We start from the raw sequence: 54,604 nt of genomic DNA on the forward strand, positions 1-54,604 counted from the left end.
ACGCCGTAGTAGGTCAGAGCGGCGGCGCGGTCGCCGAGGTCATCGCCGGCGACCTCCTTCATGGTGCGCCTCAGCACGGCCCACCAGGACTTCCCGGCCATGTCCGTGGGGTTCTCCGGGGCTGCCGCGCCTGCCGGAGCATGTGCCGCCCGCCTTCCGCGCGGATCCTGCTTGCGGTTAGTGGATTCCATGGGATGCGCGTATCCGCATTCTCTGCCGTGAACCCGACTTCAGGCTGCGTGATTCGCCCGATGCCCAACAAAAGAAAGGGCCCCGCGTGAAGCGGGGCCCTCTCTGCAGTCTGCATTAGCGCTTGAAGGCATCCTTGGTCTTCTCCTTGGCCTCCCGGGCGTCCCCCGTCTTCTTTTCCGCCCGCCCTTCGGCAGCCATGCGGTCGTTTCCGGTGGCGCTTCCCAGCGTTTCCTTGATCTTTCCCTTGGCTTGCTCAGTCTTCGCCTTGGCCTTCTCGCTGGCAGTCATGAACGCCTCCTCATGGCTTCGAAGTCTTTTTCGCTGTGAGTGGCGACTGCCCGGGCTCTCACTTCATAAACAGATCATCGCTGCCAGCTCTGCCGCGTCGATGGGCGGTCCGGCCGGGATTTGCATGGGCCTCTGACCTGATGCACGACCGACGCGACGTTGTGCTGGCGCGGCATCGTCGCGGTGCATGGCCTGGAAGGTCAGTTCCGGCGGATCCGGAACCGCAGGGAGCAGCGAAGGGCGGGCGGGCTGAGTCGGCAGGAGACGCCCCGCGGAGATCCTGCGCTGCTGGGACGCCGACCGAGTGCGTATTGCGGTGATGCTGCCTCTGCTGCGAGCCCCGTGGCGCCCGACGGGCTCGCACGGAGGCCCTGGGACTGCCGCGCGAGAAGCGGCGACCCGGCGGGAGAATGGTGGAATGATGTGTCGCGCTGGACAGGAGGCCAGGTGTGGGTGAGGAAAGAGACCTGCTGGCGGGGCTGAGCGTGGACAGCAGGCGACCTGAGCAGCCGGTCCTGCTGGACGGCCAGGGAAGGCCTATCCGTACATGGCAGGAGAACTATCCCTACGCCCGTAAGGTGCCCAGAGGAGAGTACGAGCGGGCTAAGCGGATCTTGCAGATCGAATTGTTGAAACTGCAGCGATGGGTCAGGGACACGGGTGCGCGCCTGATCGTCATCTGCGAAGGTCGTGATGCCGCCGGAAAGGGCGGGACGATCCAGCGCTTCACCGAACGCCTCAACCCGCGCGGGGCCCGTGTCGTGGCACTCGACAAGCCCACCGAGCGTGAGGCCGGACAGTGGTACTTCCAGCGCTACGTGGCCCATCTGCCCGGCCCTGGCGAGATCGTCTTCTTCGACCGGTCCTGGTACAACCGGGCGGGCGTGGAGAAGGTCATGGGGTTCTGCACGGCCGAGCAGTACGACCTCTTCCTCAGCCAATGCCCCGCGTTCGAGCGAATGCTGGTAGAGGAGGGCATCTGCCTGGTGAAGTTCTGGTTCTCCGTCTCCCAGGCCGAGCAGCGCACTCGGTTCGCGATCCGCCAGGTCGACCCGGTCCGTCAATGGAAGCTTTCCCCCACTGACATCGCCTCACTGGACCTGTGGGATGCCTACACGCAGGCCAAGGTCGCCATGTTCCGTGCCACGGACACCGTCGAGGCGCCCTGGACCGTGGTCAAGAGCAACGACAAACGGCGCGCCCGGCTCGAGGCCATCCGCCACCTCCTCACCCGCGTCGACTACGCCAGTAAGGACCCCGAAGCTGTCGGTAAACCCGACCCGTTGATCATCGGCGCGGCCGACACCCTCCTCGAACCCGGAGAAGAGGACGCCGCGCTGTCCCCCACGCCGCTGGCCCACAAGCCCGCTGGCCCCGGTCAGCACCCACCCGTCTGAACCTGGGCCTGCCGAGGACAATCCCGAGCAGGCGAACGGTCGCGGCGATGGTGCAAGGACAAGATTGAGCCGTGCATGACTGCGGCTGCAGATCACCCTGCCCAGGGACAAGGTGATCTGCAGCCGCAGGCGCCCGCCGTGCCTATGCGTGCTGATCCGCTGACCTGCGCCCTGGAGCTGTCACTCGTGGTTCCAGTCGAGCCGTAGGACGGCGAGGTCGTCGGTGTGGCGTCCGGTGTTCAGTGCCTGGGTCTCTTTGATGAGGCGGTCGACGTGAGCGGCGGGGTCGGTCGGCGGCAGGTCGCGGATGAGCGCGAGGAGTCCTTCGACGCCGAGCCGCTCGGTGCTCGAGCCGTTGTGGCCTTCGGTGAGGCCGTCGGTGTAGAGGGTCAGGGCTCCGGTGGCCGGCAGCGGGACCGCTGTGGCGGGCCAGCTGCCGAGCTCCGGGGCGATGCCCAGGGCCATTCCGTGTGCGGCGGCCAGTTCCCGGGTGCCTGCGGGGGTGGTGAGGAGGGGTTCGTGGTGGCCGGCGAGGTAGAGCGTGGCCCTGTTTGTCTTCTGGTCGAGGCTGAGGAGGGTGCAGGTCGCGAACAGGGGCTGCGCGCCGCGTTCGGCAATCAGGATGCGTTCCATCAGGTGGAGGAGGTCGGGGCCGCGGTGTCCGCCGAGGACGAGGGAGCGCCAGGCGATCCGCATACAGACGCCGGCCGCCGCGGCGTCGGGGCCGTGTCCGCTGACATCGCCGACCACCGCGTGCAGCAGCCCGTCGTCGTCTTCGACGACGTCGAGGAAGTCCCCTCCCAGCAGAGCCAGCTCGGTGCTGGGCAGGTATCGGCTGGTCACTGTGATGGTGGAGGTGTCGAGGAGGGGTTGGGGCAGCAGGCCGCGTTCCAGGCGGGCGTTCTCCTCGGCACGCAGACGGGCTTTCTGGGCGTCGGCCGTCGTGCGTTCGGTCTGGCTGCGGTAGACGGCGTAGCGGATCGTTCGGTGCAGCAGGTCTGCGTCGACCCTGCCTTTGACGAGGTAGTCCTGAGCGCCGGCAGCCATCGCCTCAGCCCCGGCCTGTGACTCGGACAGGCCGGTCAGGACGATCACCGCGGTATGGGGGGCGAGGTCCCGGACGGCGGCGATCGCCTCGGTACCCGAGACATCGGGAAGGTGCAGGTCCAGCAGGATGCAGTCGACCGGGTGGGAGGCGAGTCGGGCGCGGGCCTCGGCGAGGGTCGTCCTCGTGGCCAGCTCGAACCGCAGCCCCGTGTCGTCCAGGAGCTCCTCGACCAGCAAGGCGTCCCCTTGGTCGTCCTCGATGAGCAGAACGCGGTAAAGGGGTTCCGCTGCAAGGGTGTCCGTCGCCGTGGAGCTCATGTCGCCTGCCCCGTGTCGGCGCGGGTCACTTCCGGCAGCGTGGACGGGCCAGCGGCCGGTGGGGGTTCGCAGGCGAGGGTGAACGTGATGCGGGCGCCCCCTTGGTACTCCGGGTCGACGGCAATGGTCCCGCCGTGGAACTCGACGATCTTCTTGCACATGGCGAGACCGATCCCGCTGCCGTTGTAGGCGTCCTTGGTGTGCAGCCGCTGGAAGATCACGAACACCTTGTCGGCGTACTCGGGCGCGATGCCGATCCCGTTGTCGGTGACGGCGAACCGCCACAGCGCGTCTTCCTGCGTCGCGGAGACGTGAATCCTCGGGGTCTGGTCGGGGCGGCGGAACTTGACGGCGTTGCCGATCAGGTTCTGCCACAGCATGCCCATCTGCGTGGGGTCGGCGACGAGGCTCGGCAACGGATCGTGAGTGATCACCGCCTGCGACTCCTCGATGCTCACGCTCAGGGCGGACAGGGTCTGCTTCAGCACCGAGCCGAGTTCGACGCTCTTCAGCTCAGAGTGGACGCGGCCCACCCGGGAGAAGTCGAGGAGGTCGTTGATGAGGATCTGCATGCGGTTGGCGCCGTCGACCGCGTAGTCGATGTACTGATCCGCCCGGGCATCGAGCTGTCCGCCGTAGCGACGCTGAAGGAGCTGGGTGAAGCTGGAGACCTTGCGCAGCGGCTCCTGGAGATCATGGGAGGCCACGTATGCGAACTGTTCCAGCTCGGCATTCGAACGCTGAAGGTCGGCGGCTTGGGCGTCGAGCCGCAGCCGCGACTCCTCGGTGAACGCCAACTCCCGTACCAGCCGACGGCGCATGACGTCGATCTCACCGCTGAGGCGCCGCAGGTCCGCGGGCCCGGTCGGGTTGATGGGGTGGTCGAAGTCTCCGCCGGCGATGGTACGGGCGGCTGCCCCGAGCTGCTCCAGGGGCGTGGTGATGCCGCGGCGCAGTGCCTCGACGACCAGCGCCGCGAGGACGGCGATGACGAGCGCGATAGCGGCGAACACCCAGTTCCGCAGCCTCATCGTGGCCGACAGGTCTTCCACCGCCTGTGCCCGGTCCTCGCGTAGTCGCTCCTGCTGAGTGCTCAGGGCGCCGCGGACCGCGTCGAAGGCTTCCTTCGCCTCGGCGGCGCGTTCGGCGGTCAGGCGAGAGGGAGTCCCGGCGGGGGAGGCGGCGATCGGTCGGGCGATCCTCTCCTGCCAGGCCTCCGCGGCGTCCTGCACGATCTTCAGGTCCTTCAGTCCGGCCGCGTCGCCGTGGAGAAGGTCCGCCAGGCTTGCGGTGGACGTTGCCTGGTCGGCGAGCCCGCTCCGGTAGGGGGCGAGGAATTCGGGCGTACCGGTGAGCCCGTAGCCGCGGATGCCGGTCTCCTGGTTCAGCAGCGCCGATTCCAGGCGCAACGACGTGCTCAGGGCGGGGGATTGCACATTCACGAGGTCGTCGCTGAGCGATGTCGTACGCTCCAGCACCCATGCCCCCGTCGACCCGAGCAGCGCCAGGACCGTCAGCGACACGGCCACCCCAACGCGCAGCCACCGCCGGGTCGTCCACGAGGAAAACGCCCGCGCACGGGGCAGTCTCTCGTTCCTGCTCACCCTCTGCATCCCTCCGCTGCGACGGCCGCCTTCAAAGGGCGCAGTGCACACTGTAGAGGGCGTTCGACAACGCTGGTTGTCGCGAGACTGGATCAGGTCCTAAAGTGCCAGGTATGCCTGGCAAGAACTTCGTTCTGCGGACCACCCCCGATGAGACGGCCGCAGCTGCCGAAGCGGCGGTCGGACAGCTCGCGAGGCGTCTTGCCCTGCAGCTACTGGAGGATCCCTCGCCCTCGTCGAGAAGCGGACCGGCGCAGGCCCTGACTCTCCTGCACCTGCTGGACCACCTCCAGCAGGCCGCCGAACGCCTCCAGCGGGAAGCGGCGGCGGCCGCCGCCCGCACGGGAGCCCGGTATCCGCAGATCGGCGCTGCCTGCGGCATGACCCGCCAGGGCGCCCGGCGCCGCTGGCCAGGACTCGTCAATCACTCCACCGAAGCACCCACGGAGCATCCGATGATGACCACCCCCGCCCGCCCCTTCGACGTCCTCCTCGTCGAGGACGACATGGCCGACGCCATGCTCATCGAGGAAGCCCTTTCCGAGCGCGGGGGCCGCAACCTGGTTCAGGTCACCGACGGAGTCGCCGCTCTTGAACACCTGCGCACCCCTGGCAGTGTGCGCCCCGACCTCATCGTCCTGGACCTCAACATGCCCCGGATGAACGGCCGGGACCTGCTCAAGGTCCTGAAGACCGATGACGACCTGCAGACCATCCCGGTCGTGGTCCTCACGACCTCCTCGGCGCCCGACGACGTCGTCGGCGCTTACAGCAGCCACGCCAACGCGTACGTGACCAAGCCGGTCAACCTGGAGGAGTTCGAACAGGCCGTCCAGAGCATCGACGCCTTCTACTTCGACACCGCAGCCCGCCCCCGCCACGCCTGAGACCACGGTCGGGGCCTTGTCCGACAGGGCCGTCGCTCGAGGAGGCCGGGTGGGCGAACCGGCGGACGAAGGCGAGGGCGGTGTCGGCGACCTTGCGCCAGCCGTGGTCGATGGTCAGGGAGTGGCCGCGTTGACCAAGATCTGGAGAGTCGGCAGGACCGACAGGCGATTGTGCTCCCGGCTTGCCCTGCCCTGCTGGACCGAGACGACGAACGAAGCAGAAGCGATGGCCGTGGCGCAGATAGCAGTGACTGTATTGGCATCCATTCTGAAGTCCCTCCTCCTGGGGAGGACTTATTCTCACCCGGTACGGTTGCTTTACCTGGCGTGTCTGCCGCCCCGGCCTTGGCTGCACGGCTCACAAGCAGGCACTTGACCGGAGTTACGTGATGCCGTGATCAGGGCGGGCCACGGCGGGCCTTCAGGTGCAGTGGCGGGGCGGCCGGCCAGCACGTAGCCACGATACTCATCACCCGCCATGGACTGGTTTACCCACCGTTCGCGTACTGCTCCGATTCAAGTCTCGGCAGCGTCCAACGCGGCAAGGGGGTGGTTCGTGGTTGCCAAGGGGAGGCCGAACTCATCTTCCCCGACGTCGAACAGCGGCGGCAGCGATCACCGGGAGTCGGCAGATGACGGGTCGCGTGAAGTGATCGCTGAACTTGTCGCTGACTCCACATTGCATGAAGGACTGCGCGGTCTTCGACACCATGCCCGGACTAATCGGCCCGTTCGATGACTACCAGCCCGATGCAGGAGACGGACGAGCCTCCGCGGGACGAATCCTCCGCAGGGGGAAGGGCTGAGCCGCTCTCTCTTGATGCTCAGGATCGCAGGACAGCGTCTGCGAGTGCCACAACGACCCCGTCGCCATTGCAGTACCCCGAATCGCTGATGTCGGGGGCGATGAGGAGTTTGACGACGTTGGAGACGTCCACCGTCACACTCTGGGGGTGGTTGATCTCCAGCATGACGTTCTTGCGTTCCGTCTCATCGCCGAAAATCGACAACTTTCCGGGCGTTGCTACCCCATTGTCGTCGAGCCCCACCGTCAAGGTGAGCGTCTTGTAGCGTTCGTTGATGCTGTACTCGACGCTGGTATTGCAAGCGAGGGAAAAGGTCATGGCGTTTGAGTAGGTTTTGCCTTTCAGTGTGGCGGAGCGCAGCTTGATTCTCTCGTCGTAGGGGTCGTTGATTGGGGTGAGGTCTCGCAGCGCGACCTCACCCGTCGGCAACGGAGCGGGACTGGAAGGCGTCGCGGTGTCGCCCGTGTCGAGGGGTGGCGGCGCCGTAACGGTGGCGGTCTCCGTGACCGTCACGGTCCTGGCAGTAGGCGAGTTGACCACGGCTGGCAATCCGAAGAAGCCGAGCAGCAGACCGATAACGGCGGTTACGGCAGAGACGAGGGCTGCGACCTCGCCCAGGCGCCGGGGCGTGGGCGCAGGCCCGGGGCCCGGCGGCTGCGGCGGTAACGGCGGAATCCCGTCGCCCGGCGGTGGTGATGAACTCACGGAACGGCCCTCCTGCACGCTTAGGTGGAGTGGAAGGGCATTAAACCCGATCAATTGGACGCGGCACCAGAGGTCAAGATTTCCTCGGCCAGCGCGGAGAGCAGGTGGACCCCGCTCTGGTCCCCGTCGGAGACGACGAAAACCCTCACCGCGCGGTGTCCGTCAGCAGCCGCACGCAGCGCTGCTCCCCGTTTCGCCGGCAGCCCGTTGAATCCGCTGCCCGAATACACAGGCACGCCGGACGGGTCGGCGACAGCGACAAGCTGAGGAACCATCCCGGCTGTCTCGCAGACGATCTCCAGCCGCACTGGCTGGCCGGCCTGCGGCTGGACAGCGGACGAGATCCAGACCGGCGTGGCTCGGCTGCCACAGGATCTCGAGATCCGCAGTGGGGTGGCGGCCTGGAATCGGGCCGCCTCGAACGCCGCGTGCATGGATCCGGCCGCGCAGCAACTCCCCATCCTTGTCCATGTGTCCCAGCCTCCCAGCCGCCACCGACAGCCGAGGCCGTCGCCAGGCACCGGCCAGCGCCTACGGCGGCGCTCCCCCGCCCGTCGCGTCCCAGCCCTCCAGGGAGGCGGCGAGGGCGCGGCGTTGCGCTTCTTCGCGAGCAACCTGCCGGGCGAGGACGTCGCGGTCGACGTACGGGGCGACGGCGGCAAGGATCCGGCGCTGGAGTTCGGCCGGCTCCAGGGCCTCCACCTCCCACTGCACCGGATGGCGGAGGTCGAAGTCGTAGCGCTCGGCGAAGGCCGGCCACCTCGGGGCGCCCTGCTTGCCCTCGGCCGCGGGCAGTTCGTAGGCGCGGACCTGGTCGTAGGTCAGCAGCACACGCTCAGTCCGGCTCCAGCAGCCGGTGCGCGCCACCCAGTCCCGCTTGACGTCCTTGCCGATGCCTCTCCGGGGCGCCATGAGCGTGCGACTGGAGTTCACGCAGCTCAGAAGCGGTCGAGACGACCACAGCGGGCGCAACAGGTGGGGTGCACGAGGCTCGCCTCAGACACACGCGCCAGCAACAACCTGTTTCGCGTGGCCCCGGGCCGTCACCGGAGGTCGGCCCTGTCCGGCCTGTCCGAGCTGAAGGCGCCCGGCGCAGCGAGACCGCCGCCGGCACCGTCCGATCGGCCATGCCCACACCCGCGAGCACTGGCTCAGACCACCTTGAGACACACCTGGAGCGGTCAAGAAGATCACCGGTGCCAGGACCAGCTGCTGGCGTTCTACGACTTCCCTGCTGAGCACTGGATCCACCTGCGCACCACGAACCCCGTCGAGTCGACCTTCTCCACCGTCCGGCTGCGGACCAAGGACACCCGCGGTGCCGGCTCCCGCACCGCCGCCCTGGCCATGGTCTTCAAGCTCGTCGAGTCCGCCCAGCAACGGTAGCGGGCCGTGAACGCACCCCACCTCGTGCCCTCGTCCGGGCAGGTGCCCGCTTCGAACGCGGTCAGCTCGTCGAACGCCCCGAGGCGGTTGCGGCATGATCAAGGCCAGCCGATTTCCTGGGGGCCGACGTGGCATGGTCTGAACACGTGGTGGTGCGAGACGGCATCCGGCTTGCCTGCCGGGACTGGGGCGGGCCCGGACAGCCCATCGTGTTGCTGCACGGCCTGGCCGGTCACGCGGGTGAATGGGACGTGCTGGCACGGAAGTTGAGCCCCGGATACCGGGTCGTCGCCCTCGACCAGCGCGGGCACGGCGCCAGCGAGCGCCACCCGTGCGACGTCTCCCGCGCCTCCTACGTCGCCGACGTCATCGCCGTTGTCGATCAGCTGGCGCTGCAGCGGCCCGCTCTGGTCGGCCAGTCGCTGGGCGGGCAGACGGCCATGCTCACCGCCGCCGCGCATCCCGGACTCGTCCGCGCGCTCGTGCTCGTCGAGGCCGGCTCCGGCGGTCCGAACCCGAACGGCCCCGTGGACGTCGGCGAATGGCTCGACTCGTGGCCGACACCGTTTCCCTCACGCGAAGCGGCAGCCGCCTTCCTCGGCGGCGGACCGGTCGGCGCAGGCTGGGCGGCCGGGCTGGAAGAACGCGACGGTGGATGGTGGCCTCGCTTCGACCGGGACGTGATGGTCCGCTCGCTGACGGAGAACGCCCAGCGTTCCTTCCGGCAGGAGTGGGGGCAGGTCGCATGCCCCACCCTGGTCGTCCTGGCGCAATCCAGCTTCATCCCTGCGCAGGAAGCCGACGAGATGCTCCGGCAGCGACCGGCCACCATGGCCATGAGCATCCCCGGCACTGGCCACGACCTGCACCTGGAACAGCCTGGGATCCTGCACACCACGCTCTCGAACTTCCTCGAGGGCCTCGCCTGAAACTCCTGCACGGTCACAACGACACCTAAAGTCAGACCCCGCACATGACCATCGATCCACAGATCTTGACCATTACTCCGGGTGGCGACCAGCCCTTGTGCGCACGACGACAGGCTCGCCCTCGAGCCTGTCCCGATGCCTCAGTGGACCGGCCAACTGATCGCGTGGGCCGGGATGACCACGGAAGCCTGAACGCGCCGCTTGCCTTCGGTGGGGCTTCGCCGTTTGCTCGACTGTGCTTGCGCGCATGAAGCCCTCGCCGAGCCGTCGTTCCCGCGCCCGCGGGGTAACTCGATCGACGCCGCCATGTCGGCCGTGCTCGCCTAGGACTTGTCCGTTCGATCATGTGACTGCGCTGTGTCCAGGTCGTTGTTCCGGGAACAGGGCGGGGTGATCTGAACGATGCCGAGTGGGAACAGCTGAGATCGTTCCTACCGGTGAGCAACGGGCGTTGTGGCCGGTGGCGTCACCACCGGCAGGTGATCGACGGGATTCTGCACCGGGTGCGGACCGGGGTGCAGTGGCGTGACCTGACCGAACGGTTCGGCCCGTGGAAGACCGTCTATGAACGGCACCGGCTGTGGTCCGCCGACGGCACCTGGGAACGACTTCTCCAGCGGGTCCAGGCCGAGGCCGACGCAGCAGGCGAGATCGACTGGGACGTCTCAGCCGACTCCACGATCGTGCGCGCATCAGCACGCGGCCAGCGCCCGCACCGATCCGCCTTCGGCCCTGTTTCAAAGTGGGCCGAAGCGGCAGAACACCAGGACGAGACGCCGTGGCAGAGCCTTCACGGCCGGCTGGTGGAGGTGGTGCAGGAGGTGAGGGCCTGGGCCGCTCGCGGGGCGGGTTCACCGCCAAGCTCCACCTGAGCGCGGACGGCCGCTGCCGCCCGCTGTCCCTGGTGGTGACACCTGGACAGCGGGCGGAATGCGCGCAGTTCAAGCCCGTGCTGGAGAACATCCGTGTGCCCCGGCCGGGGCTGGGCAGGCCACGCAAGAAGCCGGACAGCGTCGCGGCCGACAAGGCGTACAGCAACGGCCCGTGCCGCGACTACCTGCGGCGAAGGGGCATCCGGCACACGATCCCGGAGAAGCCCGACAGCCAGGCCGCCCGCCTGCGGAGGGGATCGCGCGGCGGACGTCCACCCGGCTTCGACCAAGAGCGGTACAAGACTCTCCCGGGAGCTGGCAAGTCGCACATGCCTAACGTGCCTTCGCTCCAGGCGGCTTCAAGTTCCGGGATCGTTTAGATCGCCAGGTGTGCAGCGGCGCCGTTCGGGAACTCGGCGCATCGTCAGTGCCGCGGGCCAGGGACGGGATGGCGACGTCGGGGGTGCCGGTGCCCCGGACGATGACGGTCTGCTCGTCGAGCGCGTTGAAGACGTCGTCGATCAGCCGCTAAGCCATGCGTGGAGCCTCGTACCGGATCACCCCAATGAGCCTGCGGCGTCCTGCCTTCGCATGGAACGAGCGACGGCCCCCTCTCGTTGAGAACCCCACCCCCTCGCCCGGACATCCCTCACCGCGCATCACTTGTCAGGCGCAGCTCAGGAGCGCCATTCAGTCGCGGGTGGCGAGTTCCTGGGCCAGTTCCGCGCACCGTACTCGGGCCGGGGAGAAGTCGTGGGGCAGCTTGGCGACCGCCTCGAACGCGCTCATGCCACCATCCTTGGCATCCGGCTCCGGTGTGTCTTCGGCGCCCTCGGGGTGAGCGGTGTCCAGGGCGTCGAGGAGGGCTGCTTCCTCCTCTGCGATCCCCGACTCTTCGATCGCCGTCATCAGGGTCTTCTCGAAGGCGTGGCGCTGGGCGGCCGTTTTGGCGACGCGTGGGTCGTCGACGGCGACGGTCTCGTCGAGTGCTTCCTCGGCGGTGTCCACGCGGTCGGACTCGGCCCGAAGTTCGGGATGGGTGGCCAGCGCGATGAACCGGGATGCCTGCACGGCCGCGCCGAGAGGACCGAAGATCCGCTCGGTGACGAGCAGGGTGTCCAGGTCCGCCTGGCGCAGCGAGCCCTCGGGAAGACTCTTCAGACGGCCGGTGACTGCCTTGGAGAGCAGGCCCATCCGGCTGCCCTCGGCACGCATCCGCTGCACACGGGCCCGCTGGCGGGCAAGCTCCGCCTCCTGGGCGGTGAGAGCCTCCTCCAGCCGGGCCAGGGTGGCCCCCATGCCGTCCCCTTCGCTCTCGCCGGTCCCGGCCGCGGTCTCGGTCCCGGCCGCGGTGGTGGTGAAGGCGTCACGGATGTCGTCCAGGGCGATTCCCGCGTCGGCCATCTTCCGGATCCACAGCAGCCGGACCACGTCCTGGAAGCCGTAGCGGCGGCGGCCGTCGCCGCCCCGTCCGGGCTCGGGGATCAGGCCCATGTCGTGGTAGTGCCGGATCGCCCGCGGTGTCGTGCCCACCAGGGCCGCCACGTCACCGATCTTGGCCTGACGCGACACGAAGAAGGACATGGGCATCAGTGAAGGACCTTTCACAAAGAACGAGGACACTCCACCTGACCACATGACGCTACGGCAGGTGCAAACCTGCACCTGCCCCCGCACGTCGACCCCGGTTTCCTGGTCCGTTCCCACTCGGACCCCGTCCCTCACCGAGGAGTACGTGCGTGGACCGGCCCTCCTCGCCGACGGGTGGTGGGCTTCAGGAGAAGACGGCGGGCCTGAGGGTCCGGGCGCACCACTGCTCGAAGCCGGTGGGGGAGGCGGTGTCCGGGGTGCGGGCGACGCCGGCGTCCAGGCCCTGGTCCTTGGCTCGCTTCATGTCGACGATGCCCCGGACGAACGACTCGGTGAGGCCGTGGCCGACGAGGGCGGTGTGCAGTTCGTCGAGCGGCTGGCGTTCGTAGCGGACGGGTCGGCCGAGCTGTTCGGTCATGATGCGGGCCAGGTCGTTGGGGGACAGGTCCTGCGGCCCGAGGACCGGGACGCTGTCGGTGCCGGTCCACGAGCGGTCCAGCAGCAGGCCGGCGGCCACGGCCGCGATGTCGGCGGCGGCGACGAGCGGAGCCTTGCGGTCGGCGTCGGCGGTGTCGGAGAAGACGCCCTTCTCGCGGATCGAGTCGGACTCCTCCAGGAGGTTCTCGAAGAAGGACGGGTTGGCCAGGGCCCGGTAGGCGGCGCCGCTGTCGGCGATGAGGTCGTCCAGGGCGTGGGTGGCGGTGACGAGGCCGGCCCGGTCGGCGAGCGGGGTGCCGCGGCCGAGGGCGGAGACGCCGACGACATGGCCGACGCCGTGGGCGGTGAGCGCCCTCACGGCGGGTCCGCTGAAGCCGCTGTAGGCGTCCCGCGGGGTCGGGGCGGGGATCGGGGGTACGAGCCAGAAGACGGCGTCCGCACCCTCGAAGGCCCGGTCGACGACCTCGGCGTCCGCGTGCGAGCCGGCGATCACCTCGACGCGTCCGCGCGCTGCGTCCGGAAGCCGGGCGGGGTCGCGCACGACTACGCGCAGTTCCTCGCCTGCGGCAGGGGCGGACTCCAGGAGCCGGGAGAGCAGGTGACGGCCGATGTTCCCGGTGGGAGCGGTAATGACGATCATGAAAACCTCGCAGGTCGCGCTGGTCGGTACGCCCCTCATCCTGCTGAGGACCCCAGTGCTGCCACAATGGGAACATTGGCATGGAATCATTGACGGAAATGGAATGATGCTGGTGAACAGCCTGGATTCGGCCCTCGACGCCAACCTGGCCATCGCGCTGGACGCCCTGCTGGCCGAGCACAGCGTCACCCGGGCCGCCGCCCGCCTGCACACCTCGCCCGCCGCCATGAGCCGCACCCTCGCCCGCCTGCGCCGCACCCTGCAGGACCCGCTGCTGGTCCGGGCCGGGCAGACCATGGTCCCCACCCCGCGCGCCCTGGCCCTGCGCGAGGAAGCCGCAGCCGTGGTGCAGCGCCTCGGAGCCCTGCTCAGCCCCGATGCCGGCGTCGACCCCGCTGCTTTGCGCAGCACCTTCACCCTTCAGACCGCCGACCTGGTCGGCGCGGCACTGGCCCCCGGACTGCTGCGCCTGGCCGAGCAGGAGGCGCCGGGGGTCTCGTTCCGGCTCCGGGCCGAGGAGTTGGAGGCCGGCCCGGCCCTGCGCGACGGCCGGATCGACCTGGAGGTCGGGTCCATCGACCACGTGGACCCCGAAACGAGGGTCGAGGAACTGGTCAGCCTGCGCATGATGGCGGCCGTCCGGCCCGGCCATCCGCTGTCCGAAGGACCCCTGACCCCGGCCCGGTTCGCCGCCGCCCAGCACGTCGCGGTCAGCCGCCGTGGCCGGTTCACCGGCCCCCTCGACACCGCCCTGGCCGAGCAGAACCTTCATCGGCGGGTCGGCATCGTCCTCCCCGGCCACCTGGCCGCCATGACCCTCGCCGCGCGCAGCGACATCGTCTGCCTCGTCCCCGCCGCACTCCCCGGGGCCGCCCCCTCACCCCTCACCGGTGACGCCATCGCCCTCGGACTGCACCTCCTGGAGATCCCCCTGGCGCTGCCGCCCGTGACCGTCGGCATGGCCTGGCACCCCCGCCACGCAGCCGACAGGGCCCACCACTGGCTCCGCAACGCCGTCCGCCGAACCCTGTGCACACCCGAGAGTCCAGCCGCATGAGTCGACCTGGCGCGGCGCATGACCGGGCCTGAACCGGCCCGGTCGGTGCTGGTGAAGATCGCGGCCCGTGAGCAGGACCGGCCACCGAGGCCGAGCAGGTCGGCGCAGCCCGATGAACTCGCCGCCCTGCTAAGCGAGTTGGGGTGGGGGTGGAGTACCAGCAGGATCGTCCGTGCGCTCGCCGCCGACCGCTGTGCCGCCCTCGGCTGGTGCGCCGGGACGCGGGCGGCGGCGGGGCCTCGAGGTATGAGTGGTGTGATCGTGCGGGTCGAGCGAGTCGTCGACGGAGGTGCTGGAGGAGTTCTAGGAGAGCCAGAAATCCAGAGTGCCCACCAATTCTCCCTTGGTTACTCTGGATATGTTTGCGTGGCCGATGGCGGTACCGACAGCAGTGTTGGCGCGGTGCGAAAGCCCCAGAGTCTCATTCCAATACCTTACGCTGTCCAGATCCTCGCTGTAATCTGCGATCTCCTGGCAGACTCTCTGGCCGCTCAACTTTTTCCTGAGCGCACTCTCTAATTCAGACTCGTGATCGAGAAGGTCGTGATCGATCAATAGTTGGTGCAGATCATCTCGGTCTGTCGCTGAGACCTGGAATTTTCCTGGATCTCTAGGACTGGCCATCACGGCCGAGGTGTTTTTGAGCTTTTTGAGTATGTGGTGGGGCCCCGCGAGCGGTTTCCCTTCCAGGTCGACGGGGAAGTCGTTGACATCGATAGGCTCGGCAAACAGACCCGGATACGTTTCCCACAGGAACTCCAGCAACCGGTTCCCTCCACCCAGTGTGACGCAACCGAGAGCTTCCAGGTAGTGCACATCGGCATCCTTGAGAGCGTTCATCTGTCGCGTGAACGGAACCAGGCAGCGGACCAGGTTCTCATAAACCTGCTCGTGATGGGTCATTCGGGGGAATTTGAGCTGCTGGAACGCGAAGACTGAACTCAGGGCGGCGAAATGCACATCGGTTAGTCTCTGGGCGGTCTGTATTGCGGCACTCAGAGTCAGGCTGACGATCGTCCGCTCCGGCCTTGCCGTTCGGTCGACCAAAAGATCCGTCAGTACCTCACGAAGGTCCCTGTCTCCGCTCCTCGCGAACCCCGCTTGCGCCTCTAAGATGTCCGACTGAATCCCCGGATCCTCGATGTTGCGAATCGATCCCGGTTCCCGGTCGTGAAGTTCTTTCAGGTAATTCTCGGCGAACTCTTCGGCGCGCCCCGTTGCCACCCTGTAGGCATTTTGTGACAGCTTGGAAAAATTTTCCCTGAAGACATCCATGGCGATGGCTTTGGCGTCGCTATAGCTGACTCCGTATTGCACTACCTGGGCTTGAATATTCGTGGAGCCGTCCCCGCCCTGTTGATTCTGCCGCCGAATCAACTGTCGCTCCCCGGGCTGCTGCCGAACGTGATGTTCCCACCGCTTTGAAGATTGGTGGAATTGTCTCCGCTTCTTTGGGTCTGGCGCGGCGGCCCGTCACCTGTCACAGCCCGACGGGCCGGCATGAGCTGGTACACGGCTACGGCCAACGATCCGATGCCCGTCAGGGCGCTCACGATGCTGGAGAGCTTGTCCGCTCGATCCAGCCCCAGGTAGACGCTGAGAGCAAGGCAGGTGAGTCCGAGCACTGCAGTCGTGCACGTCAGTATGGTCCGTCGCGCTCCGGTCATTCCAACAGTGTGAGTCATTCAGGCGCGGACTGCACGGGTTCGGCATGCAATATCGCCCTTTCTCGCGGTGAGTTGGAGTCGGGCGCTACCGAGTGAACCTGACACAAGGGCATGTCAATAGGCGGTTGAGACTGAGGGGTGCAGGAGTGACGTAGCACCACTCCATCGATCTGCTGAGCTCGCCGCGGGGCAATGGAGACGTGCCCCGCAGGCGAGTCATGCCAACGTCAGTCGCTGCTTGAAGAAGTGCGGCGCCTGTTGAACCACACACCCGCACCGAGTCCGAGCAGGGCTACGACGCGGCAATCTCCTTGGCGTCCGGGAGCTGCTTGACCTTGATCGTGTGCTCGGCTTCGACGCCGAGCTTGAGGGCGGGGCCGACACACCGAGACGGCAACTGCGGCGCGACGCGGCGATCCGACTCGTCCAGATGGCCACCGGCCGCACCCGCCGCTCCGCCGCCCTCTATCTAGGAATCCCCCTGGGATCGCTGCAGTGCGCCAACGTCAGCATCCGCTCCTGGCAGAAGGAACCAGGCAATGCCGTGACGTACCAGAATGCCCTTCGCCGCGTCGCCGAGATCGCTATCGCCGAAGGCGACCCGCGAGGTGCCTTGGCCAGGTGACGGCGTCTCCGTGATGGGGCGGGTATTGACGGTCCGCCCACTCACGAAGTTCGGCGGACAAAGTGTGCGGCGGCGTCCTGTAGCGCGTTGTGGGCGCTGATGGCGATCGAGCGAGCTGTTGGTAGGTCGTCTGGGACATCGCCGAGCGTGAATGAGGTGGTGAGAAGCACGTCGGCGAGGTCCAAGATCCGCTGGTCACTGACTGTGAGGCGAACGGCGACCATGGCCTTGGTTACCTTCGCCCGCACCTCGTATCGCATGGCTCGCGCTTCCAGTGGTTCATCGAGCCCGAGCTCGCGCATCGTTTGTTTCAAGTACTGATGCGCCCGATAGTCAGTCGCGGCCCCCAGTAAGGACGAGAGCGCCTCTACTGCATCTTGGCGTCGGCGTTCGCGCCGGAGAGTGCGATGGATCAGATACTGCATCAATCCGGCTACGACCGCGCCAAGAAGAGCAGCAGCGGCGGCGATTATCGCTGTGGCCATGAGGTCTCCCGAGAGGCTTCGGAACGCGGCGAGGTGAGGGAAAGGCCCGCGGGCGCGGGGGCTGCGGCGAGACCTGCCCGCCCGCCGACCTGTGCCAAGCCTCGTCAACACCCCTGCCATGCAAACCAGCGGACTTCTGCTGCCGGTTCCGGCTCTCGCCGGGCTCTTCCCGGCGTCGGCGGGTGCCGGGAGACGGCGATATCCGGTGAGGACGGCAGGGGCGGCGGGGTTCCTGCTGAAGGGCGAGGGACCGTACCCCAGAAGAGCCGACCGGCAGGCAGAAGCACCCCGACCGACCTTTCATCGCCGCCGCACCTGGCCGCGCCGCTCGCCGAGCCGGTGCCCTGGCTGGGTGACTTCGCCGGGCATCTCGCCGACCGGCACTGCGTCGGACGTGCCTGCACCATGATCAGCACGCTGGGCAGGCTGCTGGCCGACGAACACCCAAACCACCCCCAAGCCCTGCTGGACCGTGCCCGCCGCCCCGGCCGCTCGATGGGCTCCCTTGCCCGCGCGCTCGAAGGCTTCTTCATCCAGCGCGGCCTCGCCCTTCCCACCGATCAGGAGCATCGGCTCGCCCCGGACGCCATCGGCACCGCATCGACGCGACCCCGGTTCCGTTGCGACCGCAGGTTGAGGCGTTCGCGGAATCCATGCTGCGAGCACGCGAGCGCGCCAGGAAGGCCGGCACCCTGCCTCGCACCGACAGCCCGCTTAGTGAACAGCACGCGTTTCAGGGCCACGAGAAAAGTAACGGGGCGAGTCTCGGCGGCCTGGCTGACCGAACTGCTCCACCGGAACGGGTTCCGGTGGAAACGGACCCTGCTCATACGGGCACCGTAGGACCGGCAGCCGGCCTACGACAGGCGCACGGACGGTTAAGGCGAGCGGCCTATATCCGCTGCACGTACGCAGCCCGCCATTCCGGCGACGGGTCCGCACCCACCTCGGTCCAGTACTCCCGCCCACCCACGATCCTGCCGTCCCGAACGGTCCAGAACGACGCCACGCGGTGGACCCCCATGGCGTCGTGCGGGACCTCCACCTCAGAGACCACTGCCTCGCCGTCCGCCACGATCCGCAGCACCCGAATCGACCACCCCTCCGGATACTCCGCATTGATGCTCACGAAGTTGCCGCGACCCACGATCCGCTCTCCACTCACGGGCCACTCCACCACCAGGTCATCGGCCAGCAACTCACCTAGCCCCTCCCAGTCCCGGGCCTGCATGCGGTCCCACAAGGCTTCAACGATCTTCGAAGACTCCACGGCCGCATCCTGACAGGCCCCACTGACAACACCCGGTCCGTGATGCCGGATAGCCGCTGGCGACAGCAAGGACCATGCTGGGGTTCCGTCAACATCCGGCCATCCCCTCGACTCGTTCCGCAGTCCCCGGCTCCTCGGTGTCTCCCTGGGCCGGAGCGGGCCAGGCCGCGAGCTGGAAGCGCGCCGGGCGGTCTTCGTGCCGTCCGACTCGGCATTCGTCGCCGGCCTTGCCCAGGGCCTTGTGCATCCGGGTGAGGAACCGGTCGTACTGCTCATGCCAGATCACGGACGAACCCGCGTCCGCGTACGCGTCGGTTCTGATTCCAAGATCAGCGCGGGCGGTTCGGGGAAGGGCTCGAAGCTAGCGAGTGGATTCGTCATGCGGCAGCCGCCTCCTCACGGCTGGCCCACGCGGCTGCATGGGCTTTCGCCTGGTTCTACTTCGCGGTCGCCTCGCGCGAACGCTCCGCCTCGTTGGCCGCTCGCAGGTCGCGGACGTGACTTTGGATCTCGGCCCAGGATTCCCAGGTCCACATGCCGTCGAGCCGGGTGACGACAGGGGGGGAGGTTGTCCGCGAGCACCAAGGCGTGGCCTTCGGGCAGAGCCCTGATCTCGTCGCCACGCAGGACCGGTTCCAGAGCCATGTGCGTGAGTGGACCCGCGGGAGGCGGTTGCGGGGATCGGACGATGCCAACCGGCAGCGGGGAGCCAGCTGGTCGTGGACGGTGGTGTCCGGGGGGCTGGTCATCGTCGCGACTGGTGTCCTGATCGACGCACTCCCAGCGCGCCTGTTCCTCGTCCCCGCCCTCATCGTCGGCCTCGGTCACCGGACCACGCGGCCCACCATCCTGCCCCGGGATTCCGCCTCTGAGCTCCCTCTTCCTCCGCCCGGCCGTGAGGTCGCGGACCAGGCTGCCGTACGGGCGGTCCCGGTCCGCGAGCCCTGAACCCTCCCGGCACGGCGTGCTCACTCGTTCGGGTGACAGGGCCAATCCGCCGGGTCGGCGCCGCCGAATGCCGGGTGTGAACAGCTTCCGCAACACCGTCACCCGGGCCTGTCTCGGGGCACTGTCCGGCCTGCTGGCCGGGTTCACCGCGCTTGCGGTGGCCGAGCCGGTCGCCAGCCTGGTGCGGCCCGCGGCCGGACCGGTGACGGTGGTCGGGGGAGCGGTCATCGACCGCACCCCGGCCGCAGTGAAGGACTTCGCGATCCGCACGTTCGGAGAGAACGACAAGTTCGTCCTCCAGCTCGGCATCCTCGTCCTGCTGGGTCTGTTCGCGATCGTCCTGGGCGTCCTCGCGCTGCGGTACCGCAGGGTGGGGGCGGCAGGGGTTCTGGTGTTCGGGATCGTCGGTGGGGCCGCCGCACTGAGTCGGCCCGACAGCGCGGGTATCGCGGACGTCCTGCCCTCCGTGGTCGGCGCGGCAACGGGCGCTGCGGTGCTCTATGCCCTGGCGGGCAAGGCCAACTTCGCCGGCTCGGCCACGCGTCACGAGGCCGCCGCGGGCGGCTGGAGTCGGCGCGGATTCCTCGCCGCCGCCACCGCCACCGCGGCCGCGGCGACCACCGCCGGGGTGCTGGGCCGGGTGCTGTCCGGGCAGCGAGGCCGGGGCGCCGTCGCCTCCCGCGCCGCCCTCGCCCTGCCCGCACCCGCCTCGCCAGCACCCGCGCTGGCCGCGGGCGTCCAGCTCAAAGCCCCCGGCATCAGCGCGTTCACCACGCCGAACCGGGACTTCTACCGCGTCGACACGGCCCTCGTCGTACCCAGGGTCGACGCCGGAACCTGGCGGCTGCGGATCCACGGCAAGGGAGTGTCCCGGCCCCGCACCTACACCCTCGACCAGCTCCTGTCCCGCCCGCTGATCGAACGGGACATCACCCTGACCTGCGTCTCGAACGAGGTCGGCGGCCCCTACCTCGGCAACGCCCGCTGGCTCGGCGTACGCCTGGCCGATCTCCTCGCCGAGTGCGGGGTGAGACCGCCGTCGAAGGGCGGCACCGCCGATCAGCTGGTGGCCCGTTCCGTGGACGGCATGACGCTCGGCTCCCCGGTCGAGGACGTCATGGACGGACGCGACGCGATGCTCGCGGTCGGCATGAACGGCGAACCGCTTCCCTTCGACCACGGGTTCCCCGTCCGCATGCTCGTCCCCGGCCTCTACGGCTACGTCTCGGCGTGCAAGTGGATCGAGGACATCGAGCTCACTGCCTTCGACGCCTACGACCCCTACTGGGTCAAACGGAAGTGGGCCCGGAAGGCCCCGATCAAGTCCCAGTCCCGTATCGACACCCCCAAACCGTTCTCCCGCCCCGTCGCTGGAACCGTCGCCGTCGCCGGCGTCGCATGGGCCCAACGCCGCGGCATCACCCGCGTCGAGGTCCGCATCGACGAAGGCCCCTGGCAGGACACCGACCTCGCAGCCCAGGCCGGCGCCGACACCTGGCGCCAGTGGTCGTACCCCTGGCAGGCCACCCCGGGCGGACACACGATCACCGTCCGCGCCACCGACGGCGCCGGTGAAGTGCAGACCGAGGAACGCGCCCGGACCATCCCCGACGGAGCGAGCGGCTGGCACAGCGTCTTCGTCACCGTCGCATAGGACCACCGGACCGGCCGCCAGGCCGACCCGGCAGCACCACCGAACGTTTCACCAACCCCAGATCGACCGATTCCAGGAGCGAACAATCATGAACAGCATGCGGATCCGCCGTACCGCGCTCGCCGTCGCCGCCGCGGCGGTGCTGCCCTTCTCGCTGGCCGCCTGCTCGGACTCCGGCAGCGACGCCAAGGCATCGCCCACCGCGGCCGCCGAGGACGCGGCCAAGATCGGCGAGAGGTCCCCGGCAAGCGACGGCACGACGAGCGACAAGCCGTTCGGCCCGGCGTGCGCCGGCGTCCCCGCCGAGGGGGCGGGCTCGTTCGACGGCATGGCCAAGGACCCGGTCGCCACGGCCGCCTCCAACAACCCGGCCCTGTCCACCCTGGTGGCCGCCGTCAAGCAGGCCGGCCTGGTCGACACCCTCAACAACGCCAAGGACATCACCGTCTTCGCACCCACCAACGACGCCTTCGCCAAGATCCCGAAGGCCGACCTGGACAAGGTCCTCGCCGACAAGGAGCAGCTGACCAAGATCCTCACCTACCACGTCGTCGGCCAGAAGCTCACCCCGAAGCAGCTGGAGAGCGGCAGCTTCGAGACCCTGCAGAAGGGCATGGTCACCACGAGCGGCTCGGACGAGGCCTACAAGGTCAACGACACCGCCACGGTGGTCTGCGGCAACGTCAGGACCGCCAACGCCAACGTGTACATCATCGACACCGTCCTGATGCCCAAGTAGCCCGCAGGCGCCGTTCGGCGCGGGGACTCGTGTGGGAACGAGCACAACAACCGGTGGCCCGGCATCCTCCGAGATCGGAGGATGCCGGGCCACCGGCCATGGGCTTCGCGTCCGCACCGTGCCGCTGCGCCCCCGCCAATTCGGGTGCACCGGTGCCCGGTCAGCCCTCGCAGGGCATCCAGCGCGGTGCCTGCCATGGGGCGCGAAGCGTCGCCCTGCCCTACTCCGCGCGCACCCCAGCCACCCGCCGCGTGCTTGCAGTCGACGACCGGTTGGCTCTGCGCAGGGTCAGTGCCGCCAGGGCCTGCGGAGCGCCGGACTGGCCCCGGACGCCGGGGAACGCGTTTATGTCCACGATCAGCGGGGCGCCGTCGCCCCTGTCGATGATGTCCACGCCGTAGACGTCCAGTTCGAAGACCTCGCCGACCCGGCGTACCAAGGCAGGCCAGCCAGGCGGCAGGTCATCGGGGGCGAGCGGCAGTGTGGGGCCCCGCCCCTCGGGCGAGAGCTCGGAACGGCGCAGTGCGGCGAAGAGCTGGTCTCCGACCGCCCATAGCTTGTGGTCCCACCCGCTGTTCGGCGCGAAATCCTGGACTACGACCGGCTCCTGTGGCCACGCGCCGGCCAGCTCCCGCAGTTGTGTGCCGTTGTCGAGGCGGGCCACCAGGTCGTGTCTTCGGCTGTGGCGGCTCTTGACCACCACGGGCCCGGGGAGCGGTGGGCCGGACGCCAGTTGAGCGAGCCTGGTGAAGGTGCGGGTGCTCGCGAACGGGAGGCCGGCCCTGCGGGCCTGTTCCGCCATCGCCGTACGGTCCTGGCACAGTGCCGTCGCCGCAGCCGAGTTCATCACCGGGGCGCCGCGCTGCTCCAGGTCGCGGGCGAGGGCCAGGGCACGTGGTGTACGCGACTTCAGCAGGTAGACGTCGGCGAGCGGCTCGGCGGGTCCCTCCACCGTTCTCGGGTCCAGCGTCTCCACTTGATGCTCGGGGGTGAGCAGAGCGACGGTGGCGGCCAGCAGCGGATGGCCCGGCTCGGGCGTGATCAGGCCGATCCTCAACGGCTCTCACCCGCCGCCGCAGGAATCTGCGCCATAGCCGGGACCTGCACAGGGTGCGGGCCGGGCGTCAACGACGACGCGTCGACCACGTCGGGGTGTTCCGACCGACAGGTGGGGGGCGGCGTGGCTGCGGCGGACGCGCTGCCTGTGCGGGCCAGCCCGAGCACGGCTCTTGCCACCCTCGCCGCCGCGTCCGGGACCTGACGGAAGCTCGGGAAGTCGTTCACGTCGACGACCACAGGGCCGTCCGGACCCAGCAGTACGTCCACGCCGTACAGGTCGAGGCCGTAGACCGCCCCGACCTGGGCGACTATCGAGGCCACCTCGGCCGACAGCGGCACGCGGCGTTCGGGCACCGAGCGGTCCGGGTGCAGCGGGGAGCGGCGCTCGGTCGCGTACAGCTCGCCGCCGACGCAGTACACCTTGACGTCGATGCCCGAGTTGGTCACATACGGCTGGGCGATGAGCATGCCCTCCCTCGCCAGCTCGGGGACCATCGCGGCGAGCCGATCCGGCGATGACACCAGGTACACGGCCCGCCCCGAGCTGCCGTCGGCGGGCTTGACCACCAGCGGATACTCCGACGCCGGTATCTCCGCCAGCAGCTCCGGCCGCGCAGCCGCGTAGGTCGGCGGCAGAGGAAGACCACGGCTGCGACCGATCGCCGCGGCCAGCGCCTTGTCCCGTACACCTCGTATCGACCGGGCGTCGTTGACCGTCGTCATCCCGGTCGAGGCCGCGGCTTCGAGCAAGGTGAGCCCTGGGCCGCCGGAGACTGTCTTGAGGACCCACGCGTCATGGCTGCCCGCCCGCACCGCGTCGGTCATGCGCAGCAGGGAGCCGCCCGGCCGCAGCACGTCCACCTGGTGCCCCCAGGAGGTCAGCTGACGGATCACCTCAATCGGCATGCCGTCATGGCGGTAGTGCTCCTCCACCAGGAAGCAGAGCCTCATCGATCTTCCCCGTAACCCCCGGACGTCCGCCGATCTCATCCGGCGAGTTATGACGTCACAGGATGTCATGGACCGCCATGCGGTGATCTCCCCGGGCTGTCAGACTGGTTCGTTCCCCGCGCCGCAGACGCTCCGTGTTGGACGCTTCAGCCCGCGAGCAGGATGAGAGGCGCCGGGCGGCCGGGCCGCCAGTCGGGGGCCACGGCGGCGAGGGCGTCGGCGAGGGCCGCGCCGTGCAGGAACGCGGGTCGGTGTCCGCCGACGGGCCGGGCGGCAGCGCCGTCCCAGGCGACCGGGATCAGCCGGGTGCGGCCGGGAGCGGTGTGGATGTCACCGGTGAGCGGGATGCGGGGCAGGGCCGACAGGGGGCGTCCGGTGAGACCCGCGAGGAGCGGGGCGAGCAGGGTGTGGACGGCTACGAGGGCGGCGTACGGGTTGCCGGGCAGGCCCACGACCCAGTGACCGTCCGGGAGTTGGGCCAGGAGCTGAGGGTGTCCGGGGCGGCAGGCCACCGCGTCGACCACCCAGCGGGCGTCCGCGTCGGCCAGCAGCATCCGCAGCTGGTCGGTGGCGCCGACGGAGGTGGAGCCGGTCACCACGGTCACGTCCGCGCCGTCGTAGGGCAGGGTGTGCACGGCGGCGGCGAGAGAACCGGTGGGCCGGTCCGCGATGTGGTGGACGTCGGTGGTCTCGCCGCCCAGCGCCTGGACGAGGGGCGGCAGGAGCGGGCCGAGGGCGTCGCGTACCTGGCCGGGGGAGGGTCGGCCGGAGTGGGTCAGTTCGTCGCCGGTGACCAGAATCCGGACCCGAGGGCGGAGTCGTACCGGAAGCGTGTCGCGGCCGCAGGCGGCAGCCAAGCCGAGCAGCGCGGGACCGATACGGGCGCCGGCCGGGGCCAGGGGCGCGCCGGCCGGGGCGTCCTCGCCGGCGCGGCGGATGTGCTTGCCGTCGGCCGGGGCCGGGCCGTGCACGAGGGCGCCTGCCCGTGCGGTGTGCTCCAGCGGGAGCACGGCGTGCGCTCCTGCCGGGACATGCGCGCCGGTCGAGATCTCGGCCGCCTCGCCGACGGTCAGCGGCCCGCCCGTCCAGGCTCCGCCCGCGCGCACCACGCCCCGTACTCGCCAGGGCCCGGCGCCGGGGCCGACCGCGTAGCCGTCCATGGCGGCGGTTTCGAAGCCCGGCATCGGCTGCGGGGTGCGCAGGACGTCGGCCAGGGTCAGCCCCGCTGCCCGCGCGAGCGGAACATGCCGGGCGGGCAGCGGGGACGGCACCGCGTGGGCGCGTTCGCGTGCGCTCTCCCACGGCAGGTCGCGGCAGGGTGCGGGCGGCGCGGGTGCGGTGGCGAGGACGGTCATGGTGACCACCGTGCTGCCGCCGCTTTACCGCGGGCAGCGTGCCGGGTTGCCGACGTGACACGGGGTCTTCACGTCGGCGCCTACCGGTGTGTGAGGTTCAGGGGCTGACGATCAGGCGGGCCGCGCCGTGGAACTCCGGCTGACCGACCTCGGTCTGGCGGCCGGCTCGCCGGTCGTGGCGCTGATCACGTCGACCGAGGTGTCCCTCGCGACCACGTGACACACGGCCGCCACGGTCAGGCGTCGATCGGCCCGGACCGCTCGCGCACAGCCCGGGCCTCCCGCCCGTCCAGAGCGATGAGGCTCTCGGCGCAGACGGCGAGCGCCGTACCGGACGGGGTGCGGGCGCCCAAGTCGAGGCCGATCGGGCCGTAGTGAGACGGGCCGATGATCCAGTCGGCCCGCCCGCCGCGACTCACCGCGATAGACCCCGGCCACAGAGTCACGAGCAGTGAGTGCTTACTCTGCACGAGAAAGCAGGCCGACAGGACAAGCTGACGAGAGAGGGCGCAGACCGTGGCCGACGAGCCATTCTCCCGTGCCGGGGCGGGGACCGCCGATCGTATCCCTCCCGGTCAGCGCCATGTGCACGGTTGGCCGGTCTCGCACTACGGCCCCGTCCCTCGCTTCCGCCCCGAGCGCTGGAACCTGCGCGTCTTCGGCGCCACCGCCTCCGGCGAGGTGCACGAGTGGGTTTTCGACGACCTGGCCGACCTCCCCCGCACCACGGTCGTCGCCGACCTGCACTGCGCGACCGGTCCCACCTCCACCGATCACGAGTGGTACGGCATCCCCGCCGCCACCGTCCTCGACCTGGTCCCGCCCGGCCCCGGAGTCACGCACGTCATGGCCTGGGCGGAGTACGGCTTCTCCGCCAACCTCCGCCTGAGCGACTTCACCTCGCCGCACACTCTCCTGGCCACCCACCACAACGGCGAACCCTTGACCGTCGAGCACGGCTTTCCCCTGCGCCTGGTCGTCCCCCACCTCTACGGCTACAAGAGCCCCAAGTGGCTGCGCGGCATCGAGTACATGACCGCGGACCGCCGCGGCTTCTGGGAGGAACGCGGCTACCACAACCTCGCCGATCCCTGGAAGGAGCAGCGCTACTCCTACCAGGAGGAGGAAGGAGACGGACCGACACTGGCGAATCCCTGACGACAGCCGGCCGCCATCACGACCACGGCCACGTCGGACCATCCCTGATCGCTACGGCCACAGCGCGTGGCGCTCCCAAGGGCTGTGGCGGTCGGGGCGTTCGTAGCGCAGCCGGTCGTGGAGGCGGCCCTTGTCCGCCTGCCAGAACTCGATCTCGGACGGGACGACGGTATAGAGCGTCCACTCCGGGCTGACCAGATCGGGCTCCGACTCGATCCGAGCCAGTGCCTCGGCGTACGCCCGTTCGCGCTCCCCGGCGTCGGCCAGATGCTCGCTCTGGCGGTCCAGCAGCACCTCGGCGCGGGCGGAGGAGGACCGGGCCAGCAGGTCGGCGGCGCTCTGCTCGGGGGAAGCGGGCTCGACGGTGCCCCGCACCCGCACTTGCCGTCCCTGGAGGGGCCAGTAGAAGGTGAGGGCGGCACGCGGCCGTTCGGTCAGCTGGCGGCCTTTGCGGTCGGATCAGCCATGCGCAAAGTCTCCTGCACAGGACCAGCAGGCGCCGGACCGGCCTTTGACTACATGGGGTGTTCGAGGTGTCGGCGTAATTCCCCAGTTCACGGGCGTAGCACGGGAAAGTCGGCATCGACCCAGAGACCACGGAGAGCGGCGGTCTTGTCGTCGGCGGGGGCGTCGTCGGTACGCCACATCATGGCCTGGGCTGGGGAGTTGTCGACCGACGGCCAGCCCGGGTTCCCCGTGGCAGCGAAATCAGCCCATGCGCGCACCATGCGGCGTGCCAGCCCGTGGTCCGCGGAGGTGGGTGCGCCGCCGATGAGGAAAGCCAGGCAGTCGCTGTCGAGGTTGCCGAAGGCGAAGGGGATGTCCGCACAGTGCCAGGCCCGCACGACCCCGTTCGGGCCGGTGCGCCGACGATCGAAACGCGACAGGAACGCCCGGCCGCCGGCTTGGGCGTGAACCTCGGCGAGTCGGTTGCTGTACTCGCCGAACAGCAGATCCCCGAAGACGGCGAGGTAGACGTCGAGCACCGGGGCGTGGGGCATCGCAGCGCGGTAGCCGGCCACCAGGCCGTCGGGGAGGTCGAAGTCCTCGGCGAAGAGGGCCAGTTGTTCCTCGGTGGTGATCTCCGCGCTGCTGCCGACGGCGTCGAGCAGCCAGTACTCCTCCGTGGTGTGGCAGACCAGCAGGTCCACTCCCCGGGTCGCGCCGGCGGCCATCCCCGTGAGGGGATCGGTGGGCAGTACGGCGCCGTCGAGGACGGGGGCGTAGAGCGCGGGGTCGTAGTGGCGGGATCCGGATGCGGGGTCACGCCGGTAGTCGTCGACCACCCGGTCGGAGGCGACGACCAGGGCCTCCGGAGTCGCTGACGTCAGGCCCTCGGCCGTGGCGGCGCAGCCCGCTGCCGCAGCGATCTCGCGGGTGGTCGCCGCTGCGATGTCGAGCGTGTAGCAAGGGCTGGCGGCGCTGTGGGCGATGGCACGGCGGAACAGGCCGCGGGCGCGGTCCATCACCATCAAGCAGGCGACCGAAGCAGCCCCGGAGGACTGGCCGGCGACCGTGACGTTGCCGGGATCGCCACCGAAGGCGGCGATGTTCTCACGCACCCAGCGCAGGGCCGCGACCTGATCGAGCAGGCCCCGGTTGTCCGGGTAGGCGGTTGCCTCGGCGGCGGGGACATGCCCGAAGCCTTCGAAGCCGAGCCGATAGTTGAGGGTCACCACGACCAGACCGGCGCGGGCCAGCGCGGTGCCGTCGAAGTCGGGCTGGGCTGAGGATCCGAAGGTGTAGGCGCCGCCATGGATCCAGACCAGGACGGGCAGCCGGCCGCCTTCGGGGGCCGGGGTCCATATGTTGACGGTGAGGATGTCCTCGTCGTCGGGCGACCACACGGGTGCGCCGGGCAGTTGCGCCGACTGCGGGGCGATGGGGCCGAAGGCCGTGCAGTCCCGCACTCCGGTCCACGCCGGCGCCGGGAAGGGTTCCCGGAACCGGTTGGCGCCGAACGGCGGGGCGGCATAGGGGATGCCAAGGACGGCGACGACGTCGGCAGAGGCCCGAAAACCTTGGACCGAACCGTTCTTCGTCGTGAAGATGTCCATCGGAGGACTGCCTCTCATCGCACGCCAGATCGCCGAGGAAGACGGGGCTTGAGCTGTGCACTGCGCGCCCCAGGTCCACCACCAAGATCATGATGGTGGAGCGCGCAGGTGCGTGACTACGGGTTTTCGCCGGCTCGACAGGATGAGAACTGGAGACGCCGGTGCGAGGGCCGGTCGTTGAGCTTGATCGGCCGGCCGCTCGGGGCGCCGATGCGGCGCGCCCGGCGGCTGGGCCGGTCGCCTCGCTGCGGCGACCGTCGCGCAGCGGCGGCTGCGGTGACGCGCTGACCGCTTGAGCTCGCCGTGGAGCCTATTCCTGGCCGAGCCATAGGTCTGGGCCGAAGACTTCGTAGTGAATGGCGGCCGCCTGTACGCCGTGGTGCAGCAGGTCGCTGCGGATCGCCCGGAGGTAGGGCAGCGGGCCGCACAGATACACCGTCAGGTCCTCGGGCAGGTCGAGCACGCCGAGGTCGGTCCGTCCCGTCCGAGCGTGCGGAGCGGTGCTGCCCGGCGTTTCGTACCAGAGGTGGCATTCGGCGTTCGGCAACGCCTGGACGAGCCGGTCGAGTTCGTCGCGGTGGGCGTGGTCGGCGGGGGAGCGGTCGGCGTGCGCGACGATCACCCGGCGGGTTGACTCCGAGGCGGCCAGCGCGTGCAGCATGGACAGCATGGGTGTGGTGCCGATGCCCGCGGAGGCAAGGAGCAGCGGACCGCCGCCCTCCGGCAGGGTCAGGCCTCCGAACGGCGCGGACACCCTGAGGGTGTCTCCCGCCCGGAGGCGCCGGTGCAGCCAGGAGGAGACCTCGCCGTCGGGTCCCGTCGTGCCGGCGACCCTCTTGACGCTGATCCGCCACTCGGTGCTGTCGGGGCCCTGCGACAGGCTGTACTGCCGGATCTGCCGTGCCCCGTCCGGCAGTTCGGCCTGCACGCTGACGTACTGACCGGGGAGGAAGGGGCCGCTCGGCTCGCCGTCGGCCGGCATCAGCGTGAGGGAGACGACGTCGGGGGTCTCCTCGTGGCGTCTGATCACCCGCATGGTCCGCCAGACCTCGCCTTCGGCGGCGCCTGCCTGTTCGTAGAGCCGCGCCTCCAGGGCGATCAGCGCGTTGGCCATCAGCCAGTACACCTCGTCCCAGGCGCCGGCCACTTCGGGGGTGACCGCGTCGCCGAGCACGTCGGCGATCGCGTCGAAGAGATGCCGATGGACGATCTTGTACTGGTCGGAGGTGATGCCCAGCGAGGCGTGCTTGTGGGCGATCCGCGAGAGCAGCACGTCCGGCCGGGCGCCGGGGCGCTCCACCAGCATCGTGGCGAAGCCGGCTATCGCGCCGGCCAGGGCCTGCTTCTGGGCGCCGCTGGCCTGGTTGCCGCGGTTGAACAGATCGCGCAGCAGTTCCGGGTGGGCCGCGAACAGGTTCCCGTAGAAGCGCTCGGTGATCTCGCCGAGCGCCCCGCCGACGGCGGGCAGAGTGGCACGGACGACAGGGACGGACTGCTCGGAGAGCACGTCGACCTCCAAAGTGGTAAGTGATCTTCACATTTTTGAACAGGCGATCCCGACGGTCGGGGATCGGTGGATCTCAGGCGGTGTCCCGCCCGGTGAGCGTCAGCAGGACCGGCCCGGTGGGGGAGGACACGACGTCCGACACGGTCAAGGGGTCCAGGGAGCTGTAGAACGCCTGCTGGGCGACGCGCAGGGCGCTCCGGAGTCGGCAGGCGCCGCGCAGCGGGCATGGGGGGTCGCCCTCGCAGGCGACCACTTCCTCCTCGCCCTCCAGCTCGCGCAGCAGCCACCCGATCGAGGCGCCGCGGCCGAATCCGGTGAGCTCCAGGCCGCCGCCCCGGCCTCGCCGGGCCTCCAGCACGCCGAGGTGCTGGAGCCGGGACACGGCCTTGGCCATATGGGCGTACGGCACATCCATCGCCGCGGCCACCTCGCGTGTCGTCAGGGACTCTCCGTCCCGGGCGACCGCGAGGCGCATGACCGCGCGCAGTGCCAGATCGCTGAACTTCGTCAAACGCACGTGTGCACCGTATCAAATGCGCATCTGAAATGAGTATTCAGGGTCGCCGGTGGAGTGCTGCGCGCTTGTCGGCGGCAGGAGGAGCGGCAAGAGAAGCGGCAAGAGGAAGGGGGCCTCTCCGGGAGCCTCGGCGTCGTACGCCCGTGCGAGCCGCTGGATCCCGAGGCCCCCGGCCGGCCGATGGGCGGCCGGCCGGGGCGTCAGGCTCAGACGAGGTCGAACCGGTCGAGGTTCATCACCTTGTCCCACGCCGCCACGAAGTCACGTACGAACTTCTCTCCCGCGTCCTGGGACGCGTAGACCTCCGCGACGGCTCGCAGCTGGGAGTTCGAGCCGAAGACGAGGTCGACGGCGGTGGCGGTCCACTTGGTCTCGCCCGAGGCGCGGTCCCGGCCCTCGAACACGTTCTCAGTCGAGGTCGACGCCTGCCACTCCGTGTCCATGGCGAGCAGGTTGACGAAGAAGTCGTTCGTCAGCGTCTGCGGCCGGTGGGTGAAGACGCCGTGCGGGGAGTGCTGGAAGCCGGTGTTCAGGGCCCGCATACCGCCGATCAGCACCGTCATCTCGGGAGCGGTCAGCGTCAGCAGGCTGGCGCGGTCCAGCAGGAGCGTCTCCGGCGACAGCTTCTCGCCCGCCGGGAGGTAGTTGCGGAACCCGTCCGCCCGGGGCTCCAGCACGGCGAACGCATCGGCGTCGGTCTGCTCCTGCGAGGCGTCCGTGCGCCCCGGCGCGAACGGGACCGTGAGGTCGTGCCCGGCGTTCTTCGCGGCCTGCTCGACGGCCGCGCACCCGCCCAGGACGATCAGGTCGGCGAGCGAGACCTTCGTTCCGCCGGCCTGCGAGCCGTTGAAGTCCTGCCGGATCCGATCGAGGCTCTGCAGCGTCTCGGCCACCTCGGGCGAGTCGTTGACCTCCCAGTCCTTCTGCGGAGCGAGCCGGAGCCGCGCGCCGTTGGCCCCGCCCCGCTTGTCGGTGCCGCGGAAGCTCGCCGCCGACGCCCAGGCGGTGACGACCAGCTGGGAGAGGGACAGTCCCGAGGCGAGGATCGTGCCCTTGAGGGACGCGACGTCCGCGTCCGCGATCAGCGGGTGGTCGACCTCGGGGACGGGGTCCTGCCACAGCTGCGGCTCGGCGACCCAGGGGCCGAGGTAGCGCGAGGCAGGTCCCATGTCGCGGTGCAGCAGCTTGTACCAGGCCTTGCCGAAGGCGTCCGCGAGCTTGGCCGGGTTCTCGTGGAAGCTCTTCGCGATCGGCGCGTAGACCGGGTCCAGCTTCAACGAGAGGTCCGTCGTCAGCATCATGGGCGCGTGCCGCTTCGACGGATCGTGAGCGTCGGGCACGGTGCCCTGCGCCGAGGGATCCTTGGGCGTCCACTGCTTCGCGCCGGCGGGGCTCGTCGTCAGCTCCCAGTCGTACGCGAAGAGGTTGTCCAGGTACCCGTTGTCCCACCTCGTCGGCTCTGTGGTCCACGCGCCCTCGAGGCCGCTGGTGAGCGCGTCGACGCCCACGCCGCTGCCGTATGTGTTCCGCCAGCCGAGGCCCTGCTGCTCGATGGGGCAGCCCTCGGGCTCCGGACCGATGTACTCGGGATCGACGGCGCCATGGCACTTTCCGAAAGTGTGGCCGCCGATGATGAGAGCGGCCGTCTCCTCGTCGTTCATCGCCATCCGCGCGAACGTCTCGCGAATGTCCTTCGCGGCGGCGATCGGATCCGGATTGCCGTTGGGCCCCTCCGGATTGACGTAGATCAGTCCCATCTGCACGGCGCCGAAAGGCTTGGCGAGTTCCCTGTCGCCGCTGTAGCGCTCGTCTCCGAGCCAGGTGTCCTCGGAGCCCCAGAAGATCTCATCGGGCTCCCAGATGTCCTCTCGCCCGAAGCCGAACCCGAATGTCTTGAACCCCATCGACTCCATGGCGCAGTTGCCGGCGAAGACCAGAAGATCGGCCCAGGAGATCTTCCGGCCGTACTTCTGCTTGACCGGCCACAGAAGGCGGCGCGCTTTGTCGAGGCTCGCGTTGTCCGGCCAGCTGTTGAGAGGCGCGAAGCGCTGAGCGCCGGCGCCGCCACCGCCGCGGCCGTCGGCGATGCGGTACGTTCCCGCGGCGTGCCAGCTCATCCGGATGAAGAGCGGCCCATAGTGGCCGTAGTCGGCAGGCCACCAGTCCTGAGACGTCGTCATCACCTCGAAGACGTCCCGCTTCAGCGCGTCGACGTCGAGGGTCGCGAACTCCTGGGCGTAGTCGAAGTCCTCGCCCATGGGATTGGAGAGGGGCGAGTGCTGGTGGAGAACCTGAAGGTCCAGCTGATCCGGCCACCAGTCCCGGTTCGCCCTGGGGCGACTGGGCTCGGGGGTCGGGGAGGGGATTGCTGGGCTCTCGCTTTCGCTGCCGGACACGTCCGTCCTTCTTCCTGTCTCGGTGTTTCCTTGTGCTGGCCGCTGCACGTGACGTCGTCTGCCCTGCCGGTATCGAGCACGCCAGCCAGGCCGCGGCAGGCAACGCGGGGCCGGCGGCCGGCGAGAACCTTTCCTTGCGCAATACGCCGATGACTACGCCTGTGTCGGCGTTCGTATGGTCGCGCACCGCGGACCGCACCGCTAAGAGAACACGCAGAGCACACCCGCGTAACAAGAACTCGACGTCGAAAGTCGATTGGGGCCCACTCGAAGGTGGACGCCTCTCCTGCCCTGAGCGATAGACGAGAAAGACAGCTTCTTCTGATCATCGCATTCAATCCGCCGGAGAGAGAAGCGGAAACGGACGGCCGAATGGCGGCCGGGCGCGTAAGGAATCGGAACCCGTGTGTCCAGCGGTAGAGTTCCGATATCCCGCCGAACCCGAACAGGTGAGCCGATATATATGAGTGACCTGCTGGAGCGACTGCGCGGGCGTGGCTGGCGGATCACGTCCCAGCGGCGCGTCGTCGCGGAGGTCCTCGACGGCGACCACGTGCACCTCACCGCCGACGAGGTGCACGCCGCCGCGGCGCGGCGGCTGCCCGAGATCTCCCGGGCCACGGTCTACAACGCGCTGGGCGAGCTGGTCGCCCTCGGCGAGGTCGTCGAGGTCTCCACCGACGGCCGCGCCAAGCGCTACGACCCCAACGCGCACCGCCCGCACCAGCATCTGGTGTGCTCCGGCTGCGGCGCCATCCGCGACGTCCACCCGACCGGGGATCTGCTGTCCGGCCTCCCGACGGAGGAGCGGTACGGCTTCACGGTGTCCGAGGTCGAGGTCACCTACCGCGGGCTGTGCCCCTCCTGCCTCTCCGGCGGCGCTCAGAGCCCGACGACCGAGGCCTTCGCCGACAGCTCGTAGACCAGGGTGACCGTACGGCGGCCGCCGGGCGACAGGACGACGTCCCAGCGGGCGATGCCTTCGGCGTCGACCGCGTCGGGCGCCGGGGAGCAGGCTTCCTCGCGCACGCGCACCTGAACCGCCGAGACCTCGGATACCGGGATCCGCTCCCGGAGGACGACCACCCGGTCGCCGTGCTCCCCGGGGGCGGAGAACCGCGACAGATGCAGTGTGACCGTGCGGGTGACCAGGGTCCGCTGGGTGATCCCGGTCGAGTCGCGGGTCTCCTCGGCACGGCGGACCACCCGGTGGTCGTCGCAGCTGCCGAAGGCGAGCTCGACGGGGGCGCCGGGGGCGGTGAAGTCCAGCGTGCCGCGGCCGCTGAACCCGCTGCCGCGGACCAGGTCCACGGGCCCGGCGAGCAGCGCGTGGCCGGACAGGTTGTCGAACCGCACCACCTGGGCGACCAGCGGGGACAGCTCGGCCGAGCAGGTGTACTCGCTGGTCGCGGCCGTGGTGAAGGCGGACAGCGGCACCCGGTGGGCGCGGCCGTCTCCCGGCACGGAGACCGGCGCTGGGGCGCTCGACACCCGCGCCTCGCCGCCGTCGTCCACCCCCGGCAGGCCGAGCACCGGCGCCGGGCCGAGGTCCCCGATCTCCTCCTCGCGCAGCTCCACGTCCACCGTGCGGCGCTCCGCCGCGGTGCGGTCCTTGAGCGTCAGCCGGTCCTCGCCGAGCCGTGGTGGATCGGTGGCCAGCGAGGAGCGGGCCGTCGACAACGTCAGCCGTACGTCCGACCAGTCCTCGCCGGTGCGCTGCCAGACCACCGCGTCGGTCTCCAGGGTCAGGCTGTCCCCGTCGAGCACGGCCCGGTAGGCGGGCCGCCACAGCGCGCACGGGGCGAGGTGGCTCAGCCGCAGCCCGACCGGCCCGGCGACCGCGGCCTCCACGGTCAGCTCGATATGTCCGACCAGCTCGGCGGGCTCCTCCTCGGCGAGGTCCATGGCCCGCTGGACCTCCGCGAGTTCGGCGGCGAGCGCGGACAGCCGAGCCTCCACGGTGCGCAGCCGCTCGCCGTACGCGTCGCGCTCGGCGTCCACCCGGTCCAGTTCGCGGGCCCAGCGGGGCCCTTCCATCTCCCCGGAGCCGGCGCCTTCGCCGATCTCCCGGAGCAGATCGGCGGCGAGGCGGCCGAGCAGGTCGAGGCGGGCCTGCAGCCGATCGCGGGTGCGCCCCAGGGCGAGGCGCTCCTCTTCGAGGGCGTGCACGCGCAGGCGCAGGGCGGAGTCGTCGTCGGTCGGCGCCGGCCCGCGCGGCGTCCAGCCGCGGACGATCCGTACGTCGAGCACAGCGGCCGGGTGATCGGCGGTCAGCTCGGCGTGGAGGGTCCGGTCGACGGCCAGCGCGCTGACCGGCCCGAGACGCAGCCGCTGGACCCCTGCCTCCAGGTCGAGCACGGCGGCGCGCTCGATATGGGCGCGGTCCTCCAGGCAGGTGACGGCGGTGACGGGGAGAGCGGTAGCAGCGGCAGCGCTTGGCTTCGGATCCGTGGACATGGCGGGTGTCAGCTCCTGCGGTTGCCGCCGACCAGGCCCTTGCCGGCCGGGATGCGGATCTCGTAGCCGCCGTCGAGCGCGGCGGCGCCGCCGGCGGGCAGTTCCACCCGCCATAGGCGGGTGCCCGGGGCGTGGTGCTCGGGCCCCGCGCCCTCCTCGGGCGCAGTCCAGTCGGCCCGCTCCTCGATCCGGACGTCCGGTTCGGAGGTGACCGGCACCCGCTCGCGGACCTCGACGGTGACGGGCCTCGCGAGCCGGTTGGCCAGCTCCACGTGGACGCGGTGGTCGAGCACGGTGGTGTTGCCGCGCAGGCCGGAGGTCGACTCGTGGAGGTTCGTACGGCGGGTGACCCGGACGCCCTCGGCCGGCCCGAGCCCCACCCTGCGGACACCGCCGGGGGCGAGCGTGGGCAGTGCGGCGGTCAGCAGGAAGTCGTCGTCGACACTCACCTCCACCGGGCCGGCCAGCAGGGCCTGGTCGGTGGCGTTGGAGAGCACCAACGTCGCGTACACGGTCTGCTCCACGGACGGCACGCAGAGGTACTCGGTGCGCAGACCGACCGGGATCTCGCCGACGGTGACGGTGTGCCAGGCGCCGTCCGAGGGAATGTCGGCGCGGGCGGCGGCGTCGAAGCGATGGTCGAAGGAGCCCGCGGACTCGCGGGGCCGTACGGCGTGTCCGGGCAGCGGCAGCGCGGCCACCGCTTCGGCGCGGCGGCGGTACTCGGCCGCCACCGGGTCGAAGGGGGCGCCGGGAAACAGCCTGCCTCGGCGAGCGCCCTGCTCGTCGGGGCCGCACAGGACGAGGGCGGCGTAGTCGAGCTCGGCGCCGCTCGGCTGTGGCGGACCGGCGGCCGGTGCAGGTGCAGGGGCCGGAGGCGGAGTCGGCGGCGCGGCTCGGCCGGGCGCCGCCGGGGCCATGGGGGCGGGGGCTATGGAGGCTTGGGCCATGGGGGCTTGGGCCCCGGCGAAGCCGCCGGTGCGAGACCTGCTGCCCGGTTGCGCGGGGGCCGGCGGCGCGACGCCGGGGGCTCCGGCGCCGAAGACCTCCGGGGAGGCGCCGTACACGCCGCCCGGAGCCGGGAGCGCTGTGGGCGGCCCGCCAAAGCCCTGCGGGGCCGGCGGTGGCGGCGGTGGCGGCGGGGGCGCGAGAGGCCCGGCCACGGTCACCGGCCCGGCCCCGGCAGCCGAGGGCACGGCGGGCGCCACGGGGCGGGGGCCTGCCGCGTCGTACCCGGCGAACAAGTCGGCGAGCCCCGCCGGGGGCTCACGCCAGCCGGCGGGCGCGGGGGCGGCCTGGCGGCGTCCGACGCGGATCGAGCGGAGCCTCGGCAGATCGGTGCGGCGGTGCAGGTCGGCGGTGGCCAGGGCGATGCGCACGCCCGTCCAGTCCTCGCCGGTGCGCTGGGCGATCGAGGCGCGCAGCACCAGACGGCCGCTGCCGTCGCCCTGACGGTGGGTGAGACGGTACGCCGGCGTCCAGACGGCGCCCGGCACCCCGTACTCCAGTTCCAGCTCCACCTCCGCGTCGCCGTCGGCGCCCTCGAGGGTCAGGAGCGCCGAGACCGTGGTGTCCACATGCGCTGACGGTCTGTCGGTGGAGGCGCGGGCGAGCCGGTCCGCGGCGACGTCGAGCTCGTGCTCGACGCGGCGCAGCGCCTCCTCCAGCTCGACGAGACGGGTGTGCAGTCCCGTCAGCCGCTCCTCGACGAAGTCGGCGAGCTCCAGCCACGCGTCGACCGGGGTACGGCGGTGCGGGTCCTCGCGCCTGCGGGCGGGCGGGACCGGGTGCAGGGCGCGGACCTCCTCGATCAGGATCGACTGCCGGTCCCGGCGGCCCCGCGCCGCCGCGTGCTCGTCCCTCAGCCGCTCGACCTCGCGCCGCAACTCCTCGGGCGTGCCGGCGCCGGCGTCCGTCCCCGCGCCCAGGGGCTCGGCCTCGACCTCCACCCGGGCTTCGGCGACGCGCACCCCGGGGGCGCCGAGGACTTTGGCCCGCAGCGAGCCCGGGTCCAGCGAGCGGGGGAGTCCCGTCACCCGCACCCGGCCGTCCGGCGGCACGCTGCCCCGGGCCAGTCGGCGGCAGAGCGCGCCCTGCGCGTACACCACGACCGAATCGAGGGTCGCCCCCCGCCTCTGCGCCGTCTCAGCCGTCATGTGCTCCGCCCCCCCGCAAGCGTCCGTGCTGAGCGAAGCCTACGCCCGCACGGTGTGCGCATCCCCGTCGAGGCCGACGTCGGCGGCTCGTCGTACGGTCTGGGCATGAGCACCTCCGACGATGTCCGTGAACTCGCCCTCGCCTTGCCGGAGACGACCGAGAAGGAGGCGTGGTCCATGCCCACCTTCCGGGTCGCCGGGAAGCTCTTCCTGACCCTGCCCGAGCAGGAGACGTCGATGGCCGTCCGCTGCCCGAAGGAGGAGCGCGACGAGCTGGTCCTCGCCGAGCCCGAGAAGTTCTGGGTCGCGGACCACGAGGCGGCCTTCGCCTGGGTGCGGGTGCGCCTGGCCGCCCTCGACGACGCGGACGAGCTCCGTGCGATCGTCGTCGACTCCTGGCGTCAGGCGGCGCCGCCCGCGGTGCTCAACGCCCACCCCGAGCTCGGGCCGCCGGCCTAGCGGACGCTCCGCGCTCCCGTCCGCGCCGCCGCGGGAATGCCTCGAAAGCCGTTCCCGACCGGTCGCTCGGCAGGTGCGCTACCGGAGGTGGACGCGCTGGAGCCGGCAGGCGAGGGCGCGGCGCGCGGAGGCTGATCCGACGGCAGCATCCGCGGTGCGGGGCGTGGCCTTCGCGGGGAGGTCGAGGCCACGGCTGATCGTGTCGTACGCGTCCCGGCAGCCGCCCGGCAGCTGCGCCTGGTGCGTTCTCAGGTCGTCTTCGACGAGGCGTCGCAGCTCGTCGACGTTCTGGGGTGTGAAGCGCTTCTTCCCCCGGGCGACGGCGGCGAGATACGGGGCGCAGCGGGCGGCGCCGGAGAGGGTCTCCGCGATCTCCTCGGCGAGGCCCCACAGACGTCCTTCGAGCCAGGGGCCGTCGTGCTGGTCGAGGGAGAGCTCCACGGGAGGCGGCGAGTCGCCCTTCTTGTACTTCGCCACCTGCTTGGAGACCGCGGGCTGAGTCATCTCGGTGAGCTGGGCGATCCTGTCCTGGGTCCAGCCGAGGGCGGCGAGCGCCTTGACCATCTCGGTGCGCAGCTTCCGCATCTCGTCGCCTGCGCGGATGACCTCGTTCATATGGGCGAGCATCCGCTCCGCCTGGTCCTCGGTCAGCACCTCCGGCGTCCCCGGCGCCCACGCCGTCTTCGGGTGTCGCTGCTCGCTGTCTTCGCTTGCCACACCCCGGTTATACACCCGATCCACTCGTCGCCATAACCGGGTTGTATAATCTGGTTATAAATGCCACGATCGCCGTCATGCCTACCTTCACCGCACCCGACGGAACCCGACTCGCCTACCGCACCATCGGAGAGGGCGCCCCGGTCGTCTGCATCCCCGGAGGCCCCGTGGACTCCGCCTATCTCGGCGACCTCGGCGGCCTGTCCGCGCACCGCCGGCTGGTCGCCTTGGACCTGCGCGGCACCGGGCGGTCCGCGATTCCCGACGACCCCTCCTCCTACCGCTGCGACCGCCTCGTCGACGACGTCGAGGCGCTGCGCGCACACCTCGGGCTCGCCCGGATCGACCTGCTCGGCCACTCCGGCGGCGCGAACCTCGCCACGCAGTACGCGGCCCGGTACCCCGAGCACGTCAGCACGCTCGCCCTGATCGCCCCCGGCGCCCGGGCGGTCGGCATCGAGATCACCGGGCAGACGCGACGCGAGCTCGCGCAGCTCCGCCGGGACGAGCCGTGGTTCCCCGCCGCGATCGCCGCGCTGGAGGCGATCACCGAGGGCACGGGCAGCGACTGGGAGGCCATCGCCCCCTTCCTCTACGGCCGATGGGACGCCGAGGCGCAGCGGCACCACGCGGCCAGCCAGCCGAGCAACCAGGAAGCCGTCGCCTGCTTCGGGTCCGAAGGCGCCTTCGACCCGCAGGCCACGCGGGCGGCCCTCGCCGCCTTCGAGGCGCGCGTCCTTGTACTCGCCGGAGAGTTCGACATGAACACCCCTCCCCAGTCGGCGACGGAGTTCGCAGGGCTGTTCCCCGCCGCCGAACTCGTCGTGCAGCCGGGCGCGGGCCACTACCCCTGGCTCGACGACGCCGACCGCTTCGTGGCGACCACCGCGGCGTTCCTGAGTCGGGCAACCGGTCGCGACCCGCGCTGAGCAGCCCGCTCTCGTACGTCAGGACAGAGCCGGGTGGGCCGCGTACCACCACGGCGGGGAGGACATGCCGAAAGCCGCGCGTTGTCCCCCGATGGTGAGTTCGCGTCCTGCTCTAGATCGTCCTCGTCCACGCTCGTCTCGACAGCAGGCATATGCAGGCCGTCGATCCGAGACACAGGAGGCCGCGTGACAGACGGAGCAGGACGCAAAGGCGTGGAGAGCGATGCGGTGTTGCTGGTGGCGGGGCTCGCGGACTTAGCCCTCAGCGGCGTCTCGTCCGTGACGGGCGGCTTACGAGGGCTGCTGCGGCGAGGAGACGCGGCGGACCTGGCCGGGGAGGGCGGCCAGGAGCTCAAGGCCCGCGGCCGACTGGTCCTGGACCGGTACGCCAGTGCTCCGCCGGCTCATCTCGAGGTGCTCGCACGCCATGTCGTCGCGCGGCAGTCCGGATCCGGCGATGTCTGACCACTACGAGCCCGCGGCGTTCAAGGCCCGCGTCGACGATGTCCTGACCTGCTTCATCGCGCAGGAAGCCGAGTTGCTTCTCGCCGTCGACGCCGATCTCGCGCCGGTGGCGGACCAGCTCGAGGCCTCGGTGGCGCACGGCAAGAGACTGCGGGCCGCGTTCTGCTACTGGGGCTGGCGCGCCGCGGGCCAGCCGGACAGCGAAGCCCTCGTACGGGCTGCGGCGTCGATGGAGTTGGTCCACGCGGCGGCCGTCGTGCACGACGACATCATCGACGACAGCCCCGTCCGGCACGGCCTGCCCACCGCGCACATGGCGCTGCGCGGCAGCGTGCGGCAGGGCCACCGGGTGAAGGCCGCGGCCCGCGGGCTGGCCATGATGGTGGGGGACCTGCTGATGTCGCTGGCGGGGCAGCTGTTCACCGTCAGCGGGCTGCCCGCCGCCTATCTGTCGAGGGCTCGCCCTCTCTGGGCGACTCTGGCCCGGGAGCTGATCGCCGGGGAGTGCCTGGAGATTCTGCGTACCGGCGCCGGCCCGGACACCGCGGGCTCGCTGAAGGTGATCCGCTACAAGACCGCGAAGTACACGGTGGAGCACCCCCTCCACATCGGCGGCGCCTTGGGCGGCGCGGACCCCCGGCTGCGGGAGGCGTTCTCCTGCTACGGGCTGCCGCTGGGGGAGGCCTTCCAGCTGCGGGACGACCTTCTCGGCCTGTTCGGCGACCCGGCGCGGACCGGCAAGGCCAACCTGGACGACATCCGCACCCGGCGGCCCACCGCTCTGCTCGCGGAGACCTGGAAGGCCGCGGACGACGCCGACCGAGGGCGGCTGAAAGCCCTGTTGGGGCGGCGCCACCTCGACGAGCAGGACCTGGAGACCGTGCGCGCGATCATGACCCGCGCCAAGTCCCCGGCCCGTGTCGAGCGGATGATCGACGCCCGCGTGGCGGAGGCGATGGCCGCCCTCGGCGACGCCGACATGCCGACCCACGCCGTCCGGGCGCTGACCGATCTGGCGAACGGCGCCGCGGTCCGCCACCGCTGACCTCCGGCAGAGCCGAGCGCACACTGACGACTTGTAAGGAACTGTGATGACGTACACCAAGGCCTCCATGGACGCACTGCGCCAGTGTGGGGACGAACTCGCCGACGCCACCGTCGCGACGCTGTTCGAGCGCGGGGAGGTGGGCACGTTCAACACCTTGATGCGGTACGTGTCCACCGCCGGCGCGCCGCTGCCCGACGGGCTTCCGGAGGTGGCGCGCGAGTATCTGCACGAGACCAGCGCTCCGCCGTCGTGGGTCGACTGGGGCGAGATGGAGAAGGCGCGGCTGTTCTTCATCGACAACAACGTGCACATCTCCACCGCGCTGTCGTTCGCCTCCATGCCGGCCTGCTACGTCATTCCCCATGTGGCGCGGCTGCTCAGCGCCACGCACTCCCTGCAGTACCCCTCCAAGCGGATGGCCGAGACCGGCCAGTTCACCGTGTACCTGATGCAGCCGGGCGCGTTCGAGGCGGGCAGCCGCTTCATCCCCGCCGCGCAGAAGGTCCGCCTGCTGCACGCCTCCATCCGGCACCACCTGGGGCGCGAGGACCGGTGGGACGTCGGCCGTCTGGGCACTCCGATCTGCCAGGAGGACATGATCGGCGGGCAGCTGCTGTTCTCGCTGCTCGTCCTCGACAGCCTGCACCGGTTGAACATCCATATGAGCATCGACGGCGCCGAGGCCTACTTCTACGCCTGGCGGGTCGTCGGCGCGATGCTCGGGGTCGACCAGGACCACGTCCCCAAGGACCTCGAGCAGGCACGGCAGTTCTTCGACCTGTACATGACCCGCCACATGGGCCCCAGCGAGGAAGGCGTCAACCTCACGCGCCAGCTGATCGACCTGTACGAAGAGGTCGTCCCCGGCACGTTCTTCGATCCCGTCGTCGGCGCCCTGATCCGCTACCTCGTCGGCGACACCTGCGCCGACTGGCTGCAGGTGCCGCGCAGCCCATGGGACACGCTCGCCGCAGCCGTGCCGACGATGCTCGGCGTCCTGGAGTCCATCGAGGACAGCTCCCCCTTCGGCGCCTGGGCCCTGGACCGGCTCGGACACTTCACGACGCTCTTCGAGCTCAGCACGCTGACCCGCGGCCGTGTCATGCACTACGCCATCCCCGAGACCCTCAAGAAGGACTTCGGGGTGACCTCGGCCGTCCCCCGCACCCACCGCTGGACCCCGCCCGCGCCCACCGTCGCCTTCTGAGCCCGTCGCCTTGTGAGCCCGCGCCGCTCAGCCGGTGAGGAAGTCGGGGCAGCGGTACGGGCCGAGCGGCGGCCCGTCGGGACGGAGCGTGACCTGTACGTCCGCCGGCCGGATCTGCTCCGTGGCGCCGCCCAGCAGCGACTGGGCGCGCGCCAGGCTGCAGACCAGCTGCCCCTGGAGCACCCGGTCCTGCGGGGTGATGGAGTTGTCGGGCACGTCGAGGCGCACCTGGTCGCCCTCCCCTGTGGCGGCGAACGTGCCGAGCTGGACGAGCGTGGTGAGTCCCTGTTCCCGCTCGGCCTCGCTGGGGCCCGCCAGGAGCATCTTGAGCACGGACTCGAGGTTCTTCAGATCGCCGGTGGGGCGGGGCACCCCGCGCAGCCCGGTGGGGGAGTCGAAGTAGAGCCGCATGCCGGTGGTGAGGCCGGTCGCGGGCTCGCCGGCGTCGATCACGCCGGTCGGCCGGACTCCGCAGCCCACGGCGCTCAGGAGCAGGGCGGCGGCGAGGGTCGTGCGCAGCCGGGTCATCACGATGCCTCTTCCGTGCTGAGCTCGCGGGGCAGCCGCAGGGTGAACACGGCGCCGCCCTCCGGTCGGTTCGCGACCTCGATCGTGCCGCCGTGCAGACGGGCGTTCTCCCAGGCGATGGCCATGCCGAGGCCGCTTCCCTCCGAACGGGAGCGCGCGGTGTCGGCTTTGTAGAAGCGGTCGAAGACCTGGGAGACGGCCTCCGGCGCCAGACCGGGCCCGCGGTCGGCGACCTCGACGCTCACCAGTCCGCGGCCGTCTCCCTGAGCGCCGTCGTCGTCGGCGACGAGCGTCACCGTCACTGTGACCGGCGGCGACCCGTGCCGCAGCGCGTTGCCGACGAGATTCGCGACCACGACGTCGATCCGGCGTGGGTCGAGCACCACCCTGACGCCCTGCGGGAGCCGCGCGTCGACCTCGGACAGCCAGCCGCGCAGGGCGAGCGTCGAGCGGATCGTCTCCGCCAGATCGACCTCGCGGGCGTTGAGCGTCGCCGCTCCGGCGTCGAAGCGGGACATCTCCATCAGGTCGTCGACCAGCCGCGCCAGCCGGGCGGTCTCGGCGCTCACCGTGCGGGCCGCCCGCGCCGCGTCGGGCGGCAGCTCGTCCGCGTCCTCGTCGAGCACGGTCGCCACCATCGTCATCGCGGCGAGCGGCGTCCGCAGCTCGTGCGAGACGTCGGCGACGAAGCGTCGCGCCGTCGCCTCCTGGTCGCGCAGCTCGGCCACGGAGGACTGGAGCGCGTCGGCGGTGTCGTTGAAGTCCCGTGCCAGATCGGCGAGCTCGTCGCTGCCGCGGGCGGGGACCCGGGTGGCGAGATCGCCCTCGGCGAGTCTGCGGGTGGCGCGGCCGAGATCGCGTACAGGACGCAGGACCGTGCGGGCGGCCAGCAGCGCGAGCACCGCGGCCAGCGCCACCACCGTGATGATCCCGTCGCGGACGGCGTCCAGCAGGCCCGCGGTGTCCTCTTGCTCCGCCCGCATGGAGGTGATCGCGAAGACCTCCAGGCCGGAGGGCTGCCCGGCGGTCCGACCGTCTCCGACGGCGCCCGTCCCACCGCCTGTCCCAGCGCCGGCTTCGGTTCCGGTGGCGAAGGTGACGGGCGTGCCGACGACGAGATAGGGCTCGCCCTCGTACTCCACCCGCTGGAAGCACAGCCGGCCCTCGGTCCGCACGGCGGTCCTCAGCTCGACGGTGATCCGGCTCTCGTCGGCCAGCGAATCGGAGGTGGCCTTCAGATCCCGGAAGCGGGCGACGACCTTGGCGTCGCCGCCGACCCCCTGGGAGACGCGGTCGGCGAAGAGCGTGAGCGAGCGGACGTCGGGCGGCACGTCGAAGTCGGCGGCGACGCTGCCCACCCGGTCGCGGAAGTCCGACTGGAAGGAGTCCTGGGCCCGCTTGAGTATCGCCGTACGCGACTCGCGGTAGGCGAGCACGGTCGCCGTCACCGCGCTGACCAGCGCGACGAGTACGAACGTGGCGACCAGACGGGTGCGCAGGCTGCCGAGGCGACTGAGTCTCACAGCGGCCCGAACCGGTAGCCGAAGCCGCGCACCGTCTGGACGTAGCGGGGTCTGGCCGGCACGTCCTCGATCTTGGAGCGCAGCCGTCCGATCGCCGCGTCGACGATCCGTGAGTCGCCCAGGAAGTCGTGCTCCCAGACGGAGGAGAGGAGCTGCTCGCGACTGAAGACCCGCCCCGGCGACGCGGACAGCTCCAGCAGCAGCCGCAGCTCGGTCGGCGGCAGCGCGATCGGCGCGCCGTGCTTGGCGACGGTGAGCCCGGCCCGGTCCAGGACGAGCCCGGCGTGGTCCTCGCGGTCGCCGCGCGCGGCCGGCTCGGCGCGGCGCAGGGCCGCCCGGATCCGGGCTTCGAGGACGGGCGCGGTGACGGGCTTGACCACGTAGTCGTCGGCGCCCGCCTCGAGGCCCTGGACGATGTCCAGGTCGTCGCCGCGGGCGGTGAGCATGATGACGGGAAGCGTCGAGCGGGCGCGGATGCGGCGGCAGACCTCGAAGCCGTTCATGCCGGGCAGCATCAGGTCGAGCACCGCGAGCTCGATCCGCCGCCCCACGGGGGCGTCGAGCAGCGCGAGCGCCTCCTCGCCCGTGCCGGCGGCGTCCACGTCGTACCCGTGCCGGCGCAGCACGAGCTCCATTCCGTCGCGTACGGAGGCGTCGTCCTCGATCAGCAGCACATGCGGCATGCGTTCGATTATGGGCGAGGCCCGCCCCGGTCGGAGCCGGCCCCGGGGCCCGGCAGGGCGAGCGGCGGGCATTGTTACGTTCCCATCATGTGGCCATGGACCGGCCATCATGCGGCGACCCGAGATTGGCCGTATGAGCATCCAGACCACTCACCGGACCGCGACCACTCCCAGAGCCGCGACCACTCACCGGACCGAAGCCCCTCGCGGCGCCGCATCCCGGCTGCGCGTCGCCGCGCTCGTCACCGTCCCTCTCCTCGCCCTGACCGTCGCCTGCGGCGGCGCGGGCGGGGTGGAGGACGGAGGCGAGGCGATCGCCTCCGTGCCCGGCGAGCCCACGCGGGCAGAGCCGTCCGGGTCGGCTGCGGCGGCCGGCAAGGGCGAGTTCTACGACGCGCAGATGGCGTACGTCCGGTGCATGCGCACCAAGGGCGGCTTCAAGGACTTCCCCGACCCCAAGCTGAGCGGCCATCTCGACTGGTCGAAGATCGACGTGATCGGGGAGAACCACCCGGAGGCGTACAAGGGCGGCGCGGGCGGCAAGGACGCGGTCTGCGGCAAGGAAATGATGGCGGCCATGGAGGCCGAGCCGAAGCGCGATCAGCAGAAGGACTACGAGTCGATGCTGGCGCACGCCAAGTGCATGCGCGAGAACGGGGTCTCCAAGTTCACCAACCCCACGATGTCCGGCGGCAACGCGGTGCCGGGCGGCGACCCCCAGCCGGCCAGCCCGCAGCTCGATTCTGAGTCCCCGGCGTACAAGCAGGCCCGCGAGGCATGCAAGGACAAGCTCCTCGACGGCCTGGACGGCATGCAGTGAGGCGCCGCACCGGACTGCTCGCGGCCGGGGCGTCGGCGGCCGCCGCGACGGTCGGAGCCACAGCCCTGCTGGTCGGGGGCGGCGACGGCAGAGCCCCGCGGGCCGACGGGGGCTCGCTACCGCCGGCCACGGCCGTCGTCGCCCGTACCGACCTGGTGCAGAGCACGACGGTCGACGGCCGGCTCGACTTCGAGGGGCGGCGGGCCGTGAAGTCCGCGGTGGAGGGCACGGTCACGGTCGCCGCGGAACAGGGGAGGACCGTCGGGCGGGGCGAGGCGCTGTATGAGCTCAACGACAAGCCGGTGACGCTGCTGTACGGCCCCGTCCCGATGTTCCGCGAGATGAAGAAGGGCGACCGGGGCTCGGACGTGCTCCAGCTGGAGCGCAATCTGCGGGACTTGGGGTACGGCGGCGGACTGTACGTCGACGTGCGGTACGACGCCGCCACCGAGGCCGCGGTCAAGCGCTGGCAGAAGTCCCTCAACCGCGAGCCGACCGGCAGCGTCGGGCGGGGCGATGTGGTCTTCCAGCCCGCCGCGGTCAAGGTCGTCGGCGCGGACGCGGCCCTCGCCGACCAGGTCGGCCCGGAGAAGGCGGTGGTCACGGTCGCGTCCACCAAACCGGTCGTACGGGCGCAGCTGGACGAGGGCGATGTGGCGCTGACCGCCCGGGGGACCAGGGTCGAGGTGACGCTGCCGAGCGGGAAGACGGTCGCCGGGAAGGTCTCGGGAACGGTCGCGGCGGAGGACGCGCAGGCCGGGGGCGGCCAGGACGGCGGCTCTGCGCAGAGCGGCATCACGGTCGAAGTCACCCTCGACGGACGGGTGTCGCAGGACACGAAGGAGACCGTGAGTGTGAGGTTCGTCAGCGAGAGCCGCAAGGGTGTGCTGGCGGTGCCGGTCGAGGCGGTCGTCGCGCTGCGCGGCGAGTCAGGCGGGTACGGCCTCCAGATCGTCGAGGGCACAGCGACTCGGATGGTCCGGGCGCAGACCGGGATGACGGCGGACGGGCGGATCGAGGTCAGCGGCCCGGAGCTGCGGGAGGGCATGAAGGTCGGGGTGGCGAAGCAGTGAGCGGGAGGAGAGTCGGGGTGGCCGAGCAGTGAGCGGCACGAAGGTCGTCGAGCTGGTGGACGTCTCCAAGGCGTACCCCGGCGGAGTGCAGGCGCTGCGCGGGGTCGACTTGAGCGTCGAGGAGGGCGAACTGGCCGCCGTCGTCGGCCCGTCGGGGTCGGGGAAGTCCACGCTCCTGCATCTGATCGGCACGCTGGACCGGGCGACGAGCGGCACGGTGCGGGTGGCGGGCCACGATGTGAGCACGCTGTCGGACGCCCGGCTCTCGGCGCTGCGGGCCCGCCGTATCGGCTTCGTCTTCCAGCACTTCCATCTGGCGGAGGGACGGGACGCGGTGGACAACGTGGCGGACGGACTGCTGTACGCGGGCGTCGCACTGAAGGAGCGACGGGCCCGCGCCCGTACGACCCTGGAACGCGTCGGTCTCGGCCACCGTCTGACCCACCGCCCGCATGAGCTCTCCGGCGGGGAGAAGCAGCGCGTGGCGATCGCCCGCGCGGTGGTCGCAGAGCCGATGCTGCTGCTGGCGGACGAGCCGACGGGGGCGCTGGACTCGGCCTCCGGAGACGTCGTGATGGGACTGTTGAGAGAGCTGAACGCGGCGGGCACGACGGTCTGCGTCATCACGCACGACCGAGAGATCGCGCAGTCGCTGCCGCGCAGCATCCGCTTCCGGGACGGCGAGGTGGTCTTGTGACCACGCCCAGGCCCACGCGCCTCGGTCTGCTCGACACCCTCCGGGTGGGCGTGGTGGGGCTGCGGGCGCGCCGGGCGAGGGTCGTGCTGTCCGCGCTGGGCATCGCGATCGGCATCGCCACCATGGTGGCGGTGGTGGGGCTGTCCACATCGAGCCGGGCGGATCTGATGGCGAAGCTCGACCGCCTGGGCACCAACCTGCTGACGGCGGAGGCGGGCAAGGACGCGCTCGGCCACGAGGTCAAACTCCCCAAGAGCGCGGTCGCGATGGTCGAGCGGATCGGCCCGGTCGAGCATGCGACGGCGACGGGGAACGTGGACGCGCGGATCCGGCGCAGCGATGTGGTGCCCGAGGAACGGACGGCGGGCGTCACCGCGCAGGCGGCCCGCCCCGATCTGCTGCGGGCGCTGGGAGCGGAGGTCGACCGGGGCGTCTGGCTGAACCTCGCGAACGAGCGGCTGCCGGTGACAGTGCTGGGATCCCTGGCGGCTGAGCGGATGGGGATCACCGAGCCGGGCGAGAAGATCATGATGAACGACCAGGACGTGGTCGTCGTCGGCATCCTCGCGCCGGTCGAACTGGTCCCGAACCTGGACCGGGTCGCGCTGGTGGGCTTCCCGGCGGCGGAGAAGTACCTCGGCTTCGACGGACACCCGACGACGATCTTCGAACGCTCGACGGACAGTTCGGTCGCGGACGTCCGCGCGGTCCTGGCCCGCTCGGTCAATCCGGGCGGCGAGGGCTCGGTGAAGGTCTCCCGCCCCTCCGACGCGCTGGCCGCCAAGGCGGCCGCGGACGAGGGCCTGACCGCGCTGATGCTGGGCCTGGGCGCGATCGCGCTCCTGGTCGGCGGGGTGGGGGTGGCCAACACGATGGTGATCTCGGTCCTGGAGCGCCGACGGGAGATCGGCCTGCGCCGCGCCCTGGGCGCGACGCGGACGGCGATCCGGGTCCAGTTCCTGACGGAGTCCCTGCTCCTGTCGGCTCTGGGCGGCGCGACGGGCGCGCTCCTGGGCGTGGCCGCGACGCTCGTCTTCGCCTCCGTCCAGTCCTGGACGCCGGTGATCCCGCCCGCCGCGCTCGCGGCGGCCTTCGCGGCCACGCTGACGACGGGCGCGCTGGCCGGCCTCTATCCGGCGGCCCGGGCGGCGCGCATGCATCCGACGGCGGCCTTGAACGCGACCTAGCCGATGTGCCGCGAGCAGGGCGGCTTTGATCATGGACATGTGGATGGCTTAGGGTGCCGGGCGTCGTCGTCTCCGGGGAACGGATCATCCATGCGCACGCCCTTCGCCACGTCGTCCCGTCTGGTCCGCCCGCTGTCCTTGGCCGGCGTCGTCACGGCGTTGGTCCTGCTGACGGGGTGCGACGGCGACGGGGACGGCGTCAAGGCCACCGGCGCCGACGGCGGCACGTCCCAGCAGGCGCCGTCGGCGGACACCCCTCCGGCGCAGCCGTGGCTGACCGGCGACGGCGACGGACGCAACGGCGGGGCCAGCGGCGGCCCCGAGGCCCGCCAGAAGATGATGCTGGACAACATGCCGAAGGCGGGCACCGTCATGGCGGCGGGCGAGTACGTGCAGCGCTTCACGACCTGCGAGCGCTACAGCATCGACCCCTCCGACGAGCGGTACTACCCGATGGACGAGAAGTTCGACGCCACGTGGGGCGTGCAGTTCAGGGGCACCTGCAACGACTCGGGCAACGGCTATATCCGCGTGTTCAAGACGAACGACATGCGCATGTTCCAGGAGGCCTACCGAGGGGAGGTCGCCGAGCGGATGAAGAACAGCTCGACGGCCGACATCGAGGGCGGGTTCGCCGTCGGCGAGGACTTCGCGGTCATCGCCCCCGACGACGACTCCATACGCCAGCTGTCGGCCTCCGGCCTGCTGATCCTCAACTGCAACCCCAACTTCCAGCCCCAGGGCGACGTCTCGACGGCGCCCGCCCTCGTGGAGGGCTGCGTCCTGACGGACCAGTTCGTGAGCTGAGCCGGCGCACGGACGCCGCCGCAGAACCGGCAGGGCCGCTGTGACCTGCTGAAAGTGCGTGGTCTCCTTCCGGACGCGTGGCCCGTCAGGCGCCGTTGACCCGGCCGGTACGGCATGCCAGCGTCGCCCCGACCGCCCCCGCAGCAGGGGGCCGTAGGGGAGGGGAACGCGATGCGCGCACGGATGCGCCGCCAAGTGACGGCGGTGGCCCTGGTGACGGCGGGGGCCATACTTCTTGCCGGCGTCGGCGGCGGCATGGCCCAGGCCGCCGAGAGCACCGACGCTACGACGGGCTCTCGGTCGGCTGTGCTGCTCGGCGACCCGACGCCGGAGGAGCAGCAGCGACTGCGGGAGATCGCCGGGGTGATCTGGACGCCCGAGCTGGCCGCGGGGTGGAACATGAACAGCGACGTCGCGGACGTCCTGTCCCAGGCGACCGGCCGGATCCTGGAGTGCTCGGAGGCGTTCGCCCTGGTGCCCCGGCCGCCGGGCTTCGTGCCGGGGCTCGGCTATCTGGTCGGGTACTGGCAGAACCTGCGGGATTATTTCCGGGCCGTCAAGAAGGACCGTACGTACCGGGCGTGCGTGGTGTCGACGGCCGCCTACTACCGGTCGATCATCGAGATGGCCTCCGCGGGCATCTGAGGTTCCCGACGCCTGCGGTGAGAGTGCCGGCGCGGTGAGAGTGGGCGCGTCCTGATCTGAGCCGGCCGGAGACCCTCCACGGTCTCCGGCCGGCCGGCCCGGCTCAGGTGTCGCCGAGGGCGCCTCGGCCTGGATCCCGGATCAGTTCAGCGGGGCTCGGACGGTCCCGTGGAACTGGATGGGAGGCCAACCACGGGACGCGGCCAGCTGGTTCAGCGCCTGCGCGACCTCCAGCGGGGTGATGACGTTCTGCGCCGGGGCGCCCTCGACGCGGAGGCTGAACTTCACCTCCATGTACGCGTCTCGGTCGCCGATGCTGGTGTCCCCCTGGAACTGCGTCCCGGGATCGAACTCGACGGCCGCCGTCTGGGACGCCTGCGCCGTCTCGCCCCCGGCGGCCTGCGCGGAACCGCTCGACGCGAGGACGGCGCCGGCCGCGGCGGTGCCCGAGTAGCCCAGCAGGGCACGTCTGGAAACCCTGGTCATGTTCCCCTCCTTGGAAAGCCAGGCCTCCCCCCTGGAGACCCATCGTGATCATACGAACGCGAGTACGGGCCGCATGTAGAACAAGAACATCCGCTTGTCGGCCGGTCTCGCTGCCGCGCCGGCCGTCGCTTCCCGCCGGGCCGTGCGGGCTGAGACACTGGAGGCGGACGACATCGAGGCGGCGACCGACGCAGGTGCGCTGACCCTGCGCGGTCCGACCGCCGCGCGCGCCGCGCCCCGCACGACCGCTGTCGACGCCCGAGACGACGCTCACCAGCGGATCCGCGGCTGAGCGGGTCGCGCACACATGCCGCGGAGGGCGGGACCCCTCTTGCCCCTCCCCGTCCTCCGCGCGCCGAAAGGGGCAGCGCGATGTATATGAGATGGGAGGCGTTCCTGGACGCGGTCCAGGAGCGTGGCGAATACCCCTCGCGGGAGGAGGCTGATCGGGCGGCCCGCGTCGTCCTCGCACTGCTGGGCGCCCATCTGGTGGGCCAGGACAGAGCCGAGCTGGCCGCTCGGCTGCCCGAGACGTACGCACTGATTCTGCTCAACCCGCTTCAGGCCGCCGAGCCGCTGGACCCCGAGCGGTTCGTCAGGGCCGCCGCCGCGTGGATCGAGGGCGCCACCGAGGAGACCGCCAAGTGGGACGCCGGCGCCGTGCTCAGCGTGGCGGCCGACGCCGCCGGCGAGGACCTTCTGCGCCGCGTCCTGCTCCAACTGCCCCCTGGCTACGACATGCTCTTCGGCCCGCCCCGGCCGCTCTGACGCGGACGGCGGACCGACTGCCGAGACGAGGGATGTGGCCATGACGGAGACCGCACTGCTCGCAGCCGTCGTCACCCGTGTCGGCGGCAAGAGCACCGTGAGCGTGGCGGGGGAGATCGACGTCGCCACCGCGCCGCGGCTGCGGGGCGCGCTGAGCATCGCGCTCTCGCACCACAGCCGCTGGATCGAGGTCGACCTCGCCCGCGTGGACTTCTGCGACTGCTCCGGGCTGAGCGTCCTGCTGTGGGCCCGGGGGCGGGCCCGGCGGCAGGGGAGCTCGCTGCGGGTGACGGGGGTGACCTCGCCGCTGGTGCGGAAGGTGTTCCGCAAGACCGGCACGGACACCGCGCTGACCGAGCCCGAACAGGGCTGACCGGGTGGATCGGGGTCGCGACCCCGGGCGCACCGGACTCCGTTCCGGGCCATGCTCGGGGCCGATCCGGGCCGAGGCCCCCACCCGGTCGCGGGGCCGATCAGAGCCGAGGCGACGCCACCCGGTCGGCGCAGGCGCGGCGGCCGGGTACGGGGCGCCGCCCTAGCATTTCGTCTGTGCCGGCCGTTCCCCGCACGATCGAGACCCCTCGTCTGCAGAGCCCGGAGGAAGGCCCGCGATGACGACCCCCCAAGACCCGCACCTCGCACTCGTGCGCGAGGTGACGCCCCGTACCCCCGACGGCTGCGAGGAGTGCCTGCGCATCGGCTCTCCCTGGATGCATCTGCGACTCTGCCTGACCTGCGGTCACGTGGGCTGCTGCGACTCCTCGCCGCACCGGCACGCCCGCTCGCACGCCGACGAGGCCGGTCACCCCATCGTGCGGTCCTTCGAGCCGGGCGAGGACTGGCGCTGGTGCTTCGTCGACGAGGCCCTCGTCTGACGGGGACGGACGCCGTCGACCCGGGAGAGGGCTCTCGAGAACGCCGACGCGCCCTAGTGCGATCGGGTGAGCATACGAATCGTCGCCCCGGCCGCGGAATGTGCTCCGTCGGCGGGGCGACGATCGTCGCGCCCGTTGGCGCCAGCCGGCTACGAGGGCTCAGGGACTCGTCAGCGTCCTCGTCGGCGAGGTCCGAGCCGTAGCGGCGCCGAGGGCCCCGCAGGGGCCTTCGCGGTCAGCGCTTCAGCGCTTCGTCTCCTTGCGGACCCGCTCGGCGGCCTTCTCCGCGGCCTCCTGCGTCTTGCCCTCCATCTGCTCCCCGCGGCCCTCCATCTCCATGGACCTGTTGTCCATGGTCTTGCCGGCGGTCTCCTTCATCTTGCCCTTCATCTGCTTCGCCTTGGCTTTGGCCTTGCTCATCAGGATCGATGTCCTTTCGGGTATGCGGTGGGGGTGCGGTCCGGCGGACCCGGCCCGACACGCTGTTCACACTGCGCCCGTGTCGGCTCCGTCGCAAATGGGAGGAATGACAGGAGTGGCGCGTCGTCGAATCCGGCGAGCCGCGCCTGGCGGCGCACCCTGAGCGGAATGACAGGAGTGGCGCGTCGTCGAATCCGGCGAGCCGCGCCTGGCGGCGCACCCTGAGCGGAGGGAAGAGGGCGACGTGCTTCACGGCCGCGTCGCGGTGGAAGGGCCGGCAGGTCGCCGTCGGCGGAGGCGGCTCGGTCGCGTCGGCGGGACGCGTCGTCACCAGGGTGCGGGGAGCCGCTCGGGTGGATGGACCGCTCAGAACCACTCGGGGAAGGGCCGCAGCGTGGAGAAGATCCCGGTGGTCACCTCGAAGGCGAAGGCGGCGTAGGCGATGCGGTTCTTCAACGCCTCGTCGCCCGTGAGAGCGGCGTACCGGGCGGTTCCCGGGAAGCCCTGCACACTCGAGCCCGGCAGGCTGATCGTGACCGCGGCGCGGATGAAGCCCGTCACATGGTCCTCGGAGCCCAGGGCGTTGCGGAACGCCGGCGTCATCGAGAACACGCTTCCCGTGGTCATCATGGCCACCGAGTAGGAGTGCCGGACGTCCTGGGCGACGAACGTGGCGCGGTCCATCTCCTTGAGGACGATCACGGGAGGCGACGCGGCCAGCACATTCCTGGTCCCTTTGAACGTCGGACGGATGACCTGGTCGATCGCCGCCTGCCGGCCCAGCGGATGCGAGCTGACGTGGAAGTTCCGCTCCAGCGCGTCGTTCACGAGGGGGTCGAGCACCGGCTGGTCCAACTTGGCGATGACCGCGTCCAGTCGGGGAACGCAGATGTTCGTGATCGTGTCCTTGCCCAGCTGCACCAGTCCCGTCGTCGAGGGATCCGGCGCGTCGGGGTTCGCCTGCTCATGCGCGAAATGGTCGTCCAGCCGGGTCATCGTGCCCACGCCGATCACCGGGTCGGTGGGCGAGAGGCCCTCGTCCGTCTTGAACGCCGTGACCGCCGCCCCCGTCCCGGGGCCGAAGATCCCGTCGATGCCTCCCGCGACGGCGTACCCGAAGTCCACGAGCGCCGACTGGACGCGGTCGACGCTGGTGCGGTCCGGCTCTCCCGCCTGCAGCTTGTGGGTGCCGTTGAGGCAGTTCTCCAGGGGAGTGAGTCCGGAGAACCGCTGGGCGTTGAGGGGTGACATAGAGCCTCCTGCGATCAGTTCGTATGGTCGGTCGGTCCTGCGCCCGGCTTGCCCAGGTCCTCCGGGCCGACGTGCTCGCCCGGCGTCGCGAGCTCCTCCACCGCGCCGGCGCCGACGACCGCGCCGGTGGTCCTCTTGCCGCGCCGCAGCCGTCCCTCGAGCCAGCTCGCGAAGGTGGTGAGCGCGAAGTTCAGGATCACGAAGATCACGGCGACGACGGTGAAGCTGGCGATGGTGTTGGCCCCGTAGTTCGCGCTCATCGGGCGGACGGAGGCCAGCAGCTCGGAGAAGCCGAGCATCGCGCCGCCGAGCGCGGTGTCCTTCACGATGACGACCAGCTGGCTGACGATGGCGGGCAGCATCGCGGTCACCGACTGCGGCAGCAGCACGAACCGCATCGTCTGGCCCTTGCGCATCCCGATCGCCTTGGCCGCGTCCGTCTGGCCCCGGGGCAGCGACAGGATGCCGGCCCGGACCACCTCGGCGAGGACGGAGGCGTTGTAGAGGACGAGTCCGGTGACGACCGCGTACAGCGGGCGGGTGTCCGGGCTGACGTCGGTGAACTCGGAGTACGCCGCGTTGGCGAAGAGCATCAGGATCAGCACGGGGATGGCCCGGAAGAACTCCACGACCGTGCCGCCGGCGCCCCGCACCCACCCGTGGTCGGAGAGCCGTGCGATGCCGAGGAACGCGCCGAGGGGCAGCGCGATGACCATGGCCAGAGTCGCGGCGATGAGGGTGTTCTCGAGGCCCGGCAGGAGATACGTCGTCCATGCGCGGGAGTCGGTGAAGAAGGGCTCCCACTTGGCCCAGTCGAGTTGGTTCTTGTCGGCCAGGCTCAGGAGCACCCACCAGACGA

56 protein-coding genes and 6 pseudogenes (1 of these 62 cut by a window edge) are annotated in these 54,604 nt (G+C 70.6%); 27 read left to right on the forward strand and 35 right to left on the reverse strand.

The features are described from left to right. Both AB0M39_RS15545 and AB0M39_RS15550 read right to left on the reverse strand, forming a co-directional pair. A pseudogene (locus AB0M39_RS15545) lies at positions 1-191 on the reverse strand (ribonuclease BN); the annotation flags it as partial. Positions 192-306: 115 nt separating this feature from the next. Next, entirely contained in the window at positions 307-480 is a 174-nt protein-coding gene (locus AB0M39_RS15550) for a CsbD family protein (RefSeq protein WP_365364366.1), read from the reverse strand. Between the two features lie 449 nt (positions 481-929). Here AB0M39_RS15550 and ppk2 point away from each other — a divergent pair, with 449 nt between their 5' ends. After that, on the forward strand, positions 930-1,877 hold the full coding sequence (gene ppk2, locus AB0M39_RS15555; protein ID WP_365364368.1) for a polyphosphate kinase 2: 948 nt from the start codon (positions 930-932) through the stop codon (positions 1,875-1,877). A 180-nt stretch (positions 1,878-2,057) separates the two neighbouring features. On the opposite strand, the gene AB0M39_RS15560 is transcribed toward ppk2, so the two are convergent. After that, positions 2,058-3,242: a fused response regulator/phosphatase gene (locus AB0M39_RS15560; protein WP_365364370.1), complete on the reverse strand. Its 1,185-nt coding sequence runs from the start codon at positions 3,240-3,242 to the stop codon at positions 2,058-2,060. Further along, the gene (locus tag AB0M39_RS15565; RefSeq protein ID WP_365364372.1) at positions 3,239-4,846 is read right to left on the reverse strand and encodes an ATP-binding protein; all 1,608 of its coding nucleotides are present in this window, start codon (positions 4,844-4,846) and stop codon (positions 3,239-3,241) included. The genes AB0M39_RS15560 and AB0M39_RS15565 overlap by 4 nt, the downstream gene beginning before the upstream one ends. Positions 4,847-4,959: 113 nt before the next feature. Between AB0M39_RS15565 and AB0M39_RS15570 the strand changes: the two genes are divergently transcribed. Continuing rightward, positions 4,960-5,733 carry a response regulator gene (locus AB0M39_RS15570; RefSeq protein WP_365364374.1) on the forward strand — a complete coding sequence of 258 codons (774 nt, stop codon included), beginning with the start codon at positions 4,960-4,962 and terminating at the stop codon, positions 5,731-5,733. 824 nt (positions 5,734-6,557) lie between these two features. Here AB0M39_RS15570 and AB0M39_RS15575 read toward each other — a convergent pair. From AB0M39_RS15575 to AB0M39_RS15585, 3 genes are all read right to left on the reverse strand, one after another. After that, the gene (locus tag AB0M39_RS15575; RefSeq protein ID WP_365364376.1) at positions 6,558-7,244 is read right to left on the reverse strand and encodes an NPCBM/NEW2 domain-containing protein; all 687 of its coding nucleotides are present in this window, start codon (positions 7,242-7,244) and stop codon (positions 6,558-6,560) included. Positions 7,245-7,294: 50 nt separating this feature from the next. After that, positions 7,295-7,678, reverse strand: a complete 384-nt coding sequence (locus AB0M39_RS15580) for a hypothetical protein (RefSeq protein WP_365364378.1) — start codon at positions 7,676-7,678, stop codon at positions 7,295-7,297. 97 nt (positions 7,679-7,775) lie between these two features. Next, the gene (locus AB0M39_RS15585) at positions 7,776-8,156 is read right to left on the reverse strand and encodes a hypothetical protein (RefSeq protein WP_365364380.1); all 381 of its coding nucleotides are present in this window, start codon (positions 8,154-8,156) and stop codon (positions 7,776-7,778) included. A 291-nt stretch (positions 8,157-8,447) separates the two neighbouring features. Between AB0M39_RS15585 and AB0M39_RS15590 the strand changes: the two are divergent. The 4 genes and pseudogenes from AB0M39_RS15590 to AB0M39_RS15605 all read left to right on the forward strand — a co-directional run. Next, positions 8,448-8,728: pseudogene (locus AB0M39_RS15590) on the forward strand (transposase); the annotation flags it as partial. A 30-nt stretch (positions 8,729-8,758) separates the two neighbouring features. Beyond that, the gene (locus AB0M39_RS15595) at positions 8,759-9,559 is read left to right on the forward strand and encodes an alpha/beta hydrolase (RefSeq protein ID WP_365364382.1); all 801 of its coding nucleotides are present in this window, start codon (positions 8,759-8,761) and stop codon (positions 9,557-9,559) included. A gap of 419 nt (positions 9,560-9,978) precedes the next feature. After that, positions 9,979-10,273, forward strand: a pseudogene (locus AB0M39_RS15600) (transposase); the annotation flags it as partial. A 109-nt stretch (positions 10,274-10,382) separates the two neighbouring features. After that, positions 10,383-10,733 (forward strand): annotated as a pseudogene (locus AB0M39_RS15605) (transposase); the annotation flags it as partial. Between the two features lie 133 nt (positions 10,734-10,866). On the opposite strand, the pseudogene AB0M39_RS15610 reads toward AB0M39_RS15605, so the two are convergent. The 3 genes and pseudogenes from AB0M39_RS15610 to AB0M39_RS15620 all read right to left on the reverse strand — a co-directional run. Further along, positions 10,867-11,019, reverse strand: a pseudogene (locus AB0M39_RS15610) (IS110 family transposase); the annotation flags it as partial. A gap of 102 nt (positions 11,020-11,121) precedes the next feature. Continuing rightward, positions 11,122-12,021: a MerR family transcriptional regulator gene (locus AB0M39_RS15615; protein WP_365364384.1), complete on the reverse strand. Its 900-nt coding sequence runs from the start codon at positions 12,019-12,021 to the stop codon at positions 11,122-11,124. A gap of 184 nt (positions 12,022-12,205) precedes the next feature. Then, a complete protein-coding gene (locus tag AB0M39_RS15620; RefSeq protein ID WP_365364386.1) occupies positions 12,206-13,099 on the reverse strand; it encodes an NAD(P)H-binding protein in 894 nt (297 codons plus the stop codon). 103 nt (positions 13,100-13,202) lie between these two features. On the opposite strand from AB0M39_RS15620, the gene AB0M39_RS15625 reads away from it, so the two are divergent. Continuing rightward, complete coding sequence (locus AB0M39_RS15625; protein WP_365364388.1) at positions 13,203-14,156, forward strand: LysR family transcriptional regulator; 954 nt, start codon at positions 13,203-13,205, stop codon at positions 14,154-14,156. Between the two features lie 303 nt (positions 14,157-14,459). On the opposite strand, the gene AB0M39_RS15630 is transcribed toward AB0M39_RS15625, so the two are convergent. Then, on the reverse strand, positions 14,460-15,473 hold the full coding sequence (locus AB0M39_RS15630) for an LPO_1073/Vpar_1526 family protein (RefSeq protein ID WP_365364533.1): 1,014 nt from the start codon (positions 15,471-15,473) through the stop codon (positions 14,460-14,462). 693 nt (positions 15,474-16,166) lie between these two features. Between AB0M39_RS15630 and AB0M39_RS15635 the strand changes: the two genes are divergently transcribed. Then, positions 16,167-16,448, forward strand: a complete 282-nt coding sequence (locus AB0M39_RS15635; protein ID WP_365364390.1) for a hypothetical protein — start codon at positions 16,167-16,169, stop codon at positions 16,446-16,448. Positions 16,449-16,489: 41 nt separating this feature from the next. Here the strand turns inward: AB0M39_RS15635 and AB0M39_RS15640 are convergent, their stop codons facing one another. From AB0M39_RS15640 to AB0M39_RS15655, 4 genes are all read right to left on the reverse strand, one after another. Beyond that, the gene (locus AB0M39_RS15640) at positions 16,490-16,933 is read right to left on the reverse strand and encodes a hypothetical protein (RefSeq protein ID WP_365364392.1); all 444 of its coding nucleotides are present in this window, start codon (positions 16,931-16,933) and stop codon (positions 16,490-16,492) included. A 300-nt stretch (positions 16,934-17,233) separates the two neighbouring features. Next, the gene (locus AB0M39_RS15645; RefSeq protein WP_365364394.1) at positions 17,234-17,503 is read right to left on the reverse strand and encodes a hypothetical protein; all 270 of its coding nucleotides are present in this window, start codon (positions 17,501-17,503) and stop codon (positions 17,234-17,236) included. Between the two features lie 322 nt (positions 17,504-17,825). Then, entirely contained in the window at positions 17,826-18,203 is a 378-nt protein-coding gene (locus AB0M39_RS15650) for a nuclear transport factor 2 family protein (RefSeq protein ID WP_365364396.1), read from the reverse strand. A gap of 88 nt (positions 18,204-18,291) precedes the next feature. Further along, positions 18,292-18,489: a hypothetical protein gene (locus AB0M39_RS15655; RefSeq protein WP_365364398.1), complete on the reverse strand. Its 198-nt coding sequence runs from the start codon at positions 18,487-18,489 to the stop codon at positions 18,292-18,294. 729 nt (positions 18,490-19,218) lie between these two features. Here AB0M39_RS15655 and AB0M39_RS15660 point away from each other — a divergent pair. Continuing rightward, positions 19,219-20,805, forward strand: a complete 1,587-nt coding sequence (locus tag AB0M39_RS15660) for a molybdopterin-dependent oxidoreductase (RefSeq protein WP_365364400.1) — start codon at positions 19,219-19,221, stop codon at positions 20,803-20,805. 88 nt (positions 20,806-20,893) lie between these two features. Further along, a complete protein-coding gene (locus AB0M39_RS15665; RefSeq protein WP_365364402.1) occupies positions 20,894-21,544 on the forward strand; it encodes a fasciclin domain-containing protein in 651 nt (216 codons plus the stop codon). A gap of 220 nt (positions 21,545-21,764) precedes the next feature. Here AB0M39_RS15665 and AB0M39_RS15670 read toward each other — a convergent pair whose 3' ends face one another. The 4 genes from AB0M39_RS15670 to AB0M39_RS15685 form a co-directional block, all read right to left on the reverse strand. Continuing rightward, the gene (locus tag AB0M39_RS15670) at positions 21,765-22,601 is read right to left on the reverse strand and encodes an alpha-L-glutamate ligase (protein ID WP_365364404.1); all 837 of its coding nucleotides are present in this window, start codon (positions 22,599-22,601) and stop codon (positions 21,765-21,767) included. Then, positions 22,598-23,554, reverse strand: coding sequence for a hypothetical protein (locus AB0M39_RS15675; protein ID WP_365364406.1), 957 nt, complete (start codon positions 23,552-23,554; stop codon positions 22,598-22,600). The genes AB0M39_RS15670 and AB0M39_RS15675 overlap by 4 nt, the downstream gene beginning before the upstream one ends. 146 nt (positions 23,555-23,700) lie before the next feature. Then, on the reverse strand, positions 23,701-24,909 hold the full coding sequence (locus AB0M39_RS15680; RefSeq protein WP_365364408.1) for a molybdopterin molybdotransferase MoeA: 1,209 nt from the start codon (positions 24,907-24,909) through the stop codon (positions 23,701-23,703). 236 nt (positions 24,910-25,145) lie between these two features. After that, on the reverse strand, positions 25,146-25,328 hold the full coding sequence (locus AB0M39_RS15685; RefSeq protein WP_365364410.1) for a hypothetical protein: 183 nt from the start codon (positions 25,326-25,328) through the stop codon (positions 25,146-25,148). 97 nt (positions 25,329-25,425) lie between these two features. Between AB0M39_RS15685 and AB0M39_RS15690 the strand changes: the two genes are divergently transcribed. Beyond that, complete coding sequence (locus AB0M39_RS15690; RefSeq protein ID WP_365364412.1) at positions 25,426-26,067, forward strand: molybdopterin-dependent oxidoreductase; 642 nt, start codon at positions 25,426-25,428, stop codon at positions 26,065-26,067. 51 nt (positions 26,068-26,118) lie between these two features. Here AB0M39_RS15690 and AB0M39_RS15695 read toward each other — a convergent pair whose 3' ends face one another. From AB0M39_RS15695 to katG, 6 genes and pseudogenes are all read right to left on the reverse strand, one after another. After that, the gene (locus tag AB0M39_RS15695; RefSeq protein ID WP_365364414.1) at positions 26,119-26,448 is read right to left on the reverse strand and encodes a pyridoxine 5'-phosphate oxidase C-terminal domain-containing protein; all 330 of its coding nucleotides are present in this window, start codon (positions 26,446-26,448) and stop codon (positions 26,119-26,121) included. Beyond that, positions 26,422-26,508 (reverse strand): annotated as a pseudogene (locus AB0M39_RS15700) (pyridoxamine 5'-phosphate oxidase family protein); the annotation flags it as partial. The pseudogene AB0M39_RS15700 and the gene AB0M39_RS15695, both read right to left, overlap by 27 nt. 113 nt (positions 26,509-26,621) lie before the next feature. Continuing rightward, complete coding sequence (locus AB0M39_RS15705; RefSeq protein WP_365364416.1) at positions 26,622-28,124, reverse strand: carboxylesterase family protein; 1,503 nt, start codon at positions 28,122-28,124, stop codon at positions 26,622-26,624. 310 nt (positions 28,125-28,434) lie between these two features. Continuing rightward, the gene (locus AB0M39_RS15710) at positions 28,435-29,631 is read right to left on the reverse strand and encodes a globin domain-containing protein (protein WP_365364418.1); all 1,197 of its coding nucleotides are present in this window, start codon (positions 29,629-29,631) and stop codon (positions 28,435-28,437) included. A gap of 73 nt (positions 29,632-29,704) precedes the next feature. Next, positions 29,705-30,148, reverse strand: coding sequence for an Rrf2 family transcriptional regulator (locus AB0M39_RS15715; protein WP_365364420.1), 444 nt, complete (start codon positions 30,146-30,148; stop codon positions 29,705-29,707). A 206-nt stretch (positions 30,149-30,354) separates the two neighbouring features. Then, the gene (gene katG / locus AB0M39_RS15720; protein ID WP_365364422.1) at positions 30,355-32,544 is read right to left on the reverse strand and encodes a catalase/peroxidase HPI; all 2,190 of its coding nucleotides are present in this window, start codon (positions 32,542-32,544) and stop codon (positions 30,355-30,357) included. A 463-nt stretch (positions 32,545-33,007) separates the two neighbouring features. Between katG and AB0M39_RS15725 the strand changes: the two genes are divergently transcribed. Then, positions 33,008-33,466 (forward strand): Fur family transcriptional regulator, encoded by a 459-nt coding sequence (locus tag AB0M39_RS15725; protein ID WP_365364424.1) that lies wholly within the window; start codon positions 33,008-33,010, stop codon positions 33,464-33,466. On the opposite strand, the gene AB0M39_RS15730 is transcribed toward AB0M39_RS15725, so the two are convergent. Both AB0M39_RS15730 and AB0M39_RS15735 read right to left on the reverse strand, forming a co-directional pair. Further along, complete coding sequence (locus tag AB0M39_RS15730) at positions 33,427-35,001, reverse strand: DUF4139 domain-containing protein (RefSeq protein ID WP_365364426.1); 1,575 nt, start codon at positions 34,999-35,001, stop codon at positions 33,427-33,429. The two genes, AB0M39_RS15725 and AB0M39_RS15730, sit on opposite strands and share 40 nt — an antisense overlap. An 8-nt stretch (positions 35,002-35,009) precedes the next feature. Beyond that, the gene (locus AB0M39_RS15735; protein WP_365364428.1) at positions 35,010-37,157 is read right to left on the reverse strand and encodes a DUF4139 domain-containing protein; all 2,148 of its coding nucleotides are present in this window, start codon (positions 37,155-37,157) and stop codon (positions 35,010-35,012) included. 105 nt (positions 37,158-37,262) lie between these two features. Here AB0M39_RS15735 and AB0M39_RS15740 point away from each other — a divergent pair, with 105 nt between their 5' ends. Next, a complete protein-coding gene (locus AB0M39_RS15740) occupies positions 37,263-37,616 on the forward strand; it encodes an MmcQ/YjbR family DNA-binding protein (protein ID WP_365364430.1) in 354 nt (117 codons plus the stop codon). 78 nt (positions 37,617-37,694) lie between these two features. Here the strand turns inward: AB0M39_RS15740 and AB0M39_RS15745 are convergent, their stop codons facing one another. Further along, on the reverse strand, positions 37,695-38,333 hold the full coding sequence (locus AB0M39_RS15745; protein WP_365364432.1) for a sigma-70 family RNA polymerase sigma factor: 639 nt from the start codon (positions 38,331-38,333) through the stop codon (positions 37,695-37,697). A 77-nt stretch (positions 38,334-38,410) separates the two neighbouring features. Between AB0M39_RS15745 and AB0M39_RS15750 the strand changes: the two genes are divergently transcribed. The 4 genes from AB0M39_RS15750 (at position 38,411) to AB0M39_RS15765 (ending at position 41,982) form a co-directional block, all read left to right on the forward strand. After that, a complete protein-coding gene (locus AB0M39_RS15750) occupies positions 38,411-39,262 on the forward strand; it encodes an alpha/beta hydrolase (RefSeq protein WP_365364434.1) in 852 nt (283 codons plus the stop codon). 186 nt (positions 39,263-39,448) lie between these two features. Beyond that, positions 39,449-39,727, forward strand: a complete 279-nt coding sequence (locus AB0M39_RS15755; protein ID WP_365364436.1) for a polyprenyl synthetase — start codon at positions 39,449-39,451, stop codon at positions 39,725-39,727. Further along, on the forward strand, positions 39,720-40,772 hold the full coding sequence (locus tag AB0M39_RS15760) for a polyprenyl synthetase family protein (protein WP_365364438.1): 1,053 nt from the start codon (positions 39,720-39,722) through the stop codon (positions 40,770-40,772). Before AB0M39_RS15755 ends, AB0M39_RS15760 begins: the two co-directional genes overlap by 8 nt. A 46-nt stretch (positions 40,773-40,818) precedes the next feature. Continuing rightward, positions 40,819-41,982 (forward strand): oxygenase MpaB family protein, encoded by a 1,164-nt coding sequence (locus AB0M39_RS15765; RefSeq protein ID WP_365364440.1) that lies wholly within the window; start codon positions 40,819-40,821, stop codon positions 41,980-41,982. A gap of 27 nt (positions 41,983-42,009) precedes the next feature. Here AB0M39_RS15765 and AB0M39_RS15770 read toward each other — a convergent pair whose 3' ends face one another. Genes AB0M39_RS15770 through AB0M39_RS15780 form a run of 3 tightly spaced genes read right to left on the reverse strand, consistent with a single transcriptional unit; the run spans position 42,010 to position 44,716 of the window. After that, a complete protein-coding gene (locus tag AB0M39_RS15770) occupies positions 42,010-42,510 on the reverse strand; it encodes a hypothetical protein (RefSeq protein WP_365364442.1) in 501 nt (166 codons plus the stop codon). After that, entirely contained in the window at positions 42,510-44,033 is a 1,524-nt protein-coding gene (locus AB0M39_RS15775; RefSeq protein ID WP_365364444.1) for a HAMP domain-containing sensor histidine kinase, read from the reverse strand. The genes AB0M39_RS15770 and AB0M39_RS15775 overlap by 1 nt, the downstream gene beginning before the upstream one ends. Beyond that, complete coding sequence (locus tag AB0M39_RS15780; RefSeq protein WP_365364445.1) at positions 44,030-44,716, reverse strand: response regulator transcription factor; 687 nt, start codon at positions 44,714-44,716, stop codon at positions 44,030-44,032. The genes AB0M39_RS15775 and AB0M39_RS15780 overlap by 4 nt, the downstream gene beginning before the upstream one ends. A gap of 133 nt (positions 44,717-44,849) precedes the next feature. Between AB0M39_RS15780 and AB0M39_RS15785 the strand changes: the two genes are divergently transcribed. From AB0M39_RS15785 to AB0M39_RS15810, 6 genes are all read left to right on the forward strand, one after another. Next, positions 44,850-45,536, forward strand: a complete 687-nt coding sequence (locus AB0M39_RS15785; RefSeq protein WP_365364447.1) for a hypothetical protein — start codon at positions 44,850-44,852, stop codon at positions 45,534-45,536. Next, complete coding sequence (locus AB0M39_RS15790) at positions 45,533-46,609, forward strand: peptidoglycan-binding domain-containing protein (protein ID WP_365364449.1); 1,077 nt, start codon at positions 45,533-45,535, stop codon at positions 46,607-46,609. Before AB0M39_RS15785 ends, AB0M39_RS15790 begins: the two co-directional genes overlap by 4 nt. 28 nt (positions 46,610-46,637) lie before the next feature. Beyond that, complete coding sequence (locus AB0M39_RS15795) at positions 46,638-47,306, forward strand: ABC transporter ATP-binding protein (RefSeq protein ID WP_365364451.1); 669 nt, start codon at positions 46,638-46,640, stop codon at positions 47,304-47,306. Further along, complete coding sequence (locus tag AB0M39_RS15800) at positions 47,303-48,493, forward strand: ABC transporter permease (RefSeq protein WP_365364453.1); 1,191 nt, start codon at positions 47,303-47,305, stop codon at positions 48,491-48,493. The genes AB0M39_RS15795 and AB0M39_RS15800 overlap by 4 nt, the downstream gene beginning before the upstream one ends. A 90-nt stretch (positions 48,494-48,583) precedes the next feature. After that, complete coding sequence (locus tag AB0M39_RS15805; RefSeq protein WP_365364455.1) at positions 48,584-49,300, forward strand: hypothetical protein; 717 nt, start codon at positions 48,584-48,586, stop codon at positions 49,298-49,300. 171 nt (positions 49,301-49,471) lie between these two features. Continuing rightward, positions 49,472-49,945: a hypothetical protein gene (locus tag AB0M39_RS15810; RefSeq protein WP_365364457.1), complete on the forward strand. Its 474-nt coding sequence runs from the start codon at positions 49,472-49,474 to the stop codon at positions 49,943-49,945. A 141-nt stretch (positions 49,946-50,086) separates the two neighbouring features. Here the strand turns inward: AB0M39_RS15810 and AB0M39_RS15815 are convergent, their stop codons facing one another. Next, the gene (locus tag AB0M39_RS15815; protein ID WP_365364459.1) at positions 50,087-50,431 is read right to left on the reverse strand and encodes a hypothetical protein; all 345 of its coding nucleotides are present in this window, start codon (positions 50,429-50,431) and stop codon (positions 50,087-50,089) included. Between the two features lie 142 nt (positions 50,432-50,573). Here AB0M39_RS15815 and AB0M39_RS15820 point away from each other — a divergent pair, with 142 nt between their 5' ends. The 4 genes from AB0M39_RS15820 to AB0M39_RS15835 all read left to right on the forward strand — a co-directional run bounded on the left by AB0M39_RS15820 (position 50,574) and on the right by AB0M39_RS15835 (position 52,074). Further along, on the forward strand, positions 50,574-50,723 hold the full coding sequence (locus tag AB0M39_RS15820) for a hypothetical protein (RefSeq protein WP_365364461.1): 150 nt from the start codon (positions 50,574-50,576) through the stop codon (positions 50,721-50,723). Between the two features lie 80 nt (positions 50,724-50,803). Next, positions 50,804-51,199 carry a DUF2267 domain-containing protein gene (locus AB0M39_RS15825; RefSeq protein ID WP_365364463.1) on the forward strand — a complete coding sequence of 132 codons (396 nt, stop codon included), beginning with the start codon at positions 50,804-50,806 and terminating at the stop codon, positions 51,197-51,199. Positions 51,200-51,239: 40 nt separating this feature from the next. Then, positions 51,240-51,572 (forward strand): STAS domain-containing protein, encoded by a 333-nt coding sequence (locus AB0M39_RS15830; RefSeq protein WP_365364465.1) that lies wholly within the window; start codon positions 51,240-51,242, stop codon positions 51,570-51,572. A gap of 238 nt (positions 51,573-51,810) precedes the next feature. Further along, positions 51,811-52,074 carry a UBP-type zinc finger domain-containing protein gene (locus AB0M39_RS15835; protein WP_365364467.1) on the forward strand — a complete coding sequence of 88 codons (264 nt, stop codon included), beginning with the start codon at positions 51,811-51,813 and terminating at the stop codon, positions 52,072-52,074. Positions 52,075-52,317: 243 nt separating this feature from the next. Here AB0M39_RS15835 and AB0M39_RS15840 read toward each other — a convergent pair whose 3' ends face one another. The 3 genes from AB0M39_RS15840 to AB0M39_RS15850 all read right to left on the reverse strand — a co-directional run. After that, complete coding sequence (locus AB0M39_RS15840; RefSeq protein ID WP_365364469.1) at positions 52,318-52,494, reverse strand: CsbD family protein; 177 nt, start codon at positions 52,492-52,494, stop codon at positions 52,318-52,320. Between the two features lie 366 nt (positions 52,495-52,860). Next, positions 52,861-53,745, reverse strand: a complete 885-nt coding sequence (locus tag AB0M39_RS15845; protein ID WP_365364471.1) for a peptidoglycan-binding protein — start codon at positions 53,743-53,745, stop codon at positions 52,861-52,863. A 14-nt stretch (positions 53,746-53,759) separates the two neighbouring features. Continuing rightward, positions 53,760-54,604, reverse strand: the 3' portion of a protein-coding gene (locus AB0M39_RS15850) for an amino acid ABC transporter permease (RefSeq protein ID WP_365364473.1). The gene runs 91 nt beyond the window's last position; the window shows 845 of its 936 coding nt (coding positions 92-936); the start codon falls outside the window, past its right edge; its stop codon occupies positions 53,760-53,762.

Origin of the sequence: Streptomyces sp. NPDC051907 (genome assembly GCF_040681075.1) — a bacterium.
In the GTDB taxonomy this organism is placed as follows: Bacteria; Actinomycetota; Actinomycetes; order Streptomycetales; family Streptomycetaceae; genus Streptomyces.

Bases quoted from the DNA above. Each gene is read 5' to 3' on its own strand.
- AB0M39_RS15830 (WP_365364465.1), top strand. From the start codon at position 51,240: ATGACGGAGACCGCACTGCTCGCAGCCGTCGTCACCCGTGTCGGCGGC.
- AB0M39_RS15615 (WP_365364384.1), bottom strand. From the start codon at position 12,021: ATGCCCATGTCCTTCTTCGTGTCGCGTCAGGCCAAGATCGGTGACGTG.
- AB0M39_RS15760 (WP_365364438.1), top strand. From the start codon at position 39,720: ATGTCTGACCACTACGAGCCCGCGGCGTTCAAGGCCCGCGTCGACGAT.
- AB0M39_RS15730 (WP_365364426.1), bottom strand. From the start codon at position 35,001: ATGTCCACGGATCCGAAGCCAAGCGCTGCCGCTGCTACCGCTCTCCCC.
- AB0M39_RS15680 (WP_365364408.1), bottom strand. From the start codon at position 24,909: ATGACCGTCCTCGCCACCGCACCCGCGCCGCCCGCACCCTGCCGCGAC.
- AB0M39_RS15825 (WP_365364463.1), top strand. From the start codon at position 50,804: ATGTATATGAGATGGGAGGCGTTCCTGGACGCGGTCCAGGAGCGTGGC.
- AB0M39_RS15735 (WP_365364428.1), bottom strand. From the start codon at position 37,157: ATGACGGCTGAGACGGCGCAGAGGCGGGGGGCGACCCTCGATTCGGTC.
- AB0M39_RS15660 (WP_365364400.1), top strand. From the start codon at position 19,219: ATGCCGGGTGTGAACAGCTTCCGCAACACCGTCACCCGGGCCTGTCTC.
- AB0M39_RS15620 (WP_365364386.1), bottom strand. From the start codon at position 13,099: ATGATCGTCATTACCGCTCCCACCGGGAACATCGGCCGTCACCTGCTC.
- AB0M39_RS15785 (WP_365364447.1), top strand. From the start codon at position 44,850: ATGAGCATCCAGACCACTCACCGGACCGCGACCACTCCCAGAGCCGCG.
- AB0M39_RS15640 (WP_365364392.1), bottom strand. From the start codon at position 16,933: ATGGCCACAGCGATAATCGCCGCCGCTGCTGCTCTTCTTGGCGCGGTC.
- AB0M39_RS15560 (WP_365364370.1), bottom strand. From the start codon at position 3,242: ATGAGCTCCACGGCGACGGACACCCTTGCAGCGGAACCCCTTTACCGC.
- AB0M39_RS15675 (WP_365364406.1), bottom strand. From the start codon at position 23,554: ATGAGGCTCTGCTTCCTGGTGGAGGAGCACTACCGCCATGACGGCATG.
- AB0M39_RS15840 (WP_365364469.1), bottom strand. From the start codon at position 52,494: ATGAGCAAGGCCAAAGCCAAGGCGAAGCAGATGAAGGGCAAGATGAAG.
- AB0M39_RS15580 (WP_365364378.1), bottom strand. From the start codon at position 7,678: ATGCACGCGGCGTTCGAGGCGGCCCGATTCCAGGCCGCCACCCCACTG.
- AB0M39_RS15570 (WP_365364374.1), top strand. From the start codon at position 4,960: ATGCCTGGCAAGAACTTCGTTCTGCGGACCACCCCCGATGAGACGGCC.
- AB0M39_RS15645 (WP_365364394.1), bottom strand. From the start codon at position 17,503: ATGCTCCTGATCGGTGGGAAGGGCGAGGCCGCGCTGGATGAAGAAGCC.
- AB0M39_RS15665 (WP_365364402.1), top strand. From the start codon at position 20,894: ATGAACAGCATGCGGATCCGCCGTACCGCGCTCGCCGTCGCCGCCGCG.
- AB0M39_RS15835 (WP_365364467.1), top strand. From the start codon at position 51,811: ATGACGACCCCCCAAGACCCGCACCTCGCACTCGTGCGCGAGGTGACG.
- AB0M39_RS15810 (WP_365364457.1), top strand. From the start codon at position 49,472: ATGCGCGCACGGATGCGCCGCCAAGTGACGGCGGTGGCCCTGGTGACG.
- AB0M39_RS15765 (WP_365364440.1), top strand. From the start codon at position 40,819: ATGACGTACACCAAGGCCTCCATGGACGCACTGCGCCAGTGTGGGGAC.
- AB0M39_RS15845 (WP_365364471.1), bottom strand. From the start codon at position 53,745: ATGTCACCCCTCAACGCCCAGCGGTTCTCCGGACTCACTCCCCTGGAG.
- AB0M39_RS15585 (WP_365364380.1), bottom strand. From the start codon at position 8,156: ATGGCGCCCCGGAGAGGCATCGGCAAGGACGTCAAGCGGGACTGGGTG.
- AB0M39_RS15625 (WP_365364388.1), top strand. From the start codon at position 13,203: ATGATGCTGGTGAACAGCCTGGATTCGGCCCTCGACGCCAACCTGGCC.
- AB0M39_RS15750 (WP_365364434.1), top strand. From the start codon at position 38,411: ATGCCTACCTTCACCGCACCCGACGGAACCCGACTCGCCTACCGCACC.
- AB0M39_RS15815 (WP_365364459.1), bottom strand. From the start codon at position 50,431: ATGACCAGGGTTTCCAGACGTGCCCTGCTGGGCTACTCGGGCACCGCC.
- AB0M39_RS15705 (WP_365364416.1), bottom strand. From the start codon at position 28,124: ATGGACATCTTCACGACGAAGAACGGTTCGGTCCAAGGTTTTCGGGCC.
- AB0M39_RS15550 (WP_365364366.1), bottom strand. From the start codon at position 480: ATGACTGCCAGCGAGAAGGCCAAGGCGAAGACTGAGCAAGCCAAGGGA.
- AB0M39_RS15725 (WP_365364424.1), top strand. From the start codon at position 33,008: ATGAGTGACCTGCTGGAGCGACTGCGCGGGCGTGGCTGGCGGATCACG.
- AB0M39_RS15780 (WP_365364445.1), bottom strand. From the start codon at position 44,716: ATGCCGCATGTGCTGCTGATCGAGGACGACGCCTCCGTACGCGACGGA.
- AB0M39_RS15740 (WP_365364430.1), top strand. From the start codon at position 37,263: ATGAGCACCTCCGACGATGTCCGTGAACTCGCCCTCGCCTTGCCGGAG.
- AB0M39_RS15770 (WP_365364442.1), bottom strand. From the start codon at position 42,510: ATGACCCGGCTGCGCACGACCCTCGCCGCCGCCCTGCTCCTGAGCGCC.
- AB0M39_RS15805 (WP_365364455.1), top strand. From the start codon at position 48,584: ATGCGCACGCCCTTCGCCACGTCGTCCCGTCTGGTCCGCCCGCTGTCC.